The sequence below is a fragment of the Shewanella sp. N2AIL genome, from assembly GCF_022690845.1.
In the GTDB taxonomy this organism is placed as follows: domain Bacteria; phylum Pseudomonadota; class Gammaproteobacteria; order Enterobacterales; family Shewanellaceae; genus Shewanella; species Shewanella baltica.
Genome location: NZ_JALBYT010000030.1, coordinates 1 through 57,671 on the forward strand (window position 1 = coordinate 1; position 57,671 = coordinate 57,671).

The window sequence follows — 57,671 nt, forward strand, 5'->3', positions numbered from 1 at the left end:
TACATCACTGGATATTACAGTGAGACCAGACCCCATCAATATAATGGTGGGTTAACGCCAAATGAGTCAGAACGTTTATATTGGAATGACTCTAAAACCGTGGCCAATTTTACTTGACCACTACACTACGCTAATAATCCAACACGGCAGTGTGTGTTGTCAGCAATAGACGATGACAAATGTCACCTCTTTCAGCAAAGTCCTAGAAAGTGTAAAAACGTGGCCCCCTGTTGCTGAATTTACTTTGGTATCAGCTTGAAAAAAGCGACAATCAAACATATCAAAGGCATAAGTAAGTTAATCACTGTAGCGCAGCTAATACCCACAATAGGGTTTAGATGACTACAATGGTGACGAAAACACAATAACAGCATATAACTCACGCTTTACCCTAGGGCTATCGCGCGCCTAAAATGCGCTATGTTACTGTTTTAGTCATTGGCAACTCGATTTTTTACCGCATTTTTAGATTAAGGGTTAAATGGAATATGGAACAAATATTTGAAAAATTGATGTATGCATCTCGCTGGATTATGGCGCCGATTTACTTGGGATTAAGCCTAGTCCTAATCGGTTTAGGCATTAAATTCTTCCAAGAGATCTTCCATATTCTACCGATTATTTTTGAGATAACCGAAGTCGATCTGGTGCTGGTCACCCTATCGCTGATTGATATCACCCTAGTGGGTGGCCTAATCGTGATGGTGATGTTTTCTGGCTATGAAAACTTCGTTTCACAGTTAGATGTGGGCGAAGACAGTGAGAAGCTAAGCTGGCTTGGCAAACTGGATTCTGGCTCACTGAAAAACAAAGTCGCCGCTTCTATTGTGGCGATTTCATCCATTCATCTACTAAAAATCTTTATGGATGTGAAGAATATCGATAACGACAAAATCATGTGGTATCTGTTAATCCACATCACCTTCGTGTTGTCAGCCTTTGCCATGGGCTATTTAGATAAAATGACTCGCGCTGGTAAGTAGTCGCTTCACGCTGAATAAGTTAAGCGTTAACGGTTTTAACACTGTGGAAAGTTTAAAAGTAAAACCTAGGCAAATATAAAGTTTATTCGCTTCTGCTAAATTACAATGCCACTCTTTTGAGTGGCATTTTTAATGACAAAACCCAAAAAATTAAAGCAATCCACTAACACTAGTTATTCCACACACATCAACTTAATTTCACCTTGTTGACTCATTAATCTGCACTCATTTAAATCTTAATGCAGCGATTTGTAATATCTATTTTTCAACTTGTTGCATTAAATATTTAGATATCAGTCATACGGTTTAAATCCATTAAAAATACTTACCCAAAGGCGTCAAAAAAATCTATAATCGCCACCTTTTTGACAAACTTGTCACTAATGCATCTATCCGTAAATAACCATCCCTGTAATCGCAAGGTAGTAAAGTGAAAACACAGTTACTGGCTCTCATGCTCGTCAGCCATATTGGCTACGCCCATGCCAAGGAAGATTTGGCCTCAACTCTAAACTCAGAAGGAATACCACTGAAGAGTCATAGCATCGATTTTATCGATAAAAATCTCAAATTAACCTTGGCCTGCTCCGTTGGCGATCTGCAACCTAGCATTAATGTCACTATGTCGGAGTCCTTTGCATTTAATGGTGATCCTAGCGTACTCATCATTACCAGTGGCGAACAGACTAAGCTGAAATTGCATGGTACTGGCTCACTGATGAATTTTAGTAGTGGGAGCGCTGCCAACCCAGATCTATGGGCAAGTTTAGGTGAACTGCAGGCTCAACAAATACATCTTGAAGCAGTATCTTTTCGCTCTAGCAAATACACTAGTGCAGACCTAGTTGCCGTAGGCTTTGCCGATGCAGTGGTCAGACTGAAACAAGATTGTGCCAAGTAGTCACCTCAATCAGCATTTAATCAAATCGTAAAAACAAAAAGCCACTGATGACAGTGGCTTTTTGCATTTATAGCATATGACTTAACGTCCAAATTAGCTCTTCGCTAGTTCAACCTGATGCACTTTCTCGGTTTGGTCCACTATGGTCAATACCGCAGCATCACCTACCACGTTACAAGAGGTCAGCACCATATCGATAATGCGATCTAACGCCGCGACAATGGCGAAGGCTTCTATCGGTAAACCCATTTGATGGATTAACACGCCTATCATCACCATGCCGCCGCCGGGCACACCGCCGGCACCTACAGAGAGCAGGAAGATGCTAAATAGCAGCGAAGGCAATTGATCAGAGGTGATTGGCATACCAAAGGCGTTAGCGACAAAGAAAATCGCGATAGTGATGTAAATCGCCACGCCGCCCATGTTCATGGTCGCGCCGAGCGGCACCCCAAAGCCTGCTACCGCGCGATTCACACCTAACTTTTCGGTTAAGGTACGCATAGTCACAGGAATCGTCGCATTCGAGCTTGCGGTCGACAGTGAAAACAACACTTGCTCTTGGGTCTTCTCGCGGAAGGTTTTGGCCGAAATTGGGGTAAATATGCCCACCGCCATTGGGTAAACCACAAAAATCCACAGCAGTAGCAGCGCGAGGATCAGCACCATGTACTCAACTACGCTCATAAACACGCCAGCATCTAAGGTCGCGCCGAGCTTGAACATCAAGGCAAATACACCGTAGGGCGCTAGGCTCATCACCACAGAAATCAGCTTCATCATGATTTTATTCGCGGTTTGAAAACCTTGCACAGCGCCAGCGACATGCTCACCGAGTGACTTAATCACGCCGCCAAGCATTAAAGCCATAAAGATCACTTGCAGCATATTGCCCGACATAAAGGCCGCCACAGGGTTACGTGGGACTATGTCGATCACCAGTGCCATCAAACTTGGCAGCTCAGTAGCAGTAATGGCCACGCCGTCTGTGCTGCTCATATCGACGCCTTTACCAGGGTCGAGTAACAGCACGACTAATAATGCCGTCGCGATCGCGACAAAGGTATTGATGATGTAAAAACCAAAGGTCTTACCGCCTAAACGGCCAAAACTTTTTAGATCTTGCAGCTCACAGACACCACAAACAATACTCACAAACACTAATGGCACGACTAGCATCATGATCATATTGACGAACATAGTGCCAACGCCGCCGGCAAGCTCAACCAAATTGTCCGAGAAGAAGCCGATATCGTTTAAGAAGTACTGCACTATTGTGCCGAAAATAAGACCCGCAAACAGACCTATAAAGATCCGCGTCGAAAGTGATTTCATCATGCTTGTGGTTTCCCCAGAAATGTAGTTTTTTTGTTATTCATCTTCCATGATGAGCACAATTGCCAATCCATTTTTGGCTTAGGCAGGGGATAGTGAAACATGCTAGCCGTTAATTCAATGAATAAATTTCACTTTTTCATCTTAAATTAAGCTAACCGCATCACGGAAAATTAGTAATAAATTGATTTTAAATGACAAATAATAATTATGCTCAATCAATGAACAGACTAAAGACTTATTTAAAACCGCATATTTAAACAGAATGAAAACCAATAAATCACAATGAAAACATATTAAAAACAATTAGAAAATCAACCTCAGTCTTAATGACTAAAATTCAACTTATAAAAGAATTTAAAACTAGGTAATTGCACTAACGCAGAGAGATGGAATGCGTGATGGCTAAATATATAGCACTAACACTAGTTCAAGCCCGTGAGCTAGCAGGTGTTGCTGTTTGATGCTAATACTGTGTTGAGTTAACCAAAAAGCTAATTCTTGCCAACGCTTTAAATCGGCATGCTGAAGATATTTGGTCTGTTTCGCTTGCTTGTCGAAATCATAGGTTGAATTAATTTGCCCAATGGCCAACAACTCGGCAGCAGCCGTCAGCGCAAGTTGCGGCACAAGGCAATGGGTCACCCCCATTAAGGTATGGGCGATTTGCAGCCCTGCGGGATCTAAGTCGGTAAAGGCGATAATCGGCAGCTCGCCTGCCATAGCTTGCAAAAAATGCCGCACACCAATCGGTGAATGATGACCGCTACCGCGGTAAATAACCATGAGGTTCGTTAGATCCTCAGGTAAACGCGCTTGATGGATAACATCAAACACATCCAAGTTTTCAACCACTAAGATGGCTGCAACATGAAGTTCACGGCAATGCTTTTGTGCTTCATCCAAAGGAATACGCAGCGAGGATAAAGCGGATATTGCAACAGGTGGCGATTGAAAGCCCAGAAACTTGAGTAACACATACTCGGCTTCTGGGCGGATCTTAGCGAGCTTCTCATTATGACTTTTGGCGGACATCGCCATGCGATCGACATTGAAATCCAGATCCCTGAGATCAAGTCCCATTAGCGCCAATACGCCTTGCCTTAACAGATCAAAGTCTTTGGGCGCGAAGCACAAATACTTTTCAGACTCGTCTAACTCACCCACTTCTAACTCGCGGTAAATCGCGCGCCAGTTAGCCGTGAGCTTAACCTTTGGAGAACGCTTAATAAAAGCCTTCTCCAACAGCTGCAGTTGTTGCTGACCTAGGCGAGCCATAACTCAACATCGCGAATGATAAAGTTACCGCTATAGATAGGATGTGGTTCACCTAATGGCTCAAGTTCAAAGTAAGCTTTATGTTCATCGGGTAGGCCTTCATAGCCGCCAATGACTTGATAAATCCAGCTCTCAGCTTCCCAAGGCAATGCCTTATCCACCAAATATTCCAGCGCAGATTGGCGCAGGCCAGACTCAATTACATCGACGAAATACTCATCCACCGCTTGTTTGAGTGGATTATCCGGCACATCGAAGTCTTCACTTTGGGTGAGTGACACGGACGCATCTCGCTCACGCACCGCTTCAATCACGGGATGACGACTAATAGCTTTAATGTGCGCGACTATGCCCATCAACTCCAGTTCTTGACTGGCGTTGTGCACATCTACCGCAGCAGGTGCGAGCAAGATTTCGGCGCGATTGAATAGGCTCGGGATTTCCTTGTGGGATACATGGTCCGCAGGCCGATAATCTGGATGCAAGTCAGTGTAGAGTAACCAGCCCTTAAGCAAACGGGTACGGCCACGGATTTGTCTGAAGCGGCCTAAGAGTTCGAGTAAACGCCCCTGCACTACGCTCAGTTCCTGGGCGCAGTCGCTCATGGTTTCTTGCAAAGTCGTCACTAAGAGTTTGCGCAGCTCTCGGATATCGCCGGCGATTTCGCCAAGCTCACTAAACTGGAACATCTCTAAGCCATTAAGCAATTCAGATACTTGGCTTTGAGCTAATTCATTTTCGCGGATCTTAGCGTTGATTGTACCGACATAACCGAACTCGTTGTTGATCCGGCCCCAGAGCACACGAATCGAATAACGCAGACTGTCGGCAAAGCTATAAACATGCTCACTCAAATCCGACAAATAGGCTTCGGCAGCGCTGTAATCTGAGCTGTGACGAGCTTCTTTGTAATGGTCGGCCAAGGTTTTAATGGTCGCGAGAGCCGAACCAACGTTAGAGTCTATTTGGCGATTACGCTCGTCACTTAAGCCTTCTTCGAGCAAGGCGCGAACAGAACGCTTAAGCCGCAGTTCCTGATCTGGCTCTGGCCGCCACAAAATGCCGGCCTGTTTGAGCTTTTCAACCACGCTTGGATCGTGGGCATCCTCGTTTAAGGAACCTGCTAAATAGGCGTCCATAATGATGTCAGCATGGCGACCTAACTGCTTGAGCAGCTTAACCCCCGCCTGATGTAAGTTACTGCTCATCACGGCCTCCTTGGTCGCAGCTTTTACCTAGGTTTAATCGTGCCAACATTAGATTAAGTCCCGCTGAGTCGCCGTTTCTGCCTGCGCTTCTAGGCTTAGGCCTTCGGTTTCGTCGATAAACCGAATGACTTCATACAAATAATCCAGCTTGCCCGTGGCGATATAGATTTGCTTCTCCGCATTGGGGCGAACTAAATAGCCGAGTTCGACTAAGCGTTTGAAGACTAACTTGATTTGCGCATCGCTGTTGGTACTGGTCGAGCCAAATAAACGATATTGGCTGAGTTTGGCTAACTGCTCACGAAACGCCGGCGTGTCTTCGATGCGGCTTTGCAGCTCAGTTAAACGCACGGGCGCGCCTTCGCTCAGCGGCGCATCTTGGCCACTGGCCTCTTGCACTAATACCAGCCATTCCACCAGCGGGATAAGTGCCTGACAGATATCTTTAAACTGCGATGAAATCACTTTGCGTTCGCTATCGCCGAGCTGCAAATAACCGCAGAAGAACACATCGCCTTCGGCGGCGGACGCCACAGTACGGTTGATCTGGTTTAAATAGGCTTCGACCCGCTCGCGGGTGCTGCTATTTTTAAGGGCGCGCCAGCCTTCTTCATTGGTGGTGCGGCAAATAAACTCGCCCTTGAGTAACAGTTCAATTAAAGCGCCAGTACCGACTAATACGGTTTGAGTAGCATCGCTCATTAGATGGCCTCCTTCGACAAACGCTTATTCAACATGTCGGCAATTGGGTTCACCTTTGGCTTAACCACCTGCAACTTCTTGGTTTGTTTGTTGATAATGTAACGATTGGCGAACAAGTTCAGCACCTCAGACTCTGGGTTCGGGAAGGCGCCCAGCACACAAATGTTGTTGTTTTCGCAGGCGTCGAAAATCTTCTTCACGTTGGTATGGTGCAAAGTGCCCAGCTCATCAATTGGCCAGTGAATGGTCACATCGGCGCGGCCACGCAGCAAACGTGTGAATGCCAACAGGAACTTACACAAAATCAGATACGCCATGCCGTGGCTTGAGGATTCGTTAAGCTGTCTGTCGGTGCGGATAATCAAATCGCTGTTACCTTCTTTAAGGCGCAGCTCGATTTCCAGCAACTTAGAGATGCCCCCCGTTAACGCGGCGCGGCCGATAATGTCTAAGGCGCGGCGCATGCTGTTGGTGTAATCCTCATCGGGCAAGCCATTAAAGCCATCGGCTTTCCAATGTTTAAAGGCTTTGACGAACTGTTCAAGCTCAGGCCAGAACTCTAACTCGCTGATGCGCGAACGAATACGTACCGCCGATTCAGACACGCCCTCAAGGAATAACTCTTCACCCACTTCGCGGGTAATACGCGCACTTTGGGATGCGATGCGGCGGTCGATATCGGCTAATACATCATAGAAGGCAGTTAAGTCGACGCCGAAAATTCGTCCTTGCTCACGCAGCGCAGTAATCGATTGCGGCACTATCACGTTCAGCAATTGCTCAAGCTGTGGCACTAACTTGCGGTAATCCAGCAGACGAATGCCTTTGTCGTTGATAAAGCTCGATTCTTCGCGGGCACGCTCCCATGTTTCGGCAAGGCCTGAACCTGACTTGCTGGCGATCACTGAGTCGAAATGCTCCACATATTGCTTCACCGAACCCATTAGGTAATCGCGTTTCAGCAGCAAATCTTCACCTTGGCGCAGACGCTCGCCTAGGCTACCTTGGGCTTCTTCGTTATTGGTCGGCAACTTAAGCTCGGCGAGTTTACGCATTACTGCACGTAACTTCGTTAAGTTTTCGGAGGCTTCAACCTGCGCCGCATCGGACGCTTTACGTTCGGTTTCGAGTTGTTGACGGCGAGCTTTAACATCTTGAGTTTTGGCCTTAAGCTGTTGATCGATTTCCGATACCGCGCGCTTCACATCGCTAAGCTGAGTTTGCAGTTTAGGTTTGCGCATCAGCCAAGTGTGTTGATACCAATCATCGAAACGCAGTACGTCACTACGACGCTGCTCAGCGCGGCTAATTTTGGTTTCTAATTCGCGGATCTGCTGCTTGAGTTTGAGGATATTATCCTCATCCACACCGCGGGATTTAAGCTCGTTTTTGTACCAAGTCTCGCAGGCTTTCTGCTCAATTTTGGCACTTTCGCGGCGGCCTTCAATGGTCGCTTTAATTTGGCCGAGTTGATTGTCGAGCGCGCCGATCACTTCCTGCCAATAGGCTTGTTTTTCCATGCGCGCTTCGAGCGCTTGCTCTTTTTGCTCTTCGAGCCAGAGTTCGTGCTGATGTTTAAGCTGTTTCAGCTCGCCATCCAGCTGAGTCAATCTTTGTCCAGCATGGGCTTTGCGATCGCTCAATGCTTTGTTGATTTTATCTTGCTCACTGCGCTTTTCATCGAACAGACGACGCAGATCGTCACGGCTATTTTTATACGCTGTGCGGGCAAAAGTGAGTTCACGGCTGAGATTATCCAACTCGCCATTAATCGCCACTAGCTGAGATTCGGCCTCGGCCTGCATTTCTTGGGCGCTAGTGTGGGCTTCTTCGGCTTTACTTAACCGAATCCGCAGCTCTTGCTCGGAGGCGGCATATTCAGGCACATCGATCGCCTTAAGATCTAAATGCACACCAAAGAAAGCTTCGCTCGACTCACTTACTAAACTGGGATGTAAATCAGTGCGATGCAGTAGTTCAGGCGCGATCACTTTACCTAAACTTTGCTCCCAACCTTGGGCTTCCTTACGCAGAAACTCCAATAGGGTGTGGGATTGCGGGAACAGCATGTGGTGCAGTTCATCCAGCGCAGTTTGACGCTCGTTCACCCTTAAGGTGGCGATACGCAAGGCTTCGTTGGCTTGGTCACGTTTGGCTCTGAGCTTGCGTTCATCGCTGCTTAAGCGCTCGACCTTGGCATTGCAGCTTTCTTGTTCTTCATCGGCGCGGTGAATACGTTCGTCGAAAATCGCGAGACTCAGCTTTTCTTCTTCGGTGTAAGTCACACCATCGACACGTAATTTAAGCTCGGCGGCAGTGAGTTTGAATTGGTATTCCTGCTCGCTAAAGCTGGCCTTGCCCGCATCCATTTGGTTGCGCCATTGCAGCTCTAAGGCGTCGATATCGGTGCGCGCCACTTCGCGTTGCTTATCGCGGGCTTCGCGCTGCTTGTCTTGGTCGGCATGCAAACCTTCTAGCTCGCGGTTTAACTGCTCACCAATCTTACTGCGACGGGCATTGTAGGCCGCCTCGATATCTTGGTGCTTCTCGGTTTGCAGCTTATGGCGTTCACTTAAGTTTTCAACATCGGTGCGCCAATTCGGCAGCATCTCAAGATCGGCCTTAGCTTGCTCTATGTTGGCATCTAAAAAGGCGCTGTGCTGATCTTCAATGGCATCGAGTTCATACTCGCACTTGGCTACATCGCCCTTGGCAGCCGATAAATCGAGGTTGAGCTCATCGCGCTGCTCTTTCCATTCATCATCGAGCAATCTGAGTTTTAAATTCAGCTCTTTAGATAAGGTTTGCTGAATATCTTGGCGATCGGCTTCTAAGGTTTCATCGTTGCGATAACCACGGGACAAGCTTGATAAGCGCAGTTCGGCGCTGAGCAGTTGGTTAAATTCTTGTTCGAGTTTTTCAAACTCAGGGCGAATGACTTCAAACCCTTGGATCAGTTGGCTTTCACGGATCCACGCCTCAACGCGCTGTGGATTTAAGCGTGAGCTGGGCGGATTAACTCCGTCTTCCTCTAAAATGGCGGCGATCATGGATTTGACCGTCTCCATCTTGCCTTCTTTGGAGTGCACCGCTTTGGCGAGTTTTTCGATGTGGCGCAGGGAATGCTCGCCCTCACACAGGGCAAATTGACGGGCATAGCCGCGCAGTTCGCTGCGGTTGCTACCCGTGCTTAATAGGGTGCGATCGTTTTGGATAATGGCGCGATATTCGCGGGTATTGAGCAAGTTCGAAGCACCGATTCCCTCGCGCTTCATCTTAATACCTAACTCCTTCATCGAAAGGCACAGAATAGTGTCACCATTTTGCGATTTAATATAATCGCTTAGCTCAAAACCTTTGGCGATAAAGCGATAGTTAACGCCCTTGCCATCGCCCGCCGAAGCCAGTACGGCTTGGTACAGTAAGCCATCGGCCTTTTGATATTCGTAAATGATGTAGCTTGAATCGTGTGGCAAGTACCAACGCTCGAAACTGTCGCGGGTCGAAGGCACCACGCGGCTTGGGTATTCGCCATAAAAAACAGGGACTAGACGTTGTAATGTCGTCTTACCCGAGGCGTTAGTACCACAAATGTTGGTATGGCCATTGAGGGCGAGTTCCACAACGCCCGGAAGGTGCGTATCAATCAGCACAATACGAATCAAGCTTGCCATTTCATTCCTTATGCAAACGGGAGCGTCTTATCTAAGCTGCAGAAGCCTTCTACAGGATGAAGAGAAAACAATCCAAGAGGGCCACAGACCTTAAAAAAGCACTGTAAAAAGTGATTTTAAAATCATGACCTAAAAATAGTGCCCCTAAAATAAGGCAATCGCGGTGTATTGGCAATTAAGCGGCGCTGCACGAATGCCATGGCTCACAATCTTTACGCCCAGAATTGGGCCCAGAACTAAGCTCTTCTTTACGCCCAGAACTAAGCTACTAGCAAAGCCAATACTAACCGCCAATGATACGACAACTTAGCAAAAATAGGCGGCTAACAAAGCGGCAATTAGCGCAGTAAAAGGTAAATTTTAGCGGTTATCTTCAAGGCGCAGGCGATCAGCGATCCGGCTATAAATCAGCATCATTTCCGCCAGCGATCCCACTTGCATGCCTTTCATCAAATTGGCGCGGTGGATCTCGACCGTACGCATGGCAATACAGAGGCTATCGGCAATCTCTTGGTTCTTCAGCCCTAGGGCAATCAGGTTGAGTATCTCCCGCTCCCTTGGCGTGAGCGCTTGATACGTCTCAAGATACTGATTGTCTTGATGATGTGCCTTGGTATGTTCCAGTGCTTTGACGACCGCTTCGGCTAACTTAGCGCCATCGGCGGGCTTTTGGAAAAAATCCACCGCACCGAGTTTGAGCGCTTCTACTGCCATAGGCACATCGCCATGGCCGGTGAGATAAATCACAGCTAACGGACTGTTTTTGGCGACGAATTCAAGATGCAACTGTGGGCCGCTCAAGCCCGGCATACGCACATCGACCAGCGCACAACCCGGCAGGGTTAAGTCCACGGTAGTAAAAAAGGCTTCGGCACTATCAAAGTCGGTGATCTTGAGGCCATAACTTTCGAGCATAAAACGCAAAGAACGACGCACTGAGTCATCGTCATCGATTAAATACACAGGTAACGCAAGACTCATTATTGTGCTCCATTGGGGGCAGATTTACGCGGTATAGCCACCTGCGCTTGGCAACCGCCACCCATTGCGCTTTCTAGGCTAAACGTCCCGCCATGGCTCTCGGCAATATCGCGGCAAATCACTAAGCCTAAACCTAATCCCTCTGATTTAGTGGAATAAAAGGCTTGCATCAGCAGGCTGGCGGCTTCGGTTAAACCCGTGCCATTATCCGTGACTGTCAGCAAGAGTATGCGTTCTTGGTAGCGAAGATCGATATCGATCGTCGGCGTGTATGGCTTTTGCGTGATGATCTGTTCGGTACCACTGGATTCAAGCTCTAACCGCTGAACACAGGCATCGGCGGCGTTTTTCAGCAGGTTAAGCAACAACTGCTGCATGCCGACTTCATCGAGGGACTGTAAATAGGGCTCGCCGCTCACATTCACGGCAAGATTGATTTGATGTTGTTCAAACTCATAGGCGAGCAGCGGCACAGTCTCATTGACCAGCTCATGCAAATACAAAGGTTGTTTCGATACAGGCCGTTTCTTCAACAGGTTGCGTAAGCGGCTGATAATGCTGTCGGCTCGCGTGACTTCCTGCTGGATAAGCGTCAATACCGATTGCAGTTCCTCAGGGCTAGTCCCCCGTTGTAATCGCACTTCGGCGCCATGGCAATAATGGCCAATCGCCGCCAAAGGTTGATTAAGTTCGTGGGAGAGACTCGCGCCAAGCTCGCCAGCAATCGCGATACGCTGGGCATGTTCCAGTAACGCACGGTTTTCATTGAGCTGACGCTGAGTGTTTATCAACTCGCGGCCGCGACGACTAAAGCGATACTCCAACCAGAAATGGTACGCATTGAGCAGCACCAGAATCGCCAGCACAAACCAAGCCCATTGTTGATGTAACTTGACCCACTGCCACGCCCTTTGCCACCAAGGTGTTTGCAAGGGATGCATGTCGAGATCTTTAAGTAACTGATCGATCGCCAACTGACTCACGGCCGTGGTCCAACCCGCAGAATCGGCCGTCTTAGCGGCGAGGTGATCTTCGGGCAGTGCCAGCAGCGCTTGGGTCACGCTTTTAGCTAGAGATTGCGAGGCGCGATTGGTCTTCGCCATGGACCAGTTGGGATAGAGACGAGTCGAGACTTGGCAATGAAATCCCACCGGAGTTTGGTTATCGAGCACCCGATAATGGCCGATATTAATCAGCCCTTCTGCCTGCATCTGCTCAAGCTGACACACAGGCACCACAGCCGCATCCAGCCGATTGTCTTTCGCCGCATCATTACCACTTTTTTGATCATCTAACTGATACAACAAATTATCTAGCGGGAACCCCAGCGGAATAATCTCACCCACAAAGCGAGGCAAATCTATGCCCTTTAGCTGCGCTTCGTACACTAAGGTCAAGTAACCGCCGAAGGCATTTTTCGACACTATCCCGAGTCGACGCCCCTTAAGATCAGTTAAAGTCTGATAGGGTGAATCGGCGCGCACCACCAGCGCCGAACCCACTTGCATCGCCGCGCCCTTATTTAACGGGCTGCGCAGGGTCGCCAACCAAGTGAGAGAATATTGCCGCGCCAGCAACACGGATTGCCCGGGGTTAGTGATCACAAAATCGAGCCCTTGGGTTTCAACGCCCTTGGCTAACTCATCAAGGGAGAGAGGATGTAACCTAAAGTAACTGTTGGGAATTTGGGTTTCGAGCCAACCCATTAACGGCTGCCAGCGGTTAATCGTCGCCTTATAACCGCGGATGGCTAACACGCCCACATCGACCACTTGATAACCAGGTTCTTCGGTAGAGACTGGCGCAACAACCTCAGCGTCCATTACATCCGAAGGCGCACTTTGATTCTGCGGCTCTACGGCAAACACGTTTGCCGAAGCGAACAAGCACGCTAATAACGTGATGAACACCTTAGTCCTAAGTGACATCCTTAAAATCGTTCGCTGTGTCATCTTAGGCTCGATTGAAGCTTGAATTGATAACGGCCACTTGAGTGACATCCCTGAGCTAAACACTGTTTTCATCATCCTAAATAACGTGAAGTGCAATCCTTTATCCCCAATCACTCAAATTCAACTCAAGCTCAACTCAAGCTCAAATCCAGTTAAAAGCAGATCCAATTCAAATTGAAAGCGGGCCAAACTTAAGTTTAAAAGCCGTAAAAATAAAACCCTATCATTTTGAAGGCTATTCTAACGGATATTTGTTGCGCTAGATCAAATCCACACCCGATATGTGGAAAACCACTATAGTTATGCCGCCTCGCCTTTTACAGAATGCCTGTAAACCTCGCCATAAACCTTAACTCTAGGTCTATGAGCCAGTTTATTAGCCATCTGCAAGAGTGAAGGAAATCTGTATGGACAAGAGTAAACGTCAGTTTCTCGGCAAAATGGCCAGCGTCAGTGTTGGCGCCGCACTGATCCCTGTGGTGCAAGTGTATGCGCAGGATAATCAACGCGGCACTCAAGTGCACAGTGCCAGCGAAGGCCAAGTGGGTAAACGTTACGGTATGGTAATTGACTTGCGCCGCTGTGTGGGCTGCCAAGCCTGTACCGTCGCTTGCACTATCGAGAATCAACCGCCCCTCGGGCAATTTCGCACCACAGTGCAGCAGTATGAAGTCTCGCAGCAGGAAGATACCACCCCACCCGCCTTTTTGATGTTGCCAAGGCTTTGTAATCACTGCGAAAACCCGCCCTGTATTCCCGTTTGTCCTACGGGCGCGACCTTCCAGCGCAAGGACGGCATAGTGGTCGTCAATAATGAATGGTGCGTTGGCTGTGGCTATTGCGTGCAAGCCTGTCCCTACGATGCCCGCTTTATCAACCACGATACCAATACCGCCGACAAATGTACCTTCTGCGCCCATAGGCTAGATGCAGGATTACTGCCCGCCTGTGTCGAAACCTGCGTGGGAGAAGCCCGTGTGATTGGCGATCTTAACGATCCCCACAGTCAGATAAGCCAACTGCTCGCCACCAATAAAACCGATATCAAGGTGCTCAAACCCACGGCCAACACTGCGCCACGGGTGTTCTACATCGGCATGAGCAGTGCTTTTGAGCACAAGATCAGCGGCCAAGCCCCCGTAAGAACCTTACTTACCGATACTGGCGAGGAGATCCACCATGGTCATTAAAGAAATCTTTACCCCAGATATCGCCATTACTTGGCTACCTTGGGCGGTGCAATACTTTTTTATGATGGGTCTGGCCTATGCCAGTGTGTGGGTGGCGGCAATACACTTGTTTAGCAATGCTAAACCCGATGACAGATTGCTGAAGCTCTGCGCCTGTCTAATGTTAACCGCAGGCATAGTCGCTCCTATCGCCTTACTCGCCGATTTACACCAACCGCTGCGGGCTTGGCATTTTTATGCGCAAGTTCGCCCTGATTCTTGGATGTGGTATGGCGCCTTTTTACTGCCGGTATTTTCGGGCAGCAGCGCGCTATTTGCTTGGCTGTTACTGCGCCAATATTTGCCTAAGCGCACCACGAACCCTGACTCAGATTGGGTGAGTAAAATAGGCCAATTACTGAGATTCGGTGATTGGAACAGTGACAAATTCATCAAGCCGATCGCACTGATCACAGCCCTGAGTGCCTGCAGTATCGCCCTCTACACTGGCATGGAAACCATGGCCATTAAGGCGCGGCCACTGTGGCATACCTATTGGCTGCCACCTTTAATGGCGATGAGCGCCCTGCTTGCCGCCTGCGGCACTTTGGCGGTATTGAATCGATTATTAAAAGGCTACCAACAAAGTACCCAAGACAAGCTATTACTCTGGGTAAGGGCCAGCTTTGGTCTGTTCGCCCTGTGCCTTATCGGCTGGGCATTATTCGATAAGGGCTCGGCCCCTGAAGCCGCGTTATTGCTTGAAACCAGTCCAAGTTGGCAACTGGCCGCGATTTGGGTGCTAGTCACGCTCGCCGTGCTGGCACTGATGCTCGCCATTCGTCACTTACCCAATGTGGCAATGCTAATCGTCAGCCTCACGGCCATTCATCTCGCGTGGGGATTTCGCTGGATAGTGTTAATCCAGGCGCAAACCGATCCTAAATACGGCGCAGGGACTTACCTCTATCAACTGCCTTGGGGACCCGAAGGACTATTAGGCATAGCCGGCACCTTCGGTCTCTGGCTGGCATTAATGGCGCTGGTCTCCGAACTGATTCGCCACACGCCTACAGCAAAGCTTGCTCGCTGAGCACCCAATTAGTTTACAGAATTAAGGAGTCCATCATGGATAAGAGTAAACGTCGTTTTATCAAAGGGGCCGCTGTCACGGGTGGTGTGGGATTATTTGCCGCGGGTTATAGCCATACATTAGCGCAAATAGGTAAAGGTGTCGTCAATGGCACTTCAGGCAAACCGACCCAAGATCCGCTGCATGGCAATTCTTTAGCACCTGAATATAAAGTCGATTTACATTCAGGTCAGCTGATCAGCAATGACGATCAACGCGTCGCCAATACTATGTGCTTAGGTTGCTGGACCAAATGCGGCGTACGCGCTCGTATCGATCAAAAAACCGATAAGATCATCCGCATCAGCGGCAATCCCTATCACCCACTGTCATCGCGCGAACATATCGATTTCGATACGCCAATCAAAACTGCATTTGTCGGGCTAAGCGCCTTTCAAGAACAAGGTCTACAAGGACGTTCCACCGCCTGCGCTCGTGGTAATGCCATGCTAGAACAATTGGATAGCCCGCATCGTGTTACCCAATGTCTTAAGCGCGTGGGTAAGCGCGGCAGTGGCCAATGGCAGAGCATTAGCTTTGAGCAGTTGCTGAATGAAGTCGTCGAAGGCGGTGATTTATTTGGTGAAGGCCAAGTTGAAGGCTTAAGGACGATTCGAGATATCGCCACGCCGCTCGATGCCAATAATCCAGAATACGGCCCTAAGGCTAATCAGTTACTGGTCTCGAACGCCTCCGATGAAGGCCGCGATGCCATTATCAAACGTTTTACCTTCAACAGCTTTGGCACGCGAAACTTTGCCAACCACGGTGCTTATTGCGGGTTTACCTACCGCGCTGGCGCCGGAGCCTTATTGGATGATTTGAAAAAATATGCCCACTTGAAACCCGATTGGGACCATAGCGAATTTTTACTCTTTATCGGCACCTCGCCGCAGCAATCGGGCAATCCCTTTAAACGCCAAGCGAGACAACTGGCAAACGCGCGGGTGAATAACAGCAATTTCAGTTATGTGGTGGTGTCGCCCATGCTGCCCAATACCTCGAATCAACCTTGTGCGGGCAACAACACTTGGCTGCCGATCCGCCCCGCCACCGACTCGGCCCTCGCCATGGGCATGTTGCGCTGGATTATCGATAACCAGCGCTATGCCGCTGAGTTTTTGAGTGCGCCCAATGTCGATGCCGCAAAAGCATCAGGTTACCGTGGCTTTAGTAATGCAGGCTTCTTGATAATCAGCGACCCCACCCATCCAAGATATGGCCAATATCTCTTTGCCAGCGATCTTGGCTTACCTTTCGACGGCAAAGCCTACGGCGAGGAGGACTCGCAGTTGGTTGTCGATGCAACGAGTGGCGAGGTAGTTTTGGCTAGCCAAAGCCAGAAAGCCAAACTCGAAGTAGACCAAAGCGTCGACACACCTAAGGGGGCGATTGCGGTTAAATCCAGCTTCAAACTGTTAAGCGAAGCGGCGCACAGCTTCGAAATGGAACACTATGCCAAGGAGTGCGATATCAGCGAAGCGCAGATTATTGCCCTCGCGGATAAATTCACCAGCCATGGCACTAAGGCGGCGGTGATCTCCCACGGCGGCACAATGAGCGCTAATGGTTTTTATAGCGCGTGGGCAATCATGATGCTCAACGCCATGATAGGTAACATCAATTTGAAGGGCGGCGCATTAGCCTCCGGCGGTTCCTTCCCCGCCTTTGGTAAAGGCCCAAGGTATAATCTGCAGGAGTTTGACGGCATGGTCGAACCTAAGGGCGTATTCCTATCGCGCTCTAAATTCCCCTACGAGAAAACCTCAGAGTATCGCCGTAAAGTCGAAGCCGGCGAATCGCCTTATCCCGCTAAAGAGCCTTGGTTTCCGATTTCATCGCCCTTGCTGGGCGAACATTTAACCGCGGCGGTGCACGGTTATCCCTATCGACTCAAAGCTTGGATTAACCACATGGGTAATCCGATTTATGGTCAAGCGGGTTTAGGGGAAGCTATTGGTGAACAACTGAAAGATCCTAAGGTGCTACCGCTGTTTATCAGCATCGACAGCTTTATTAACGAAACCTCGGCGCTGTCGGATTACATAGTGCCCGACACCTTAACGTACGAGTCTTGGGGCTGGACCTCGGCATGGCAAGGCACACTAACCAAAGTTGCCACAGGTCGTTGGCCGATTGTCGAGCCAAGAGTCGCGAAAATGGCCAGTGGTGACGTGGTGTGCATGGAGTCTTTCTTGAGCCAAGTCGCGATGAAGCTGCAATTACCCGGCTTTGGCGAAAATGCCGTTAAGGCCGCCGATGGCAGCTTACATCCGTTAACGCGCGCAGCGGATTACTCACTCTATGGCGCAGCCAACGTGGCCTATTTAGGTAAAGCCGTCGCCGATATTAGTGCCGAGGACATGTATCTTAGCGGTGTGAGCCGTATTCAAAGTGAACTCAACGCCAGACTCAAGCCAGATGAAGCCAAAAAAGTCAGTTACTTATTGGCTCGCGGCGGCCGTTTTGAAGAAATGCGCGGCGCACGCGATGACGCGGGGAATCCGAGTAAAGTCTGGCCTAAACCTATGATGCTGTGGAATCCCGACGTCGGCAGTCGTCGCAACAGTCTCACAGGAGAATTTATGAGTGGTTGTCCGCGCTTATATCAACCCGCCTTGGCCGATGGTACGCCGCTCGATAAGGCGTTTGATAAATCACAGTGGCCTTTGCTGATTAGCAGTTACAAGTCCCATACCATGAGTTCTATGAGTATTGGCTCGGATCGTTTACGCCAAGTGCACCCTAATAATCCAGTACGACTGAACGAGAAGACCGCCAGTCGACTTGGGATCAGCACAGGTGACACGGTCAAGATCAGCACGCCCAACGGCAGCGTGATTGCCTTAGTGGAATGTGTTGCCGGAGTGCACCCTGACTGCATCGCTATCGAACACGGTTATGGCCATAAGGAACTCGGCGCGCGGGACACTGTGATTGACGAAATTAAAATCGCCGCCAATCCGCTGATCCGAGTCGGCATCAATATGAACGACTTGAATCTGTTTGATCCGAGTCGCCACGGCCGCTACCCGCTGGTGGATTGGGCAAGTGGCGCTTCGGCCAGACAAGGGCTACCAGCTAAGATTGAAAAACTAAGCTAACCGCCGAGCATAGATGACACTTAAGAAGCTGCCCTTTGGCAGCTTTTTCTTTAGCGTTAATTCAATCTGATTAAGTCTAATCGCATCATTAATGCTTTCTAGCTATGCCTATTCGCGAATAAACCGAGGAATAGTGATCTTTTTTACTCAATTTAGGTATATAGATCCCGATCACGCGTTTCATAGAAATAAACCACACATTAAAATCACAGCTATATTTATCTGTGTATCCAGCTCGTTATATCGAGCTTTCAATAAAGACCAGCGGTTTTTGAGTCAGTTAAGCTCATCAGGAGTATCTCAGTGTTCAATTCTTCATTACGTAAAAGCCTAGAAGTGAGCGAAAACAAGCGCCAAGAAGCGGAGTCGGTTATCGACGCCATTAAGCAAAGTATTGCCACGGTAGAATTTACGCCTGAAGGAAAAGTGCTCGATGCGAATACCTTGTTTTTAAAAGTAGTCGGTTATTCGCTTAATGAAGTTGTTGGCCAACACCATAAGCTGTTTTGCTCAGCGACCTATGCTAATTCTCCTGCCTACCAACAATTTTGGAGTAATTTAAAAGCCGGTCATCCACAGGAGGGACATTTCGCGCGAGTGAATAAAAATGGCCAAGAAATCTGGCTAAGAGCGACTTACTTTCCTGTAAAACAGGCGGGCAAAGTCGTCAAGATAATGAAAACGGCTTCTGAAATTACCCAATATAAGCAAAAGCTTGACGATCAATCCGCCATCTTTGATGCCCTAAATCGCTCCCAAGCTATTATTGAATTTACCCCAGATGGCACTATCCTGAAGGCAAATGCCAACTTTTTAAAAACAATGGGATACAGCAAAGAACAGATCTTGGGTAAGCATCATAGAATTTTCTGTTTCGATGAATTTTATCGACAAAATCCACACTTTTGGGACGAGCTTAAGCAAGGTCGCTATAGCAAAGGGCTATTTGAGCGCAAAAATGCCTATGGCGACTCAATTTGGCTGGAGGCGGCTTACAATCCCATTATGGATGAACATGGAAAGGTCGTTAAAGTTGTTAAGTTCGCCAGTGATATCAGCAAGCGGATCGAGCAAAGCCACGCTGTGCGTGAAGCCGCAAATATTGCGCTCACCACATCGCAACGCACCGTTGAGCAAGCGGAACAAGGCGTTAAGTTGCTTAATGCGACCGTCAATACCTCCAATGCCATTGCTGAGCAAACCCATAAAACGACTCAGGCGATTACTCAACTGAATGAGCAATCCCAAAGTATTCAAGCCATAGTCGCGACGATTAGCTCGATTGCCGATCAAACCAATTTACTGGCATTAAATGCCGCGATTGAGGCCGCGCGTGCGGGTGAACAAGGCCGAGGTTTTGCGGTTGTCGCCGATGAAGTGAGGCAGCTCGCTTCCAGAACCAGTAAATCAACCAGTGAAATTGCCGCCGTCGTCACTAAAAATACCCAGCTCACCACAAGTGCAACGGACATGATGAACGAAGTTGAAGGTATCGCACAGGAAGGGAAACAACAGTTAGCCGAGGTAACTTTGGTGATGGGAGAAATACGCAACGGGGCAGAAAACGTCTCACAAATCGTCTCTCAACTTTCAATCAACGGTCATTAATCCCCTCGCATTTCATCACGCAAGGATTGCATGGCGTTTTATCTAAAAGACAAAAACGCCATGTGATTGTTCCGTCAATCAATAATCAGTTTTACTACCTTCATAGGTGGCGCACATTTGCTGCGCCAGCGCCTCGTCATAAGGACGTAAGCCACTCATGACTAAGGTTTTGATACCTGTGCCGACTAAAGTATCGCCACTGTGTAATTCAAAGTGCAGTGTCACATCGCCACGTTTACCGTCGATTTTTAAATCTTGGTCAACGAGTGATAAGGTCACTTGCACAAAATCGAGGGTGGTTAAATCAAACGACATGCTTTCGTAAATCACTAAAGGTCGGTCTGGGTTGATCATCACTTGATGTTGTTTCATCAAAGGGATCAGGATATCGATAAAATTATGCCCAGAGAAAGCAACATATTGACGAATAAAGGATTCTGTCTGCGCATCGCAACAACTTACATCGCCTTGACGGCTCACATTAAGATAGGTTTTTTCGCGGCCATCGCGAATTGAAAAACTCTCGCTCACTTGTTCCGGGAATTGCAGTTCGACACTCGCGCCCACCATACCCGCAAAGCTAAATTTCATGCTCTGACTCAGACCATATTGAGTCAATACTATGGCAAACAGTAAATCTCCCGGCACGCAAAAGCGTTTTGCGCCCACATTGTGTATGGGATTAAAGTCCTGCGCAATTTTCTTCGCGAAGTCGCTGGCTTGTTGTGCGGATACGGAAATGGCTTGATTTTGCTCGGAAAAATAAGGCGCTAGAAACATATAAACTCTATTTGTAATAACTCAATACAGGGATGGATAACAAAATTATCACGAGTCTACCTTAAATTAGGTATTTAACTCACCCGATGACTTGATCCCACGGAAGATGTACAAAGTAACACCATGCCCACATTTGTAAAGCCAAACAAATTACAAGGGTATTAACTTAGGTTAACAGGCTAGCGCCTTCCATTGGACAAGGAACAAATAGTTAGACTTGTTTAAATTCACGCTTCAATTGAAAACTATCGTCAGTGACCAGCTGTTCTAGCACTTCGACACGCTGACGCAGTGTAGCTAACTCGGCCCGCAAGGCTTGATTTTCGGCCTCTTGCTCACGGCTCGACACACCTTGCTTGTCGCGGATTTTCATAATCGCCACCACATATCCGCCAACAATGGCGAGTATCGGGATAAGTAAAGCGAGGGCTCCAGTATTCATAGTCATTTCCTTTATCTATTGGCGTTATCGTTATCAGGCTAAAAACTCAGGCTTATTTCGACTCTAGACATCAATCAAAGTCAGAGTATGGGAATAAGTATGCGCAAAATAACCCTAATCCACCAGTGACAAAAGTCATGAGGTTTGGCTAAGGTGCATCATTCCTTATCAAAGCTATCCACCACAATGGCTCCCATGGAAGCAGGCATAGTGATGACGATGATCCGTTTGATCGAGGTCAGCGGGTCTTCAAAGAATGGCACTTTATCGAGGCACAGCAGGACGAGGAAAACCACCAGCGCGGTGAGCAAATACGCCACCACGATGCGGAAAATAAACATAGGGACTCGGGCACTAATATTTTGCTGGAACACACTGTGATAAGTAAAAACCCCTAGAAATAACAACGATAAACTAAAGAGCATGGCGAGATTGAGCACAGGCAAGGTTTCGCCGAGATGCCAGGCTTCCTCTGAAAACGCCACGGGCACCGCCAGCGCAAATGCCCCAACGCAAACTTGGCTCGCATCTTCGGTATTAAAACTAAAGGTCATGCTCATCGCTCCTTAATATTCCAATCCATTTGATTAGCCGAAAATAACGTGCGGCTAAGACGCACTACATAAGGGCTTAATCCTGCAGTATTAAGTGCGATAAAGCACTTTAACCACATGCCAGCCAAACTTAGTTTTAACTATGTGCGGCACTAATAACTCGCCCGAAAATGCGACTTTATCAAACTGGGGCACCATTTGGCCTTTTTTAAACTCGCCTAAATCACCGCCTTTTTTGGCCGAAGGGCAAGAGGAAAAACGCTTGGCAAGTACCGCAAAATTAGCGCCATTATTCAGCTGCTTAACAATATCCTCAGCCTGCTCTTTGTGTTTCACTAAAATATGCACGGCGGCAGCGGTTTTAAACATGTTATTTCTCACTTTGGGTTAACGACCTAGGCTAAGGGAAGATGGCGTCACACGTGTACTCTCGATAACGCCATTTCCATTCGCATAGGTTCTACTACTTAAGATTTTATATTCAACGCACAAGTACGTGATTGGCCGATTATCAAGCCTATTGGCCGAGAATTTTCTGCCACCATTGCAAAGGCTCGCCGCAATTGTTCACCGGACGATAAGTCGCGGTTAATGCCGGAAGCGCATCAACATTGCTGCAATCCGATTCCTTCGCCACGCCGGTATCTCGGTCAAAAAAGCCCTTCACGACGCCATTCACTTGGATAGAACGCAAACTAATAGGTGGACGTTCCTTTAAGAAGGCAAGATACACGGCCATGGCGCCACTGCTGCCATACAAGCTGGTTTTGCCGTTATCATCACGCCCCACCCAAATGGCAGCAACATTACGCTCATCAAAGCCCGCAAACCAAGAGTCGCGGCTATCGTTACTTGTGCCTGTTTTACCCGCCAGTCCAACGCCTGGGAAGGCATTGCCTAAGCGCGTCGCGGTACCCGTATTGACCACTTGCTGCATAGCGTACTGGATCAAAAAGTCAGTATCGGGTGAGATGGCTTGCTCTTTAGGTAATCGCGTCACAGGTAATGGATTTTTATCAGCATCCAACACAGCCGTCACTGTGGTTAATTTACGGTAAACCCCGCTATCGGCTAAGGTTTGGTACACCTGCGCCACCATTAATGGCGAGCCATTGACGGCGCCAAGTAACATAGAAGGATACTCGTTTAACGGCTCCTGCCAGCCCGACTTAGCCAAAGTTGTCGCGACGGCATCCACGCCCACCGCAATCCCAAGATTTACTGTCGGGACGTTCATCGACTTTTTCAGCGCCGTTAACAAAGGCACTTGGCCGCTGAACTTCTTATCGAAGTTTTGCGGTGACCATGTCTTACCTTGCTCACTCTTTAAGGTAATAGGCTGATCTTTAAGGGGAGTCGCTAAGGTAAATTGGCTATTGGGTGCCAGTGCCGTGGCGTACACAAAGGGCTTAATTAACGAGCCAATCGGACGACGAATTTCAACCGCACGGTTAAAGCCATCAAATCCAGGGGTTTTATCGCCGACCATTGCCGCGATACCGCCCGTGTATTTGTCGGTCACCACCATGCCTACCTGCAATGACTTGTTGCTCTTATCTAAGCTCTTAAGGGTTTGAGTCACCGCAATTTCGGCGGCTTCTTGAGCCATAGGATCGAGCGTGGTATAGATTTTTACCCCAGATTGCTTCAGTAACGCCTCGCCATAACGCTCGTTCACTTCCTGTTTTACTAGGGCGAAGAAGGAAGGTAATTTCTGGTGTGCGGGTTTATTAAGATTACGGATCGCCAGAGGTGACTCTACCGCCGCCTTGTACTCGGCCGTGGTTAAATCGCCCGCATCCATGAGTAATCGCAATACCAGATCGCGACGCTCTTGAATGCGATCCGGATATCGCCATGGATTGTAGTAAGACGGTCCCTTAATCGCAGCCACTAAAAATGCCTGCTGGGCGATAGTCAACTCACTGATAGGACGGCCGAAATAGAAACGCGATGCCAAACCCATACCATGAACGGCGCGGGATTTATCCTGCCCCATATACACTTCGTTAAGATAGGCTTCGAGGATTTCGTCCTTGCTGTAACGAAAATCGATAATCACTGCCATCAAGGCTTCGCGCACCTTACGCAGTAAAGAACGCTCACTCGATAGGAAAAAGTTTTTCGCTAACTGCTGGGTTAACGTCGAGCCACCTTGCACTGTGCGACCGGCGCTAATGTTTACAAACGCGGCGCGCGCAATCGCGAAGGGATTCACCCCATGATGTTCGTAAAAGCTGCGGTCTTCCACCAGCAATAACGCCTGCACAATCGACTTAGGCATTTCTTCAGTCGGCACAAACAGCCTGTCTTCACCGTCGCCAGTAATAATGCGATCGAGCAACACAGGCTCAAGATGGAATACGGCAAGTTGGCGCTTATCCGACACTCGGGAGACTGAACTGACGCCATTGCTGTCGAAGCTGATCATGACTCTTTGTTCGACTTGATCGCCTTCAGGATGTAAAAATGGTCGACGCCACAATTCGATACGAGTGCTCGATGCCGAAAATTCTCCCACTTGGCGTGGATTCGCGACTTTGCGATAGCCGAGCAACTTAAGCTCAGCCATCATTTGCGGATGACTGACCGCCGCGCCGGGATACAGCGCCATAGAACGGCTGAACACCTGCGCGGGCAAGTGCCATTTTTGGCCTTCAAATTTTTGCGCAATAATTTGATCGAGATAAATGCTGTAGAACGTCACTACAGCTAATCCGGCTAAGGCTAATTTCCAAGTGATTGACCACATTCGTCGAAATAAACCGCGGCCATTGTTGGCCCTACGGGAAGCGGGTGTTTTTTTTGTCGTCTTAGTCGTCATATCTACTTCATCATTCATGCATTTAAAGACATCAGCCACAATAACAAGCGTGGTGCAAATCAAGGCGTGTTATCACGCGATTTAAAACCAGCAACACTGCGCTATGGCTGAGCTAAACCCAAGGTTTTCTTCTTGGTAAATTTTGTCGGTAGTGTATTCACAGGATCGTCCGGCCACAGATGTTTTGGGTATCGGCCGCGCATTTCCTTTTTCACTTCCACATAAGGTCCCTGCCAGAAACTAGCTAAATCCGCCGTCAAAGCCAATGGACGTTGAGCGGGAGAAAGTAATTCCATTGTCACCTTTAGCTTGCCCTGCGCCAGCATAGGGCTTTGTGCCATGCCAAAGGTTTCTTGCAGACGCACCCTCAGCAGCGCACGCCCAGACTCATCGTATACGATTGGCGCAGAGGTACCGGTGACTAACGGCCAAGAGGTTGGCAATAATTCGTCCAGTCGCTGTTTCTGCTGCCAGCTCAAACAGTTTGCCACAAAACTAAAACAATCGAGCTTAACTAATTGCGGCAGATTATTCACATTTTCGAGGTAAGGCGCCAGCCAAGTTTCTAGGCTAGCTAATAACGCCCCATCATCGACCTTGGGCCAGTCGCTGCCCGCGTCGAACTCAGTCGCGAGTTTGAGCCTGTATTGAAACTGCTCTAAGTTAGCGTTCCAATTGAGAATTTGTAATCCTTGCTGGCGAATATAACCCAGTAAGGCCGCGACAATTTGCTTGCGCTCAGGCTTAGCAATCGTCTCGGTTTTCACTAAAATTTGTCCGACCTTATATTGGCGCTCGGCAATGACTCGGCCTTTGCCTTCATCCCAGCCACAGATCTCGTGGATTTCCAGCAAGTCTTTTAGCTCGCTATCGAATAAGCTCGGCTGAAACTGGCTCGCCAAGTAAATCCGCCCGGCGTTTCGGCCTTCAGTTTCTTGGAAATCCGCCACCACCATCCAAGGCGTTTGCGACAAGGCATCTTCGGCCGCCAACACCACGCCAGTACCATTGGCTAATTGATAGCCCTCAACACCGCGCGCTTTGGCAATGCGATCTGGATACGCCAACGCCAGCAATAATCCCACATCACTGTGGTGAGCATGGGTCGCGACCTTCGCTAAGTCGGCAGTTAATCCGAGCTTTTTCTGCCACTGCTTTGCCTGCTGTCCCGCTTGCCCCTGACAGGCAAAGTGCAGGTAATTCATGATATCGGCGCCCTTTTTAGGCAAACCGCGCGCCTCTACAATCCCCGACAGCAAACAGGCCAAACTGCCCAATTGCCCAGTTTGCTCATTAACATTGTTTACGCCTAAGCTTTTCACACTTAAGCTTTTCGCGCCCAATAGCATATGGGCAAGCCTGGGGTGACACCCCAGCTCATAAGCCGCTTTACCGTGGGAAGTGAGTTTATTGTCACCATCGACCATGCCTAAGCGCTGCAGTAATTGCCACGCCAGCGCCTCATTCACACTCGGTGGCGGCGTTAACAACATCAAGTCGCTGAAGGATTTTGCGCCCCAGTAAGCACAATCGTGGGCCATAGCCACCAGATCCGCTTGGCTGATCTCGGGTTCATCGGCCCTGAGCATACGGCCATATTCTTCTTGGCTCCACAAACGCACGCACACACCCGCTGATAAACGTCCGGCGCGGCCACTGCGCTGAGTTGCCGAGGCTTGGCTAATACGTTTCAAACCTAAGCGGGTGACGCCGGTTTTAGGGTTAAAACTGGCCTGACGTTTATAGCCGCTGTCGATGACAAAACCTATACCTTCAATAGTTAAGCTCGATTCCGCCACGTTAGTCGCTAGCACGATTTTACGCCTGCCATCTGTGGTTGCCGCAATCGCGCTATCTTGGTCAGCACCCGAAAGCTCACCATAAAGGGGGCAAATCAGAAAGGCATCTTGGGCTAAGCGCTCACGCAGAAACTGCTGCAGTCGTGAGATTTCGCCTTTTCCAGGTAAGAAAACGAGCACGGCGTTATTGCTAGCCGTTTTATCAACGTTAGCACTACTGGCCGAGACCAGATCAATCACGCAGCGGCCAAGATGATCGATCCAATGCTGCTGCGTCGGCACAGGGCGATATTCAACCTCAACGGGAAAACTGCGGCCTTCACTGTGTAAAGTCACTGCCTCTGGCATCAGTTCGCCCAAGGCAAGGCCAGATAAGGTGGCCGACATGGCCAATATTTTTAAATCGTCCCGCAGTGAAGCTTGCACTTCGAGCGCTAAGGCGAGGCCTAAATCGGTAGTGAGGTGGCGTTCATGGATCTCATCGAAGATGATCATCTCAATCCCAGTCAACTCGGGATCTTGCTGGATCATCCGCGTGAGTATGCCTTCGGTGACAATCTCTAAGCGGGTATTAGCGCTGACTTTAGCTTCACCGCGCACGCGATAGCCCACTTCTTGCCCCACCTTTTGCTGGCGACAATGGGCAATATAGTGCGCCACACTGCGCGCCGCGACACGCCGAGGTTCGAGCATTAAAATGCGTCCGCTGATTTCTGGCCAATCCAACATAGCCAAAGGTAATGCGGTAGATTTACCCGCACCTGTCGGTGCCTCGAGGATCACTTGAGCGTGACGAGAAAAAGCCGCACGCAGCGGTGCTAATAAGCTATGAATAGGTAGAGAGTTCAAGAAAAAGACATCAGCGGCCAACACAGGCCGTCAGTGTACTAACAATCGACGGTGAGCACCATTTCACTGCAACATAATCCGGCTCGGCAGTTAAGTGTACCAAACACTAGAGCTGTGGATAGGCGGCAAAGGTCTCACGTTTTTCGAGCCAAGGTCGGCTGAGCCCTGACGTTAGCTCAGCTAACCGTATCGGTTTATTGATGGCGTAACCTTGGGCATAGTCGACGCCTAAGGCTTGCAGTTTTCGGCCAATATCTTGGGATTCGACAAATTCAGCAACCACATCAAAGCCCATATCTTGGCCGAGTTGGCAAATCGATTTAACGATCGCCTGATCCGCACTGTCTTCGCAGATGTTCACCACAAACTGACCATCCACCTTCACAAAGTCCACATTGAGGCGCTTAAGGTAGGCGAAGCTAGAAAAGCCCGCCCCAAAGTCATCGAGGGCTAACTTGCAATTGAGCGGGCGCAGTATATCGAGTAACTTTGTCGCTTGATCGAGCTGACTCACGGCCGCAGTTTCAGTGATCTCGATGCAAAGCTTGTCCACCAGCTCAGGTTCGGCCATCAAACGCATTTCTAGCCAGTTCATAAACTCAAAGTCGCCCAAAGAGGTCGCCGACAAATTCACTGACACTAGGTCCAATTGCTGCCAGATATCTAAATGGCAACCGCCCCACTTGAGTAAGTTATCGATCACCCACAAGTCGACCTTAGAAGCTAAGTTATATCGCTCGGCGGCGGGCAAGAAGATGGCTGGTGACACAATCGTGCCGTTGGCCTGCACCATACGCAGTAAGATCTCTAAATGCAGACCTGACTCCTCGCGGTTTAATGGCACTATGCTTTGAAAATAAAGCTCAAATTGGTTTAACGCGAGTGCGCCGACTATGTCCACCGACGCCATCATCTCGGTATAAAGACGGTTCATTTTAGGATCGCTCGCACTGTATAAATGCCAGCCATTGCGGCCTTGATCCTTCGCCAAGCGACAAGCAGCATCGGCCTGACTCATCACGGTATAAATGTCGGCGGCTTTTTTATCGAGTTTAGCAATCCCCATACTGACACTGACATTGTGACTGCGGCCTTCCCATATAAATTCATGGTTCGCCAATTGGGTACAGATACGTTTTGCGATTTGTTTCGCCGAGTCCACATTGCAATAATGCATCAAGATACCAAACTCATCGCCACCTAAACGGGCGACGATATCGCCCTTACGCACGAGCTGTTTTAAGCGTAATGCCACTTGGCAAAGCAGCTTATCGCCCGCCTGATGGCCACTGATATTGTTGATGACTTGGAATTGGTCTAAATCGAGAAACGCCACACAAATAGGCATATCGTCGTGGGCGTGCAGCAGGTTTTCTAATAGGGCTTCGAAATGCAACCGATTGGGCAATCCTGTGAGCGCATCATAATTGGCATGGAACGACAGCTCATCGGCTAGGCGATACTTCTCGCTGACATCTTCGGCAATCATGACTAAGGTATCTTTATCGCCACTGATCTGGCTAAAACTGAGTTTCAACCAAGCCAGTTGATGGATAGATTTTAAGGGTAATTCACACCAAGCCTGACCAAGCACGCCTTCACGTACCACATGCAAGGTATCAGTTAACATGGCGTGTTCTTCCTCACGCACCATGTCGAATAAATCATAACCATGTTGGATTGGCAGCGTTTGCAGGGCGACTTTATTGAGCATAGTCAATTGATTATATTTATCTAACAAGGCGCAGGCTAAGGGTAACTGATTGAAGACTTCACAGTATTTATGCTCACTGGCGAGCATGCTCAGAGCGATACGCGTCAGTTCCATCGCCGAGCCAATCATCACAGCGGCGTGGTTAAACTCACTTATAAACTCTTCGCTCCATTCGCAACACTCGGAGCAATTCACCGCGCCCAGCGCAATACGCGTTTCGCCAAATACCACAGGTGGCAATACCAATAGACTCTTCACGTCCCAGTCCCTTAATAGGGCTCGCTCGGCCTGCGCATCGGCGGGCAAGGTATTCACATCGGGCAGATTTAATAGTCGCGGGGTGCGGACAAGGGAGCGAAAAAATGGCATGCGTGCTAAAGGCCAGACTCGAGTCTGTTGGCCTTTGGCAAATTGGGGTTTTAGATACAAATTACGCGTGCGTAAACGATCCAGAGACTGGCTGCCGGTCAATACAAATACTCCGTCACAATGCAGCTGCAATGTGATGGTCTCAAGTGCTCGGTCAACATTTTGCTCTAAGGTTTCTAGCGGAGACTCACTAAAAATACTTACCAAGGCCTGTTGGAGTGGATTTGCTAAACCTACTAACATGAAAAGTGACTTCCTTACCTAAAAATCCATTTAAGGTATTATCGACGTATATTGAGTATAGGCTCACAGTAAATTAAACGTCTGCTTGAGTCGCAAATTAGCCGATAAATTCAACAACTAGATTAACGCTCAAAGACGCTAAACGTCAAAGTGTTCCCAGAGATAATCCGTGTTGAACGCCACAAAGGACGATAATCAGATGCAACAAAGGCTATTTCTCGGCTTCGCGCCTACCGCTGCACAAATGACAAGGCTGAGTGATGTACAACAGCAGCTAATTTGTCACCTCAATCCTGAGGCGAAAGCGGTTAGCGTCAGTAATATGCATTTAACGCTCTGCTTTTTAGGGCAAGTTGACGACGAGCAACGCATCGCCCTCCTTGATGCGATTGACTGCTTAGCTAAGCCTAGATTCAGCGTTCAACTTAACCAGCTCGACTTATGGCCCAATGCCCAAGTTTGTTGCTTGAAAGGCGATGACGTTGAGCCGCCATTAGCGCAATTAGCTAAGCAGACGCAAGCAATCGCAGGCCGCCTGCAATTGCATAGCAGTGAACACCACTTTTGCCCGCACATCAGTTTATTCAGAAAGGCAAAACAATGGATGCTTGATGAAGCGGCTTTATTGCAACTCAAGGACATGAATACGCTAACGTTAACGCCCGAATGTTTGCATTTATATCATTCAAAAAGCACAAGCACGGGTGTGGAATATCACATCCTACATTCTTGGACGCTCGATTAGCGTGGATCAAAAACAAAAAAGCCCGAGTATTAACTCAGGCTTTATTTTCAACTTCAATCAATACGCGGATTAATTAATAGAACTTAATTAAAGTGCATAACCAATGCTTTATTCGAGTAAACGTAAGGTTTCGCGATACGCACGCTTTTGCTCGTAAGTTTGTAAACGCTGCATAAATTCATCTGTCTTAGTCATTTCGGCGCTCATCTTTAACGCTTCAATTGCTTTTTGCTGCGTCGAAATTGCCGCACCAAAATCGCCGACTTCGGCATAAGCCGCCGCCAGATTATCTAAATTTGTCGGGTCGTTTTCATTCACTTTGAGCAACTTTAAGGATAACTCGACCGCTTTATTACCATCGCGATACTCAGCTTCTGGGCAAGTCGCTAAAATCCACGCCACATTACCTAAGGCAACATCATCACCCACTTGGGAAAATTGCTCGACCGCTTTACCACAGTTACGTTGCACGCCATCGCCGCCAGAAGCATAAATAAAGCCTAAACGGAATTGTGCCCAACGACTGCCCTGCTCACTCAAGGCTCGATACCAATGCTCGGCCACGGATAAGTCACGCTTGATCAATTGGCCTTCAAAAGACAGGTCGGCTAAGGTTTGCTGGGCTTTTTCATGTTGCTGCTCGGCGGCAAGTGAAATCCAGTGCAAACCAGAGGGCACTTCTTGCGCCACAAAACGGCCAGAAAGATACATTAATCCCAGCAAAAATTGGGCATCGGCGTCGCCTTGCTCTGCCGTCACCTGAATGTGCACAAACTTACTGGCTGCGAGTTCGGCAGCAGGCTGCGGGATAGAAAATGCGTGCGCCGCAGAGCTCAGCCCGATCGTTAAGCTTAAACCTGCACCTAAAACCCATAATCTGTATTTCACTTGCTTACCTCTCTTAAAAGCGACTGCCCACAAAGTTAGCCAGAATTAACCCCATAAGTCGAGCCTAAATACACACAAACCTCAGGATAATGGGGGACGTTGAAGCAAATAAGCGCCGAATTTAAAAAGTGAAACATCTTATACTGTAATTTAGGGGCCTGTTTTATCCATAATCTATAATAAAACGGCTTAATTAGACTGGTAAGATGTGATTAACTCGACAGAGTTAAGTGAATCCAGCGAGTTTCACGCCGATTTAGTTGACTTAAATCACTAAAGTAGCAAAATAAGCTCTAATTTTAGATGGTTAATTGCATTTATTCACTTATTCTAAAGTAAGACTTCCATCAAGTTTTTGTTAGTTTAATTGACGTAAAATGCTTATTTAGAATACTCTTACTTTCGTTTTAATCAATCGAGGAACACCAACATGGCTCTGATTGGTAAGCCAAAACCTGATCCAACTTTGGAATGGTTTTTATCACACTGTCACATTCATAAGTACCCTGCAAAGAGCACTCTTATTCATGCTGGTGAAGATTCAGATACTCTTTATTACATAGTAAAAGGTTCTGTAGCGGTATTGATTAAAGATGAAGAAGGTAAGGAAATGATCCTTTCTTATCTGAATCAAGGTGACTTTATCGGTGAACTAGGTTTGTTTGAAGAACAAGCCGAACGTACTGCATGGGTTCGTGCTAAGCAAGCTTGTGAAATCGCTGAGATTTCATATAAGAAATTCAGACAGTTAATTCAAGTTAACCCTGAAATTCTGATGAAGCTGTCTGCGCAAATGGCCTATCGCCTACAAAGCACCAGCCAGAAAGTGGGTAACCTCGCATTCTTAGACGTAGCTGGCCGCATTGCCCAAACGCTGTTACATCTGGCGAAACAGCCTGATGCTATGACGCATCCTGATGGCATGCAGATTAAGATCACTCGTCAAGAGATAGGCCAAATCGTTGGCTGTTCACGGGAAACTGTGGGTCGTATCTTGAAGATGTTAGAAGAACAGAATTTGATCCAAGCTCATGGTAAGACCATCGTGGTATACGGTACCCGTTAAGTTAGTCTTCAGCTTGATTTAAGCCTGCCTTATTAAAGTGGCCTAGAATAAATTCTAGGCCATTTTTTATTGGAGAGCTCAAATGAAACGGCTGTTTTTAATCTGTTTTTTCAGCCTGTTCACGCTGGCGCATCCAATGCAATTGAATGCCGAACCTATTGAATTAGAACACTATCAAGCCAAGGCACTCGTCAACTCTGGGCAAATACTGTCCTTAAACGGTACACTCGCCGTAGTTAATCAGTTTTGCCAAGGTGAACTAATTGATGCTCATCTCTATCAAGAAGATCATAAATGGCGCTATGATTTGCAAATCAAAGTTCAGCGTGGCCAAATCGTCAATCTCAGTATTGATGCAACCAATGGCCAAGCCGATCACTCAATAGCATTACCGAGCGAATGTCGAAAACATGAAACTGTTACTCGTTGAAGATAACCCAATGCTAGTCACCGAGCTGGAGAAACAACTCAAACTCGCTGGCTATGTGACCGATATTACAGACAAAGCGCTTGAAGCCGATTATCTGATCAAAGAAACCCAATACGATTGCGTAATCTTAGATATCGGCTTGCCCGACGGCAACGGCCTCGAACTGCTCGAAGGCTGGCGTAATCAAGGGATCAGCACTCCAGTCATCATGCTGACCGCACGCAGCCAGTGGCATGAAAAAGTCGAAGGCTTTAATGCTGGCGCCGACGATTACTTAGGTAAACCTTTCCACGCACAGGAATTATTGGCCCGTATTCAAGCTCTTATCCACCGTGCCCATGGCCGTTTAAACACCTCTAGCAAGCAATTGAGCTATGGCGGCGTGATCTTAGACGAAGCCGAGCAAACGGTGAAAGTGGCAGACCAATTATTTGAACTAACGGCGATGGAATTCAGACTGTTAAAAATCTTCCTGATGTCGCCTAAGAAGCTGTTATCTAAGACACAGCTCACCGATAAGCTGTATCAGTTTGACGATGAGAAAGAGAGTAATGTGGTCGAAGTTTATGTGACCCACTTACGTAAAAAATTAGGCAAAACCGCTATCGAAACCCGTCGCGGCCAAGGTTATATCTTCCACGGCATTATTGAATGATCTCGATCCGCACTAAGCTCAGTTTATGGTTAACTGGCTTACTGGTAATAGGCACAGTCATTGGGCTCATATTATTTGAGTCCATGTTGCGTCAGGCCTTCCATGACTCTATTATCAATCGCTTAGAAGAAGATCTCGAACATATTATGTTGGCAACCCATATCCACGATGGGGACATCAGCATAGATCAAAGCCAGCTTTCAAGTTTCTATAAGCCCGCCTATTCAGGCCGCTATTTCCAGCTTAACCTGCCCAATGAAGTCATTCGCTCGCGCTCCCTGTGGGATATGCAGTTAGATATCGAGCCACTCGCGCCAAATAAAACCCGTGTCTGGCAAGCTAAAGGGCCAAAAAATAACGATATGCAGCTGTTATCACTGGGATTAAATTCCAGTAGCGCCAATGTCAGCGCCACCTTAACCGTCGCCCAAGACTTAAGTATCGGTAGACGCGTATTTAGCGAAGTCTATGGCACTAAGCTTGGGATTAATCTGGCGATGTTAGTTGCGATGATCGCGGGGATCTTCCTCATCCTGCGCCAATCCTTTAAGCCAGTTAAGCATATTCAGCACGCGCTTTCTCGGCTAAGAGAAGGCGAGATTAACGCGCTGGAGCTAAATAATATTCCCCCAGAAGTACAACCACTCGCTAAGACTTACAACGAGTTACTTGAGTACACCGCCAAGCAAATTGAGCGTAGCCGCAATAACTTAGGTAACTTAAGCCATGGGCTTAAAACCCCGCTGGCCGTGATGCAGCAACAGGTCGAAGCCCTTGGTCTTAAAGATCCCGAAACCGCCATTGCCTTGCAGCAACAGCTGGATTCTATCCACATGATGGTCGAGCGCAAACTGGCGGCGGCAAGGATCACAGGCGATATGCTTCCTGCGGCGCAATTGGTGATCCCAAGGGATTTACACAGCCTAGCCAACACCTTAAACAAGGTTCACCGTAATAAAACCATCGAATGTGATTTCGAACTCGACCCTAATATTCTCAGGCTGCCGATCCACAGGGAAGATGGCATGGAGCTCCTAGGCAATCTGCTGGACAACGCCTTTAAATGGGCCCAGAGCCGAGTCAGTATTCAGCTATCACGCCAACAGGAGCGTCTCTGCCTTTGTATCGATGATGATGGTCCAGGGGTTGCCGATGATGAACTCGATAAACTCACTCAAAGAGGCACTCGATTAGATGAGTCTGTCATGGGTCACGGCTTAGGCTTGTCGATAGTGAAGGAAATTGCCGAACAGTATGAGATTGAGCTTAAGTTTAGCCACAGCACTCGCTTAGGTGGACTGAAGATCGAACTGACCTTCAGTTAGTCTCGCTTAACATGCTCAGCGTTAAATGCTCTCTTTAAAATACTCATAAAAAAACGCCATCGAATTGATGGCGTTTTTTATGCTTAATGTCTGATGACGCTAGGCTTTACTCACGTTAAGCCTTATTCACGTTCGTACTTTCAAAAATCTTGTCGGCAGACGCAGCCACAAAACCAGTATACAGCTCACCATTGGCCATAGGATAACGCAGTGCAAACTCATAGAAACAACTTGGGATTTCCACTGTCGCATCGGTGAATTCAAGGCCAATCTTATCGGCCATAGTCGACGATTGCTCTAATAACACTTCTGGCGAACCTTTGATCTCGCCACCTGAACCATTGAGCACAAAACCCGCTTGCTTCAGGGCATCATTCACTGACTCTAAAGTTTCAAAACCGTCGAGGTGATTGATAGACACAGTGAAATGGTTAGCGCGATAACCAAAAGCCGCTACCCAAGCCGCATATTCGCTCTCAGTTAATAAATCCTGATAGGTTTTAGAATCTAAAGACCAATGGCGACCCGAGTAAATAAAGTTGTCCGCCGTTGTCGCCGCAGCATCCACTTGGGCGATTAAGCCTTGAATGGTCTCTTGCAGCGCTGGGCTAAATTCTTCAACTAACAACTCAGAGATAAACACTTTAGGCTGAGTCGAATCTGGGTGTTCAAAATGCTTAGCGATCAGTTTTTTCTGTTCAAACTTATAATCACCGCAAGGTACATAACCTAATGAAGTGAAATGCTTAGCAAGCACATCCAAATTCACCTTAGCGATGTTGAAAGTACGCAGGGCAATATGATCGTTGATGATTGGCTTACCATGGCCCAGCAGCGCGTGCACTTTTGCCGCCGAAGGGGTCATTTGAATATAGTCTTGCCACAGGGCGGCAAATAACGCGTTGATGTCGGTATGCATAAAAACTCCTTTTATTGTGCTGCGGTTATTGCTGTTATTTTGCCGCGAACACTAAATGTAACGACCTAAATGCCACTGTTGCAGCGTCACACATACCCACAGTAGAAGCTCAAGTTACGTTACTGCTTGTTATTAAAAAGGAAGAACATTCGTCCTTCCTCCTCTTTACCACGTACTCTTTACCACATAAAAGTTAAATCTCTACCCGCTTACAAGCTCAAACCTGGGCTTAATGTCGCAGGTAAGCTCACTGCATCGGCCTCGACCGAAGCGACAGGATAAGCACAGTAATCGGCGGCATAGAAAGCGCTCGCTCTGTGATTACCCGATGCACCTACGCCACCAAAAGGTGCCGCGCCCGATGCGCCAGTGATTTGTTTGTTCCAGTTAACAATCCCAGCACGAATGCGCGCGAGAAAATAGTCATAATCTTCACGGCTATCGGCCAGTAAACCCGCTGACAAACCATAACGCGTTTGGTTAGCCAGTTTAATCGCTTGATCGAAATCGCTATAACGCACTAGCTGTAGCAGAGGTCCGAAGTATTCTTCATCCGGCAAAACATCGATAGCCGTCACATCGATAAGGCCAGGAGAGACTAAGCCCGTACCTGCTTCTAGATGGGTTAACTCGACTAACGACACGCCGCCCAAGTTCTGCAGATTTGTCTGCGCCGCAACCATACCTTTGGCGGCAGTTTCAGAAATCATTGAGCCCATAAAAGGTTGTGGCTGCGCGTTCCAAGGGCCAACTTTAATCTGTTTGACCGCAACGGCTAACATGGCAATCAAGGCATCGCCCTGCTCGCCTTGCTCTACATATAGACGGCGCGCACAAGTACAACGTTGGCCAGATGAGATATAAGCCGACTGCAAAATATCGTGCACGGCAGCTTTGATATCCTGCACACCTTTAATGATCAGTGGGTTATTGCCACCCATCTCAAGTGCTAAAATCTTGCCCGGATGACCGGCATATTGTTGATGTAAAAAATGACCTGTGCGTGAGCTGCCAGTAAAGAACAGACCATCGAGCTGCGGGTGAGAAGCCAGTGCTTTACCCGTATCCACCTCACCTTGGACTAAGTTGAGCACGCCAGCAGGCAGACCCGCTTTATCCCATAGGCTAACCATCAGCTCAGCGACTTTAGGCGTGAGCTCTGAAGGTTTAAAAATCACAGTATTTCCCGCCAACAGCGCAGGGACTATGTGGCCGTTCGGCAAATGACCGGGGAAATTGTAAGGACCGAAAACCGCCACAACACCGTGGGGCTTATGGCGGATAACCGCACGTCCCGCTGGCGTATCGTTGGCTTCTGTGCCCGTGCGTTTATTGTAAGCCGCGGCTGATAGCGCAATTTTGCCTATCATGGCGCCGACTTCGGTCGCCGTTTCCCACTGAGGTTTACCGGTTTCTTGGGCAATCGTTTCAGCCAATTCCGCTTTGTTGGCTTCGAGTTGGCTGCGATACGCTTCGACTATGGCTAAGCGTGCATCGAAACCTAACATAAACCAATCAAACTGCGCGGCGCGCGCGGCATCAACGGCAGCGTTAACTTGTTCTGCGGTGGCAGTTTTACCTGTCCAAATAGTTTGAGCATTGGCTGGGTTAATTGAGGCCACGTCATGACCTTTGCCAGCATGCCACTGACCTTGAATATAATGTGTCATTTGTTATTCCTACATTGCCAAAATACGGATTTGATCGCCTTTTGCGAGTAACAAACCCGCGGCCAGCTCAGGGCTAATGATGATATGTTCGGATTTGTCGTCCACAGCCAGTGCGGCTGACGTCGCTCGATAATTGGCTAATTGAGTATTTGAGATAATAAATTGAGTGTCGGCTTCGGCCATGTCACCAATATCGACGGTCAACAGACGGCTTTCTCGCACGCCGCGAATGTCCGATAAACGACACTCAACCGTTGGACCACCATCAAAAATATCCACGTAACCGCGGCATCTAAAGCCTTCGGCCTGCAATAGACTTAATGCGGGACGGGTATTGGTATGCACTTCGCCAATCACTTTCTGTGCCTCTTCCGGCAACAGACAAACATAGACAGGGTTTCGTGGCATCATTTCGGCCATAAATGCCTTTTTGCCCAAACCAGAAAGATAATCTGCCTGAATAAAATCAATGCCTAAAAAGTGCTTTTGTAGCCAACCGTAAAAAGGCGAGTGGCCATCTGCATCGCTCACACCGCGCATTTCGGCAATCACAGTTTCGCCAAAACGCTTCGCATGTTGCGCTAAAAACAAAAAGCGACTGCGGGATAACATGCGGCCATTGTTGCCCTTGCGATACGCTTCACGCAAAAACAGGGTGCACATTTCGGCGGCGCCAGTGTAATCATGGCAAAGGGTGAGGGTTTCGACCTCGTTACGCACGTCAATTTGTTCGGAATGATAGACTTCGGTACCGAGTCGATAATGGTAAAACGCATCTTCCATTCCCACGGCTGCTTCGATAGCGCACGTTCCCACCACTTCTCGGGTGTCGGTATCTTCCAGCACCATCAGATAACCTTCATCGAAGGGCGCATCGACGGTTTTGACGAATGAGGCTTCTGCTCGCGCAATTTTATGTCTGAGCAAATCGGCATTCACGGGTAATGACGTAAAACCATGACCAGACTCTTCGGCAATTTGATATAAGGCTTCAAAATCGCCAGCCTGAATAGGACGTATGATTAACATCTTAGTGTCTCCTCACTTTGGCTTGCCGTGCATCAAGGCTCCTCTCTTCAAAAAGACAGGTAATGATGCACGTAAGTATTCCCTGACAAAAAAGGAGTGCGAATAAATTCAACACTCCTTTGGTCATTTAGGCGGCAGCTATGCTCGCCACAGCACGTTCAAAACGAGCTAGACCTTCAGCAATATCTGCCTCAGGGATCACCAGAGAAGGAGCAAAACGTACCACGTTAGCACCCGCCATCAGGCTCATTAAGCCTTCAGCGACAGAGGCCACCAAGAAGTCGCGTGAACGGCCTTGGTATTGTTCATTAAGAACTGCCCCTAACAGCAAACCTTTACCGCGTACTTCTGAAAATACATGATATTTTTCATTAATTTTGTTCAAACCATCGCGCAATAACTGCTCACGATGTTTAACGCCGTCTAACACTTCAGGGGTGTTCACTACGTCTAACACAGCATTACCGATAGCGCAGGCTAATGGGTTACCGCCATAGGTAGAACCGTGAGTGCCCACTTTTAGATGTTCAGCAATCTCAGCGGTTGTCAGCATAGCTGCGATAGGGAAACCACCGCCGAGTGCTTTAGCTGTGGTTAAAATGTCAGGTACGATTTCAGTCCCCATGTAAGCGTACAGTTCGCCAGTACGACCCACACCCGTTTGCACTTCATCAAAAATCACTAGCGCATTGTGCTTGTTAGCCAGTTCACGCACGGCTTTCAGGAATGCAGGATCGGCATCAATAATACCGCCCTCGCCCTGCAGCGGCTCAAGCATGATGGCGCAGGTTCTGTCCGTTACTGCAGCTTCTAATGCAGCAACATCGTTAAATGGCAGGTGAGTAATGCTCTGTGGCTTAGGACCAAAACCATCGGAATAGGCAGCTTGTCCACCCACGCTCACAGTGAAGAAGGTCCGGCCGTGGAAGGCTTTATCGAATGCTATGATTTCGTCTTTCTCAACGCCGTGCTTTTCTAAGGCGTAACGACGGGCAAGTTTCAATGCGGCTTCGTTGGCTTCGGCGCCAGAATTGGCAAAATACACTTTGTCGGCAAACGTGCTGTTAACTAATTTAGTCGCTAATTCTAAGGCAGGCTCGTTCGTCATTACATTTGACAGATGCCATAATTTTTCGCCTTGTGTTTTAAGGGCATTCACAAGGGCAGGATGACAGTGACCTAAGCAATTTACCGCAATACCGCCAGCAAAATCGATAAACTCATTACCCTCTTGGTCCCAAACTCGGCTTCCTTCGCCACGAACAGGGATCACAGCAGCAGGCGCATAATTAGGCACCATAACTGCGTCAAACTGGGCACGGTCTAACTTCATATCAACGCTCATTCTTCTTCGTCCTTTGTGTTTGTTTAACGGCATCGGGGCCGTCAGAGTCCCATAGGTATCTTTATCTAGAGTTAGTGATACTGGGATTGCTTGTGTCTATTAATAACCATTATTAGCGAAAATGTGATCAAAATACCAGTTTTTCACAAACATCAATCCTAGCTCTTCTACCCAAAGTGCATAAAGATTGCAGTTTAAGAACTATACAAGCGTTTAAACCCGTGGCTTGCAGCATAATTAGTCAGAAAAAAAGTTATTTACCCCTCATTTTGCTAGCTATTCACTGAATGTGAATAACTACACCATTTTAACGAATCAAGTGTGAAAGCACAAAATGGCTAATTTTCGACCTCACTTCAAGGGCTTCAGGCAATAAATTGAACAAGGGAAACACATGGGGCATGTTAGGGTAAAAACAGCCCGTTATCTCGCCACCGCTGGCTTTGACTTGAGCTACTAGGCGCTCAGAATCCTGCAATAACAGCTCCCGCGTACCCGCAATCACTAAGATGGGCGGCAGATCTGCCAAGTCCCCCTGCAAGGGGGAAACTTTTGCTGACATGGGGTCGGCCCGCCCAAGATAAGCGCCACGTAAACGCAGCAAAGCTTCGATGGTGAAGAAGGGATCGTCAGCCGCGAGTATCAACTCAGTATCTCCGGTTAGTGCTAAATCCAACGCGGGCGATAACAGGATACAAGCCGTCGGCAAAGGCAGAGCTAAACGCTTTAATTCCAGCAATAGGCTCAAGGCTAAATTGCCGCCAGCAGAGTCGCCCATAAGGACCACATTGTCAGCGCCCTTAAGCGCAATTAATCGCTTATAGGCTTCAAGCACATCATCAAATGGCGCAGGAAAAGGATGCTCAGGTGCGAGACGATAATCGGGAATATAGGCATCCAATTTACAACGCTGGCTAATATCCGCGATCAATCTTGCGTGGGCATGGGGCGTTTTAAAACAAAAACCTCCACCACGGATATAAAACAGATTGCCAAGGCGAGTTTGTTCATTGAGAAGCACATAGTGCAGCAAGCTAGAGTGTTGCAAAGGGATGGTGGCACTGACTAACTTATCCGGCCAAGGAAGCCAACGTTTATCGAGATCAAGCAACTTTTTACGCACTTGCGCTAGGGGGACTTTGGCTTTGCCGCGACTGATGGATGGCCTAGCAACATAGGATAAAATAGTATTCAGTACAGATGCTTGCCAGCTTGGCATATCACTTCCTCTACTTAAACGCCGCCATCCCGACGCTCAAGTCGCAGGTCGTGGACTACAGCAGATCTAACTTCCTATAATTCTGTGCTTTTAAGCGCAGTACTTCTTGCTCAGTTAACTCGTAATAATCAAACATTAAACGCTTTTCTTGGGGATCGATTTGACGCATCTCTTCGAGTAACACCACTTTAGCATAACAGTTTGCCCGTGCGACTAATGCCGCCTGCGGTGACAACTCCCGATAACTTAAGGTCAGGTCTAGCTCCTTCAATAACCCAGTCAAAGGGCTAGCTTCAAACTTAAGCAGCTCTAATAACTGCCAGTTTAGTTTATGACCATGACTTAACACTTGTTCAAACACAGCCTTGGCCGGAAACTCAGTGGCAATCACAGCATCATACACTTCCTTATCACGGCTGCTGCTGGCTTCCCTTATCCAAGAGCCCCAAGTTTGATCGAATAAGCGCGCGCTCAAACTCAGCACAACCGAGGTGCCTAATTGATTGAGTAAGGCACTACTGTAAACTAAGGCTGAGTCAGTATTATGAAGCTGAGCCAACGCATTGGCCGCAATACCACTGACTATGCTGTAGCGCCATAATTTACGGGTAGTCCACAGCAACTTAGCATTGGCGCTCGGCAGCCAATTACGCAGGCAAAAATAAGGGATAATCGTTCGCAGGTTTTCGATGCCGATGTAATTCATCACCAATTTAATATCGGTAACTCGCACATCTGAGCTCTGAGGCCGGCGAGCGCGAAAAGACGGGCTGTTGACCATATTGGTTAAGTCGCGGCATAGCCAACTTAAGTTGCTGATCAGCGGTCTTAATCGCGTCGCATCAAGATTTTTTGCCAGCAGTAATTCCAGCAACAGAATTTGCGATTCATTGATCTCTGACTTAGCCAGAACCAGTTCGGGGGACGCGAGTTGATGCTCGATGGCATTATTGACCGTTTCATGCAGCTGGCTCGACACGGCTTCGAACACTTCTTTGGCTTTAATTTGTTTCATCAAACGTACCAAAATCGCTTCGCGCTCAACATCTAATTTATTCGCATCGGCCTCTAATTCAAGGTCGAGGTCATCCAAAAGAGTCGGGCTCGCTTTATGCTTTCCGAGGATCAACTGTTGGTAGAGTCTGTGCTCTATCTCTATAATTTTGCCGGGTCTTACACCGCCCGCAACCGAAATCGCCACTATAAATCTTTCCTATATCGCTAATGCCTGAGTGACGTCAAAACAATCAAACTCTCAAAATCATTACAATTTCAGCACATACACTTAATCTTAGCAATAACGCAAAGTCGCAGAACACAAACATAGTGTGATATCGGATATTTCCTACTCAGTTACCCAATAAAAAGGCCTCACATAGAGGCCTTTACAGGAAATCGAGCTGAGTTATTTGAGTTCTTGTTCGAATAACTTATAGATACGGCGGTATTCGTCTAACCAGCTAGAAGGCTGACGGAAGCCATGGGGCTCGACAGGATAAATCGCCGTTTCAAAGGTCGGTTTTTCCAGTTCAATCAAATGCTGCACCATGCGCACGCTGTCTTGGAAGAAAACGTTGTCGTCCATAACTCCACTCATAATAAGCAGTGGTTTCGTTAATCCTTGAGCATGCTCAATCGGAGAGCTGCGCTCATAGGCGATAGGATCGACATCAGGCGTATTTAAAATGTTAGAGGTATAAGGCGCATTATAATGTGCCCAGTCCGCCACAGGACGCAGTGCGGCTCCTGCTTGAAACAGGTCTGGTGCAGTGAACAATGACATAAAGGTTAAGAATCCGCCGTAGGAACCACCATAGGTCCCGACACGTTGCGTATCGACATTCGTATTGGCTCCCATCCAGCTAACGCCATCCTTTAAGTCTTCGACTTCTGGATGACCCATATTGCGATAAATCGCAGTGCGCCAATCTCGGCCATAACCTTTAGAGCCACGGTAATCCATGTCCATTACCACATAACCTTGCTGAGTCAGCAGGTTGTGGAACATAAATTCGCGAAAGTATCCACTAAAGCCGTAGTCAGCATTTTGCAGATAACCTGCGCCGTGGTTGAAAATCACCGCAGGGTACTTCTCGGCGCGGGACTTATCATAGCCTTGCGGCAGATAAACGCGGGCGTACACCTTGCCGGCGCCATGATTTGAAGGTACTGCTACCACTTCTGGCGCTTGCCATGGGTAATTTTTAAAGGCATCGCTGGTGTAAGACGTCAGCTGCTTTAACTCACCGCCAATGGGTTGAACATACAGCTCATTGGGCTGAGTGCGACGTGAAGCATTAAGTAATAGCTGAGTGCCATCAGGACTTAGGCTGTAATCTAAGTTGCCATCCCACTGCGTTAATTGCTCATTTTTGCCTGTGGCTAAGTTCACCCTGTGAACGTTATACATACCAGGGTGAGTTTGGTTAGCTTTGTAGTAGATATAATTCGCGTCCGGTGACAGCTGGATGTCGCTCACAACAAACTTGCCTTGGGTTAAGGCGCGCGGCTTTTCACCAAGTCCTTTCACATAGAGCTGCGAATAACCTGATTCTTCCGACAAATAGTACAGAGAATCCGTCCCCGGCAACCAACCGAATTGGTTGTAGTCATAATTCACCCATGCATCATCATGCAAACGATGTTCTGTGGTGAATTTACCTTTAGCGAGATCGACACTGGCGATCCAGCGATCTTTGTTATCGGTAGCTTCTAGCATCAGAGCCAATTTATCTTCCGATTCATGCCATTGAATCGCACTCTGAGTCCAGCCCCAATCCTGCATCAACTGAATTTTGCGTGGCGCTTTAGTGCTTTGATAAGTTTCGCCTTTCGCTTTAGCATTCTCAGCTTTCACTTTGGCGAGCACATCTTCATCAAAACCCGTCAAGCCCTCGATAGTGATATCGACTTGTTTATGCTGGTTTAAATCAAGCACTACAAAGCGTTGCCCTGGCGGCGTATCTTCAGCCACACGTGCACGCACGGGTACGGGATCAATATAACCATCGCTGCCTAAGTAGTTAGGCATGATGTCGTGTTCACTGCTGCCGGTGTAATTCTTGTCGGTCAGAGCAAGTAAAATATAGCGGCCATCCGGTGACAGGCTAAGCTCTGACACGACTTCGCTATCGCCTAAATACCAAGTGCTGGCGGCAAGTGTTGGGTCGCTTTTTTGCAATTCATCTTTGTACTGTGCTTTGGCTTTAGCGTTCTCTTGCTGCAGCGCCACATACTTAATTAATCTGTGCTGTTGCTTAGCAATGTAAGACGTTGGCTCTTTTACACCTTCAGGGGCTTTCGCCATTTTAATTTCAGCAAGTTGCTCGACTAAGCCTGAGTCTTGATGAATTTGGAAAACATTGTCGCCCTGCCAATAGGCGATATCGCCATTATTGAGATAACGCACGCCATCGATGGCACTGCGCTGGCGAGTCAGCTGGCTGATTTTGCCTGTGCTTAATTGCTTAACAAAAATGTTGCCCTGATACAGATAAGCCTTGTGGGATTTAGTGCGATCAAACACACCAAACTGCTGATCTGCCGCGTGTAATTTATCAAGCGCTAGCTCGACGGCGCGACTGTCATTGATACCTTGCTGATAATAGCTACGCAGAGGTGAAGCACTCGCTTGGCGGGCAAACAGCACACTTTGGCTATCGTCGCTCCAGTATGCCTCTTTGGCGAAAACCCCCATCCAATCGGGATTTGCCATAATTTGATTAAGCGTAAGCGCCTGTGAAACCTGTGGCGGTTGGGCTAAGGGAACTTGGAATGCTTGCGGGGATGATGCAGGAACTGCTGTTTCAGTCGATGTCGCAGCGCAACCTGCCAACACGGCAACCGCTAACGCACTTAAACCCAAATTTCGCATTACGCTTCTCATTTGTCTTTCCTTTTATTGTTATCGCAACGGCTAAATGACCCAGTCTAGTTTATCTGCTGGTTTTGCCTATTCGCGTAGTTTTGCCGCAGTTATAGCATAGTTAATCGCTAAACTTGCTTAAAAAAAGGATAAATCTTGTAACAGAAATTGATAGTACGAATATAGTGCGGGTAGTTTTTAGGACGAGGAGTTTTTAGGGCGAGGAAATTATACAGGCACAGCCGATTGCGCTAAAAAATTGGCTAATAGTTCGAGACCTTGCTCGGTAAGAATGGATTCGGGATGAAATTGCACCCCATACAGCGGTAAGTCCTGATGACTCATGGCCATGATTTCTCGGCCATGGATCGGATCATCAAACCAAGCATCGAGTACAAAACCTTCAGGCACAGCATCTACCAATAACGAGTGATAACGTGTGACGGTTAAGGGCTGATTTAATCCCTCAAATAACCGCTGGCCAGTATGCGCAATGGCGCTGACCTTGCCGTGCATTACCCGTTCGGCACGCACCACATTGGCACCAAAAACCTGCGCCATCGCCTGATGCCCTAAACACACACCTAGGATCGGCATGCGCGTGGCAAAATGTTTAATCGCCGCAAGGGAAATCCCCGCCTCATTGGGAGTGCAAGGGCCGGGCGAAATCACCAGATGAGTAGGCGCAAGCGCCTCGATTTCGGTGATGCTAATTTCGTCATTACGTTTGACCACTATCTCTTGCCCTAGCTGCTGAAAATACTGCACTAAGTTAAAGGTAAAAGAGTCGTAATTATCGATCATTAGCAACATACAAGATCCATTGGCCTAAATGGGTAAAGGTAACGCATATCCGACGGATGAATGCGGGCGCAAATGCTACCACACCTTATCCTCAAGGTTTAGCCAATTACAGCGATAAAATACAGTGACAAAAAAGCCAGTCATTGGACTGGCTCAGTTTTAAAACAACTTGGGCATTTCACCACAGCGATTTAGCGGTCGTTATTTTACGACGGTTAAATGGCTGCGACGCTTAGGTGGTTCATCCGTCGGTTCAGGCGCTTTATCGTTTGTTTCAACAACAGATAAAGATGAATCGACTTCATCGTCAAGCAAATAAGCATCTTCGATATCGAAGACAGTGCCAGCCCCATTTTCACGGGCATAAATAGCGACAATTGACGCCATTGGCAACATCACCTGCTGGGGAACACCACCAAAACGCGCATTGAACTCCACACACTCATTGCTAATTTGCAAATTGCCCACTGCGCCAGCAGCGATATTCAACACTATCTGGCCATCCTTCACGTATTGCTGCGGTACTTGAGTACCTTCGATAAAGGCATCGACCACAACGTGAGGAGTCAATTGGTTATCCATCAACCAATCATAGTAAGCCCTTAGTAAATAAGGACGATTTGGAGTCAAAGGCTTCATTACATACCCATGCGCATTTCGCGTTCAGCTTCAGTCAAAGAAGCTTTAAACGATTCACGCTCAAAAATACGTGTCATGTACGCTTTGATATCTTTAGCTACACGGCTATCTAGCTCAATACCTAATACAGGTAAGCGCCATAACAATGGGCCAAGGTAGCAATCCGCGAGACCAAATTCTTCGCTCATGAAGTAAGGCACTTCACCGAAGATTGGCGCAATTGCAATCAGGCTTTCAGTCAACTCTTTACGAGCGGCTTCAACACGATCACCTTTACGGATACGGTCAACTAGCGAATACCAGTCTGTATCTATGCGGTGCATCATCAAACGGCTTTGACCGCGAGACACTGGATAAACTGGCATCAAAGGCGGATGAGGAAAACGCTCATCCAAATATTCCATGATAATGCGTGATTCGTATAATACGAGTTCACGGTCTACCAAAGTTGGCACTGAGTTATATGGATTTACTTCGAGCAAATCCTCAGGCATTTCGTTAGGGTCGACCTGTAAAACATCAACAGTAACCCCTTTCTCAGCTAACACGATACGTACTTGATGGCTATACAGATCATCAGCACCTGAAAACAGTGTCATGATAGAGCGTTTGTTGGCAGCAACAGCCATTGATACCCTCCAGAATCGAAATAAAACAAAAGTAAACGAGGGGCTAAGCCCCCCGTTTACACTATGCGGATATTACATTTTACCCGTTATTGGTGCCTAGTGTACATCTTTCCAATACTCTTTCTTCAAGAGGTAGGCCACAATAAAGAATATAAACAGGAATCCGAGTACCCACCAACCCATAGCTTGACGCTCTAGCTTAACAGGTTCAGCCGAATAGACTAAGAAACCCGTGATATCACGAACCGCTTGATCATATTCTTCCGCATTTAATTTACCGCCAGTCACCACAATAGTGCCATCTTCTTGTTTAACTGGTGTGCCTTGCAACTCTTCGAGTACATGTGGCATACCAACAGATGGGAACACTGTGTTATTCACACCAAATGGGCGACTAGGATCTTTATAGAAGCCTTTTAGATAGGAATAAACCCAATCTTCGCCACGAACGCGTGCAACTAATGTTAAATCAGGCGGTGTAGCACCAAACCATTTAGCAGCATCTTTATGCGGAATCGCGTTTTGCATAAGCTCACCAATTTTGGCATCGGTGAACATATACTTGTTACGCATATCATCAATAGAGATACCGAGATCAGTAGCGACACGTTCATAACGCTGATACTGAGTGCTATGGCAACCAGAACAATAATGTTGGAACAGGTCCACACCACGCTCTAAAGAAGCTTTATCATGCAGGTCAACATTAGCGTCTTCTAAATGTATTTTATGCCCGCTTGCGGCCATAGCCAGCGTCGGCAACAAGGTGACTAATGCAATCAGTAATTTTTTCATTAGTGTGTCAACCTCGCTGGAACAGGTTTAGTTTTTTCATTCTTGCTGTATACCCACAGCGCCACAAAGAAACCAAAGTAAGTAAAAGTAAACACCTGTGCAACTATCGTCAGCGTCGGCGTAGCAGGAACTACACCTAAGTAACCTAACACTATGAAAGAAATTGCGAATTGAGCAATGTTCAACTTGTGCAGCGTGCTACGGTAGCGAACTGATTTAACTTTACAACGATCTAACCAAGGCAATACGAACAGTACGGCAATCGATAGCCCCATCATTATTACGCCTGCTAATTTATCAGGAATAGCACGTAAAATGGCGTAGAAAGGTGTGAAGTACCATACAGGTGCAATGTGTTCAGGTGTCTTCATCGGGTTAGCCGCTTCAAAGTTTGGCTTCTCAAGGAAGTAACCGCCGCCTTCAGGAATGAAGAACAACACATAACAAAACACAATCAGGAAGCCTGCAACGCCCATGATGTCTTTAACTGTGTAGTATGGGTGGAATGGAATACCATCAACTGGCCAGCCATTCTCGTCTTTGTTCTTCTTAATCTCGATACCGTCAGGGTTGTTTGAACCCACTTCGTGTAGCGCAATTAAGTGTAAGAACACGAGTACCACTAATACTAACGGTAGTGCGATCACGTGCAGTGCGAAGAATCGGTTCAATGTTGCACCAGAGATCACGTAATCGCCACGGATCCACAGGGTTAAATCGTCACCAATAACAGGAATAGCACCAAACAGAGAAATAATTACCTGAGCGCCCCAGTATGACATTTGACCCCATGGTAGCAAGTAGCCCATAAAGGCTTCAGCCATCAACACGAGGAATATCAACATACCGAACAACCACAGTAGTTCTCTAGGCTTCTGATATGAACCGTAAATCAAACCACGGAACATGTGCAGATAGATCACTACGAAGAACGCTGAAGCACCGGTAGAGTGCATATAACGCAGCAACCAACCGTATTCAACGTCACGCATTATGTACTCAACAGAAGCGAATGCGCCTTCTGCTGTTGGTACATAGTTCATCGTCAACCAGATACCCGTCAGTAATTGGTTAACCAATACCAACATCGCTAGCGAACCGAAAAAGTACCAAAAGTTAAAGTTAGTTGGCGTCGCATACTGACCCACGTGACGGTTATAAGTCGCCGTCATAGGGATACGCGCATCAATCCAATTAATTAAATTCTTAACCATTACGCCACTCCTTTATCTACACCGATAATCACGGTGCCATCATCAACGTATTGATGTGGAGGGATAACTAGGTTCAATGGAGCAGGTACGCCTTGGAACACGCGACCAGCCATATCGAACTTAGAGCCATGACATGGACAGAAGAAACCAGAAGTGACACCTTCAACTTGCTCACCAAATGAATCTGGCAAATAAGTAGGTGAACATCCGAGGTGGGTACAAATACCGACAGCAATAAAATACTCTGGCTTAATTGAGCGCAAAGGATTTGTTGCATAATCAGGCTGCTGCATTTCGGCAGAAGCTGGATCTCTTAACTTATCATCATGTGTTGGCAGTTCATTGATCACAGCATCTGTGCGACGGACAACCCATACAGGTTTTCCACGCCACTCAACACGGATCAGCTGACCTGGCTCTACTTTACTGATATTTACTTCGACCGGTGCACCTGCAGCTTTCGCTTTGGCACTCGGATTCCATGACTTGATGAAAGGAACCGCTACAGCGACGGCACCAGCACCACCTACTACGGCGGTTGCGGCTGTCAGGAATCTGCGACGTCCGGTATCGACTGGCGCATTGCTCATCCACTTATCTCCCAGAGGGTGTTGGAATTTTTATATTTCAAAGACTTTCGGCCCTTAGTCATCACTAGGGTCAAAAATCGAAGTTTGAAGCGGGGCTCATTATAGCTAAAAATTAGAAGCAGATCATAGTGAAAACACGCAAGTAAGTTAGGGAGATTGCGTGTTTTTTAAAAAAAGTCTAAAAAAGACCCAACTATTAACCCGTTTTAATCCATTTGGATCATATTTTGAGCATCTTGTCTGTGACATCGGCATAAAGCATGCATCGCTAATATAAATTAGCCCTGACTTTTTAATCTAAGTTAACAATCGCCAGATAAAAAAATAGGCCCTGGGTAACAGGGCCTATTAGATCAATACTTTTAACGTATTACTTCTTAGGTGCAGTGCTCTTCATATACTTGAAGAACTCGCTATCAGGCTCTAACACCATGATATCGGACTTGCCTGAGAAGCTGGCACGATAGGCTTCTAAGCTACGAACAAAGCCGAAGAACTCAGCATCTTTGCTGTAAGCATCAGAATATATCTTAGCCGCTAATGCATCACCTTCACCACGAATGGTTAAGGCTTTACGCTCAGCTTCAGCAATCTTCACTGTTACATTAGCATCAATCGTTGCACGGATAATTTCAGATTGCTCTTTACCTTGTGCTCTATGCTCTTTTGCCACAGCTTGACGCTCAGCACGCATACGTTGGTAAATACTGTTACTGACGTTAGCGGGTAAATTGATTTGCTTTACACGCACATCGACAACTTCAATACCTAAGTCTTTAGCGCTTTCTGAAGCATTTTCCAATGCATCATTCTGTAACTCATCACGCTTACCAGAGACAATCTCTTTGATTGTGCGGCGACCAAACTCAGTTCGTAAATCGTTGTTGATCTTACGTTGTAAAAGCGATTCAGCATTCGATTTAATACCACCATTTGTAGACAGGTAATATTTTTCGAAATCCAAAATACGCCACTTCACATAGGAATCGACCATAAGGTCTTTCTTCTCTGAAGTTACAAAACGATCCGCAGCACCATCAAGTGTTTGAATACGGGCATCGAGTAATTTTACTTTATCGATCACAGGTACTTTAACGTGTAAACCTGGACCATAGACGCGAGTGACTTGCTTGCCATCCACATTGTCTTTTAAAATTTCACCGAAACGCGCCACAATTGCGCGCTCGCCTTCATTCACCACCATTAAAGATGACAAACCAATACCTAAGAGTACGGCGATAAGAATAACGCTTAATCTACCCATGGATTACTCCCTCCCTTGGCGAGTACGATCATCGCGGGATGGACGTCCACTCAAAGGCTCATTCGCGCGAGTCGTTGATACAGATGAAGAATTGACATTTTGCTGTGGCTTAGCTTCCAGCTCCGTTGTCGCAGGCTTCTGCTGAATTAACTTATCTAGCGGTAGGTACATTAAGTTGCCGTTGTTCTTGGCATCAATCAGCACTTTATTCGTATCTGTCATCACTTGCTGCATTGTATCGAGATACAAACGCTTGCGAGTCACGTCAGGCGCGGCCTGGTACTCAGGTAATAACAGCTCAAAACGAGCCACTTTACCGCGAGCTTCTAAGACTTCACGCTCTTTATAAGCATTCGCTTGTTGTGCCATACGTTCAACTTCACCACGAGCTTTTGGTTCAATTTCACGGGCATAGGCTTCTGCTTCACGAATAAAACGTTGTTCATCTTCTTGGGCAGAAATCGCGTCATCGAAGGCATCTTTCACTTCTTCAGGCGGACGCGCCGGTAAGAAGTTGACGTCAACAACAGCAAGACCCAATTTGTACGGTTCAAGAATGCGCTCTAACTCTTTCCACGTATCGCGACGAATAGCATCACGGCCAGTAGTCAGAATATCATCCATCTTATTATGTCCAATGACATAACGCAGTGCACTGTCAGTCGCTTCACGCAAACTGGCGTTCGCATCGACGGCACTAAATAGATATGAGTAAGCATCTAAAATACGATACTGAACATCAAGCTCAACTTTCACGACGTTTTCATCGGATGTCAGCATGCTACCAGACGCAGGAATAGAGCGAACCGATTGAATGTCGACGGGATAAATTTGGTCGATAAATGTGGCTTTCCAATGAAGTCCAGGGCCAATTTCGCCAGCGTGTTTACCAAATCGCAGTGCCACACCACGCTCAGCTTCTTTAATTGTATAAAAACCCGAAAGTCCCCAAACAACTACAGCAACAGCAAGAATGATGATTAGGCTAAACGAGCTAAAAGATTGGCCTGAGCCGTTTCCTTTGCCGCCAAAGCGCTTTGAAAGATTACGAAAAACCTCGTCAAGGTCCGGTGGTCCTTTGTCGTTACCACCTTTATTTCCCCAAGGATCATTACCCTTGTTACCGGGCTCGTTCCAAGCCATTTAGCACTCCATAAGTGGATGAAATAAATTAGATTATTAACAAACAGCCTCATCTATCGAATCTTCGTAGATGAAGGTTTCTAACTCACCCTGACTCTGTTTAGCTAATCGGCGCCAATCGGCGTCCGATAAACGAACAGACAAAATACAGTTCCCCAGATCGTCGTACTCTTTCTGCTGTATCGCATCCAGTCGATAAAACTGGCCAAGATAATGTCCAGCAGTTGCCGGAATTCTAAGTGTTAGCTCTTTAATCACCTCACCGATTAGCTCAGTGATGGCTTTCAACAGCAAATCAAATCCCAAACGCTTCTGTGCCGAAACCCAAACTCGAACGGGTTTGCCTATGTCGTTATATTCAATTCTTGGAGTTACATCCTCGAGTAAATCGATTTTGTTACACACCACGAGTTGCATGACTTCATCGGCTTCGATGTCTTTCAGTACAGATTGAACCTGATCAAAATTATCCGCCATGTTTTCATCTGCACAATCAACAATGTGCAGTAGTAACTCAGCTTGCCTTGTCTCTTGTAAAGTCGCCTTAAATGCAGCAACGAGATCATGGGGCAAATGACGAATAAACCCTACTGTATCCGCGAGTATCACGGCACCATCGGGTAAATCTAACTTTCTTAACGTGGGATCGAGTGTGGCAAACAGCTGATCTGCTGCATAAACATCGGAAGATGTTAGGGCATTAAACAGCGTTGATTTACCGGCGTTGGTGTAGCCGACTAATGATACTGTCGACAAATCACTGCGCTTACGTGCACGTCTACTCTGTTCACGTTGTTTATCAACTCGCTCTAAGCGTTTGTTGATATTTTTAATCCGTCCTCTGAGCAAACGTCTATCGGTTTCGAGCTGGGTTTCCCCTGGACCACGTAAACCAATACCACCTTTTTGCCTTTCAAGATGCGTCCAACCACGGATCAGGCGAGTCGACATATGGCGCAATTGCGCTAGCTCCACCTGCAACTTACCTTCGTGAGTTCGCGCTCTTTGAGCAAAAATATCGAGAATAAGTGTCGTACGGTCGAGTACTCGACATTGACACACTTGCTCAAGATTACGCTCTTGGGCTGGACTCAATGCATGATTAAAAATCACCACATTGGCTTCGGTCGCCGCCACTAATGCGGCTAACTCTTCAGCTTTACCAGAACCCACAAAAAATTTGCGATCCGGCGAACGTCGACTTCCAGTAATCACCCCGACGGATCGGGCTCCAGCTGATTCTACTAATAGCTGCAGCTCGACTAAATCTTCTCGGCGTTCCTCATCGGAAAAGTCGATATGGACAAGAACCGCAGTTTCTCCCGCCTCATAACGATCAAACAAGAAGTAAACTCCTTAGATAAAACTTATTCGCCACTAGGCGCATCATCTTGAGCACCATATCCGCCTTGGGCATTTTGGTGACCAGTAACGTTGAATGGGCGTGCTGGCACGACAGTAGAAATAGCGTGTTTATAAACCATTTGGCTCACTGTGTTTTTCAACAGAATGACAAATTGATCAAACGACTCTACCTGTCCTTGGAGTTTAATGCCGTTAACCAAGTAAATTGATACAGGAACGCGCTCGCGACGCAATGCGTTCAAAAATGGGTCTTGTAAAGATTGCCCCTTAGCCATTTTATTATTTCCTTTTTAATTTATATAAAATAAATCGATATCAGTGATAGTTTTTTGTTTAGTTTTAGTATTATACAGCAAGGGCTAATAAGCTAGCGGCATTGACGCATAAGTGTAACTAAATTCCCCTCAGCACCACTTTCGAGCCAATTCAACTCTGGCCAACTGCGTAACCATGTTAATTGACGCTTAGCCAATTGCCTAGTAGCAGCAACCGCTTTTTCGACCATAGTATCATAGTCAAACTCACCATCGAGATATTGCCAGCACTGTCGATAACCCACACAACGCATTGAAGGCAAGTCTAAATGCAGGTCTCCACGGGCTTTCAGCTCTGTGACTTCCTCAAGAAAGCCCTGCTTGAGCATAATCGCAAAACGTTGCGCAATTAAGTCATGTAACACTTTGCGCTCACGCGGTGCAATAGCAAACTGCACTACGTCATAGGGCAAGGGAGCAGACTTGGTCTGAGTCAGCTCAGTCATACTCTTACCGCTTATTCTATAGACTTCCAGCGCTCTTGAAAGTCTTTGTGGATCATTAGGATGAATTCTTTCTGCCGACACGGGATCTATCTTCCTTAATTGATCATGCAGTGCTTCCCATCCCTTTTCATCCGCCTGCGCTTGGATCTCGGCTCTAATGGCCTCGTCCGCACTCGGCAAAGGTGACAAACCTTCGAGTAATGCTTTGAAATACATCATGGTTCCGCCAACTAATACTGGCGTTTTGCCCATGCTGACAATCTTTTCTATCTCGGTTATCGCATCGGCTCTAAAGTCGGCTGCCGAATAACTTTCACTAGGATCACGAATGTCGATCAATCTATGTGGCCCACGGGCCAATTCGTCGGCTGAAGGCTTGGCGCTGCCAATGTCCATACCGCGATAAATTAATGCTGAATCGACCGAAATGATTTCGCAGTTATGCTTTTCGGCTAATTCTAATGCTAAAGCAGTTTTGCCTGAGGCCGTTGGTCCCATCAAAAATATCACTTTAGGCTGTAATTCTTTATTCACTTGCTTGCTCTTCTAGCCACGATTGCCAAGGTAATGATATTGCTTTGTTGGCAATAAGCTGTTTTTTCTCGTCAACTAACTGCGAAAATGCTGCCCAAATTTCTGGCGCCGAAACGAATCCCGTTAAACTGTGTTTTGCCAACCAAAATGCCAATGCGCTTGGCGCAGGTGTTTCAAAACGTAGCGATTGTAGCCACTCAGGGATCACTTTGGCTAACTGGCTCTCCCTGATATATGGGGGCACTTTTTTAATAATCAACTGCTGGTAACGAATTGTTAGTTCTAAACCTAACTGGCGGATTAGCGTGTCATGTTCATCGAGCACAGCCTGCCAATCTGCATCGGCCGCGACAGACACAGGCATCAGTAAAGGCTGCCCAATTAATCCAGTCGCTAGCTTAGCCTCAATCTCTTGGCATCGCGTCGCCAATGCTACTGATTTTATTGGCAATAGACTGAGCTTATCTTCCGTAACAATTACCCAATATTGGCCATCTAAAATCGCAGGCATAGGCAGAGATGGCTGATAATCATGATTTTTTACACTGTAAGCAGGTGTTTGCAGTAAAGCCCCATAACTTGCAATTGCCGCTTTTGACGGTAATTCAGTACGTTGCCGAGATTCACTTGCAGAATAACTGCTGCGACTACTGTCCCTTGGCGTGGCCATGCTGCCAAAGGCATTGGTTTGAGTGCTAAAACTGGCGCCTTCTCGTCCTGCGCTGGCAGATTTTACTTGAACGGCAGGGGCAACTGCATCTTGAGCAGACTCAAATGTATCAGCACCAAGTGCAAAAGGGGCAGCTATTCCAACTGCGCTTGTTGGAGAATCCACAAACACATCTTCAACTTCATCCAAGGAACTAGAGTGAACGACATTGAGTTCCCCTGCTTCTTCGAGCGCCGATTGCAATGCTTGCAGAATATAATCATGCACATAGCGACTCTGATGGAATCGTACCTCATGTTTAGCAGGATGCACGTTTACATCCACTTGATGGGGATCGATATCCAACATCAACACATAGCCGGGTTGCTCCAGTTCTGCTTTTTGGGCAAAGGCTTGGCGCACAGCATGATTGACTAAGCGGTCACGGATAAGCCGTCCGTTGACATAAAAATAATGGGTATCAGTAATCACCGGCGACCAAGGTGACTGTAAATAACCACTGAGGCGCAAATCATCGTGTTGACATTCAATCTTAAGCGCTTGCTCAGCAAATGGGCGACCACTTACTTGCGTCAAACGTTGTAAATACTGGGCTTCATTCATGGCGGGACGATAATTGCGTACCGTCTTGCCGTTATGGGTCAGTGTGAAATGGATATCGCCGCGCACTAAGGCGATGCGCTTTAACCATTCATCGATATGGGTAAATTCGGTTTTATCGCTCTTTAAAAAGCGTCTGCGAGCCGGCGTATTAAAGAATAAATCCACCACTTCAATCGTCGAACCAACAGGATGCGCGGCGGGCATGACTTTAACCGCCATGTCGGCACCTTCGGCATGGGCTTGCCATGCTTCGGTTTGATCTGCAGTTCGCGACGTCAACGTTAAGCGTGAGACTGAACTGATACTTGCTAACGCTTCACCACGGAAACCAAAACTGAGGATAGCTTCAAGATCGTCTAAGGTGTGCAACTTTGAAGTCGCATGGCGCGATAAGGCCAATGCGAGTTCATCTTTGGGTATGCCAGAGCCGTTATCGCGAATTTTAATCAGCTTGCTGCCGCCTTTATCGATTTCAATATCGACTCGGCTCGCTCCTGCGTCGAGGCTATTCTCGACCAATTCTTTGACTACGGAAGCGGGTCTCTCAACCACTTCCCCCGCCGCAATTTGGTTGGCTAATTGCGGTGGCAGGATCTGAATGCCCATCATGCTTTCCTATTTAACTCTGGGGTATGACTAACGTTTGTCCTAACTGCACCACATCGGACTTCATCCCATTCGCTTGTTTGATGCTAGACATAGGCACACGGTAACGCTGCGCAATGGCTGATAAAGACTCACCACGACTGACTTTATGTTTGACATTCGATGCCGTTGAACTTCCCACATAAGCGGTTGGCGTTCTCTCTTTTGTCGATTTAGCACTGCTAGAACTTGCGCCGCCACGCTGGGCAAGCAAAGTGTCCGCGGGCGGATTATTGTGATAGTAACGACTCACACCTTTGTAAATAGCATCGGCAATGCTTTCTTGATGACGACTGCTCGACAACAAACGCTCTTCTTTAGGATTCGAGATAAAGCCCGTTTCCACTAAAATTGAAGGAATATCCGGCGACTTCAGCACGGCTAGACTCGCCGATTCTGGGCGACTCTTATGCAATTCAGTCACGCTGCCTAAATCCTTAAGAATATCGCCCGCAACTGAATGACCAATGGCCATCGAACTGTTCATCGACATATCGAGCAAGGTCATTGCAAGATACTGTTCATTATCCGTATTTTGGATAATCTCACCCGCGCCGCCCAGCAACTCAGAATGTTTTTCTTTTTGCTCTAACCAACGGCCAATTTCACTGTTAGCACGACGCATGGATAATACCCACACAGAGGCGCCGCGAGGATTGGGTGATGTAAAAGCATCGGCATGGATAGAAATCAGCAGATCGGCCTTACTGTTGCGGGCCAACTCAGAGCGCTTATTCAGATTCACAAAATAATCGCCGGTACGGATCATCACAGCGCGCATGCCGGGCGTGTCATTGATTTTACTCGAAACACGTCTGGCGATTTCCAGGGCCACCTTTTTTTCATAAACGCCCGAAGGGCCAATGGAGCCGGGATCGTCGCCACCATGGCCCGCATCGATAGCAATCACAATATCACGGGATGATTTTGCCGCTTGAGTAACCGTTTTAACAGGGGTTGATGACACAACTGCGGTGGCGGTTGTTAAGGTTTTATCTTCTAAATCAACCACGAGACGATTGCCGTAGGGCGCAGTTACGGGCAACGAAAACAAGCTCGCATTCAGTGGCTTCACCAAATCTATGACTAAACGCAAATCGCCCTTAGTCGGCGACTTACTGACTCGCACGCCCTTGACTAACTTACTGTTGTTTTCAAGATTTTTAAGCGCAACTTTAGTGGCGGACTTTTTTAAATCCACCACTAAGCGATTAGGACCATCTAAAGAGAAATAGGTGTAATCCGGCGCTTCGCTTAGG

General features: G+C 47.5%; 46 protein-coding genes (1 of these 46 running past the window's edge). 11 read left to right on the forward strand and 35 right to left on the reverse strand.

The window, feature by feature from the left end; genetic code table 11:
- Positions 1 to 488 precede the first annotated feature (488 nt).
- Both MO387_RS16140 and MO387_RS16145 read left to right on the forward strand, forming a co-directional pair.
- Positions 489 to 983, forward strand: a complete 495-nt coding sequence (locus tag MO387_RS16140; RefSeq protein WP_006084177.1) for a TIGR00645 family protein — start codon at positions 489 to 491, stop codon at positions 981 to 983.
- Between the two features lie 430 nt (positions 984 to 1,413).
- A complete protein-coding gene (locus tag MO387_RS16145; protein WP_107949248.1) occupies positions 1,414 to 1,884 on the forward strand; it encodes a hypothetical protein in 471 nt (156 codons plus the stop codon).
- Positions 1,885 to 1,977: 93 nt separating this feature from the next.
- Here the strand turns inward: MO387_RS16145 and MO387_RS16150 are convergent, their stop codons facing one another.
- The 7 genes from MO387_RS16150 to MO387_RS16180 all read right to left on the reverse strand — a co-directional run bounded on the left by MO387_RS16150 (position 1,978) and on the right by MO387_RS16180 (position 13,014).
- The gene (locus MO387_RS16150; RefSeq protein ID WP_012588595.1) at positions 1,978 to 3,222 is read right to left on the reverse strand and encodes a dicarboxylate/amino acid:cation symporter; all 1,245 of its coding nucleotides are present in this window, start codon (positions 3,220 to 3,222) and stop codon (positions 1,978 to 1,980) included.
- Positions 3,223 to 3,624: 402 nt separating this feature from the next.
- Entirely contained in the window at positions 3,625 to 4,497 is an 873-nt protein-coding gene (locus MO387_RS16155; RefSeq protein WP_107949250.1) for a hypothetical protein, read from the reverse strand.
- Positions 4,485 to 5,705 carry a hypothetical protein gene (locus MO387_RS16160; RefSeq protein WP_011845750.1) on the reverse strand — a complete coding sequence of 407 codons (1,221 nt, stop codon included), beginning with the start codon at positions 5,703 to 5,705 and terminating at the stop codon, positions 4,485 to 4,487. Before MO387_RS16160 ends, MO387_RS16155 begins: the two co-directional genes overlap by 13 nt.
- Before the next feature lie 48 nt (positions 5,706 to 5,753).
- Positions 5,754 to 6,407, reverse strand: coding sequence for a hypothetical protein (locus tag MO387_RS16165; RefSeq protein WP_006080105.1), 654 nt, complete (start codon positions 6,405 to 6,407; stop codon positions 5,754 to 5,756).
- Positions 6,407 to 10,081 (reverse strand): ATP-binding protein, encoded by a 3,675-nt coding sequence (locus MO387_RS16170; RefSeq protein WP_107949252.1) that lies wholly within the window; start codon positions 10,079 to 10,081, stop codon positions 6,407 to 6,409. The genes MO387_RS16165 and MO387_RS16170 overlap by 1 nt, the downstream gene beginning before the upstream one ends.
- A 360-nt stretch (positions 10,082 to 10,441) precedes the next feature.
- Positions 10,442 to 11,062 carry a response regulator gene (locus tag MO387_RS16175; RefSeq protein ID WP_107949254.1) on the reverse strand — a complete coding sequence of 207 codons (621 nt, stop codon included), beginning with the start codon at positions 11,060 to 11,062 and terminating at the stop codon, positions 10,442 to 10,444.
- A complete protein-coding gene (locus MO387_RS16180; protein ID WP_107950334.1) occupies positions 11,062 to 13,014 on the reverse strand; it encodes a PhnD/SsuA/transferrin family substrate-binding protein in 1,953 nt (650 codons plus the stop codon). The genes MO387_RS16175 and MO387_RS16180 overlap by 1 nt, the downstream gene beginning before the upstream one ends.
- A gap of 407 nt (positions 13,015 to 13,421) precedes the next feature.
- On the opposite strand from MO387_RS16180, the gene dsrO reads away from it, so the two are divergent.
- The 4 genes from dsrO (at position 13,422) to MO387_RS16200 (ending at position 20,027) form a co-directional block, all read left to right on the forward strand.
- Positions 13,422 to 14,204, forward strand: a complete 783-nt coding sequence (gene dsrO, locus MO387_RS16185; protein WP_107949256.1) for a sulfate reduction electron transfer complex DsrMKJOP subunit DsrO — start codon at positions 13,422 to 13,424, stop codon at positions 14,202 to 14,204.
- A complete protein-coding gene (gene nrfD, locus MO387_RS16190; protein ID WP_107949258.1) occupies positions 14,194 to 15,276 on the forward strand; it encodes an NrfD/PsrC family molybdoenzyme membrane anchor subunit in 1,083 nt (360 codons plus the stop codon). The genes dsrO and nrfD overlap by 11 nt, the downstream gene beginning before the upstream one ends.
- A 35-nt stretch (positions 15,277 to 15,311) precedes the next feature.
- Positions 15,312 to 18,419 carry a tetrathionate reductase subunit A gene (locus MO387_RS16195; protein WP_242326414.1) on the forward strand — a complete coding sequence of 1,036 codons (3,108 nt, stop codon included), beginning with the start codon at positions 15,312 to 15,314 and terminating at the stop codon, positions 18,417 to 18,419.
- A 303-nt stretch (positions 18,420 to 18,722) separates the two neighbouring features.
- Entirely contained in the window at positions 18,723 to 20,027 is a 1,305-nt protein-coding gene (locus tag MO387_RS16200; RefSeq protein WP_107949263.1) for a PAS domain-containing methyl-accepting chemotaxis protein, read from the forward strand.
- A 78-nt stretch (positions 20,028 to 20,105) separates the two neighbouring features.
- Here MO387_RS16200 and MO387_RS16205 read toward each other — a convergent pair whose 3' ends face one another.
- From MO387_RS16205 to MO387_RS16235, 7 genes are all read right to left on the reverse strand, one after another.
- On the reverse strand, positions 20,106 to 20,807 hold the full coding sequence (locus MO387_RS16205; RefSeq protein WP_006084189.1) for a DUF3581 domain-containing protein: 702 nt from the start codon (positions 20,805 to 20,807) through the stop codon (positions 20,106 to 20,108).
- 211 nt (positions 20,808 to 21,018) lie between these two features.
- Positions 21,019 to 21,249 carry a hypothetical protein gene (locus tag MO387_RS16210; protein WP_006080092.1) on the reverse strand — a complete coding sequence of 77 codons (231 nt, stop codon included), beginning with the start codon at positions 21,247 to 21,249 and terminating at the stop codon, positions 21,019 to 21,021.
- 158 nt (positions 21,250 to 21,407) lie between these two features.
- A complete protein-coding gene (locus tag MO387_RS16215) occupies positions 21,408 to 21,803 on the reverse strand; it encodes a DUF2391 family protein (RefSeq protein ID WP_107949265.1) in 396 nt (131 codons plus the stop codon).
- A gap of 90 nt (positions 21,804 to 21,893) precedes the next feature.
- Positions 21,894 to 22,172, reverse strand: coding sequence for a peptidylprolyl isomerase (locus tag MO387_RS16220; RefSeq protein WP_006084190.1), 279 nt, complete (start codon positions 22,170 to 22,172; stop codon positions 21,894 to 21,896).
- 148 nt (positions 22,173 to 22,320) lie between these two features.
- Entirely contained in the window at positions 22,321 to 24,645 is a 2,325-nt protein-coding gene (gene mrcB / locus MO387_RS16225) for a penicillin-binding protein 1B (RefSeq protein ID WP_063881786.1), read from the reverse strand.
- An 83-nt stretch (positions 24,646 to 24,728) separates the two neighbouring features.
- Entirely contained in the window at positions 24,729 to 27,299 is a 2,571-nt protein-coding gene (hrpB, locus tag MO387_RS16230; RefSeq protein ID WP_199908759.1) for an ATP-dependent helicase HrpB, read from the reverse strand.
- 82 nt (positions 27,300 to 27,381) lie between these two features.
- Entirely contained in the window at positions 27,382 to 29,601 is a 2,220-nt protein-coding gene (locus MO387_RS16235; RefSeq protein ID WP_242326415.1) for an EAL domain-containing protein, read from the reverse strand.
- 199 nt (positions 29,602 to 29,800) lie between these two features.
- On the opposite strand from MO387_RS16235, the gene thpR reads away from it, so the two are divergent.
- Positions 29,801 to 30,346 carry an RNA 2',3'-cyclic phosphodiesterase gene (gene thpR / locus MO387_RS16240; RefSeq protein ID WP_107949269.1) on the forward strand — a complete coding sequence of 182 codons (546 nt, stop codon included), beginning with the start codon at positions 29,801 to 29,803 and terminating at the stop codon, positions 30,344 to 30,346.
- A 108-nt stretch (positions 30,347 to 30,454) separates the two neighbouring features.
- Here the strand turns inward: thpR and MO387_RS16245 are convergent, their stop codons facing one another.
- Complete coding sequence (locus MO387_RS16245) at positions 30,455 to 31,234, reverse strand: tetratricopeptide repeat protein (RefSeq protein ID WP_011845736.1); 780 nt, start codon at positions 31,232 to 31,234, stop codon at positions 30,455 to 30,457.
- A 430-nt stretch (positions 31,235 to 31,664) separates the two neighbouring features.
- On the opposite strand from MO387_RS16245, the gene crp reads away from it, so the two are divergent.
- The 4 genes from crp to MO387_RS16265 all read left to right on the forward strand — a co-directional run bounded on the left by crp (position 31,665) and on the right by MO387_RS16265 (position 34,710).
- Positions 31,665 to 32,300: a cAMP-activated global transcriptional regulator CRP gene (gene crp, locus MO387_RS16250; RefSeq protein ID WP_006080082.1), complete on the forward strand. Its 636-nt coding sequence runs from the start codon at positions 31,665 to 31,667 to the stop codon at positions 32,298 to 32,300.
- A gap of 82 nt (positions 32,301 to 32,382) precedes the next feature.
- The gene (locus MO387_RS16255; protein WP_006080081.1) at positions 32,383 to 32,730 is read left to right on the forward strand and encodes a hypothetical protein; all 348 of its coding nucleotides are present in this window, start codon (positions 32,383 to 32,385) and stop codon (positions 32,728 to 32,730) included.
- Positions 32,711 to 33,385 (forward strand): response regulator transcription factor, encoded by a 675-nt coding sequence (locus tag MO387_RS16260; RefSeq protein ID WP_006080080.1) that lies wholly within the window; start codon positions 32,711 to 32,713, stop codon positions 33,383 to 33,385. The genes MO387_RS16255 and MO387_RS16260 overlap by 20 nt, the downstream gene beginning before the upstream one ends.
- Complete coding sequence (locus MO387_RS16265) at positions 33,382 to 34,710, forward strand: ATP-binding protein (RefSeq protein ID WP_107949272.1); 1,329 nt, start codon at positions 33,382 to 33,384, stop codon at positions 34,708 to 34,710. Before MO387_RS16260 ends, MO387_RS16265 begins: the two co-directional genes overlap by 4 nt.
- Positions 34,711 to 34,825: 115 nt before the next feature.
- Here the strand turns inward: MO387_RS16265 and MO387_RS16270 are convergent, their stop codons facing one another.
- The 20 genes from MO387_RS16270 to MO387_RS16365 form a co-directional block, all read right to left on the reverse strand.
- Positions 34,826 to 35,629, reverse strand: a complete 804-nt coding sequence (locus MO387_RS16270) for a DUF1338 domain-containing protein (protein WP_107949274.1) — start codon at positions 35,627 to 35,629, stop codon at positions 34,826 to 34,828.
- Positions 35,630 to 35,838: 209 nt separating this feature from the next.
- Complete coding sequence (gene astD / locus MO387_RS16275; RefSeq protein WP_107949276.1) at positions 35,839 to 37,299, reverse strand: succinylglutamate-semialdehyde dehydrogenase; 1,461 nt, start codon at positions 37,297 to 37,299, stop codon at positions 35,839 to 35,841.
- Positions 37,300 to 37,308: 9 nt separating this feature from the next.
- The gene (gene astA / locus MO387_RS16280) at positions 37,309 to 38,328 is read right to left on the reverse strand and encodes an arginine N-succinyltransferase (RefSeq protein ID WP_107949278.1); all 1,020 of its coding nucleotides are present in this window, start codon (positions 38,326 to 38,328) and stop codon (positions 37,309 to 37,311) included.
- 127 nt (positions 38,329 to 38,455) lie between these two features.
- Positions 38,456 to 39,673 (reverse strand): aspartate aminotransferase family protein, encoded by a 1,218-nt coding sequence (locus tag MO387_RS16285; RefSeq protein WP_006080073.1) that lies wholly within the window; start codon positions 39,671 to 39,673, stop codon positions 38,456 to 38,458.
- Positions 39,674 to 39,980: 307 nt separating this feature from the next.
- A complete protein-coding gene (locus MO387_RS16290; RefSeq protein WP_242326416.1) occupies positions 39,981 to 40,892 on the reverse strand; it encodes an alpha/beta hydrolase in 912 nt (303 codons plus the stop codon).
- A gap of 55 nt (positions 40,893 to 40,947) precedes the next feature.
- On the reverse strand, positions 40,948 to 42,093 hold the full coding sequence (locus MO387_RS16295) for an HDOD domain-containing protein (RefSeq protein WP_242326417.1): 1,146 nt from the start codon (positions 42,091 to 42,093) through the stop codon (positions 40,948 to 40,950).
- A 204-nt stretch (positions 42,094 to 42,297) separates the two neighbouring features.
- Positions 42,298 to 44,778: a prolyl oligopeptidase family serine peptidase gene (locus tag MO387_RS16300; protein WP_220591178.1), complete on the reverse strand. Its 2,481-nt coding sequence runs from the start codon at positions 44,776 to 44,778 to the stop codon at positions 42,298 to 42,300.
- Positions 44,779 to 44,985: 207 nt separating this feature from the next.
- Positions 44,986 to 45,570: an aminodeoxychorismate/anthranilate synthase component II gene (locus MO387_RS16305; RefSeq protein WP_107949285.1), complete on the reverse strand. Its 585-nt coding sequence runs from the start codon at positions 45,568 to 45,570 to the stop codon at positions 44,986 to 44,988.
- Positions 45,571 to 45,762: 192 nt separating this feature from the next.
- Positions 45,763 to 46,200, reverse strand: a complete 438-nt coding sequence (locus MO387_RS16310) for a ClpXP protease specificity-enhancing factor (protein ID WP_106651680.1) — start codon at positions 46,198 to 46,200, stop codon at positions 45,763 to 45,765.
- Positions 46,200 to 46,829: a stringent starvation protein SspA gene (gene sspA, locus MO387_RS16315; protein WP_006080065.1), complete on the reverse strand. Its 630-nt coding sequence runs from the start codon at positions 46,827 to 46,829 to the stop codon at positions 46,200 to 46,202. Before sspA ends, MO387_RS16310 begins: the two co-directional genes overlap by 1 nt.
- 96 nt (positions 46,830 to 46,925) lie before the next feature.
- Positions 46,926 to 47,624, reverse strand: coding sequence for a cytochrome c1 (locus MO387_RS16320; RefSeq protein WP_063881808.1), 699 nt, complete (start codon positions 47,622 to 47,624; stop codon positions 46,926 to 46,928).
- Positions 47,624 to 48,838, reverse strand: a complete 1,215-nt coding sequence (locus MO387_RS16325; RefSeq protein ID WP_006080061.1) for a cytochrome bc complex cytochrome b subunit — start codon at positions 48,836 to 48,838, stop codon at positions 47,624 to 47,626. Before MO387_RS16325 ends, MO387_RS16320 begins: the two co-directional genes overlap by 1 nt.
- Complete coding sequence (petA, locus tag MO387_RS16330) at positions 48,838 to 49,428, reverse strand: ubiquinol-cytochrome c reductase iron-sulfur subunit (protein WP_006080059.1); 591 nt, start codon at positions 49,426 to 49,428, stop codon at positions 48,838 to 48,840. Before petA ends, MO387_RS16325 begins: the two co-directional genes overlap by 1 nt.
- A gap of 370 nt (positions 49,429 to 49,798) precedes the next feature.
- Positions 49,799 to 50,692, reverse strand: coding sequence for a protease modulator HflC (hflC, locus tag MO387_RS16335; RefSeq protein ID WP_107949287.1), 894 nt, complete (start codon positions 50,690 to 50,692; stop codon positions 49,799 to 49,801).
- Positions 50,693 to 50,695: 3 nt separating this feature from the next.
- A complete protein-coding gene (gene hflK, locus MO387_RS16340; RefSeq protein ID WP_006080057.1) occupies positions 50,696 to 51,835 on the reverse strand; it encodes an FtsH protease activity modulator HflK in 1,140 nt (379 codons plus the stop codon).
- 36 nt (positions 51,836 to 51,871) lie between these two features.
- Positions 51,872 to 53,179, reverse strand: a complete 1,308-nt coding sequence (gene hflX, locus MO387_RS16345) for a ribosome rescue GTPase HflX (RefSeq protein ID WP_106651684.1) — start codon at positions 53,177 to 53,179, stop codon at positions 51,872 to 51,874.
- 23 nt (positions 53,180 to 53,202) lie between these two features.
- On the reverse strand, positions 53,203 to 53,475 hold the full coding sequence (gene hfq, locus MO387_RS16350; RefSeq protein ID WP_006084207.1) for an RNA chaperone Hfq: 273 nt from the start codon (positions 53,473 to 53,475) through the stop codon (positions 53,203 to 53,205).
- Between the two features lie 92 nt (positions 53,476 to 53,567).
- Complete coding sequence (gene miaA, locus MO387_RS16355; RefSeq protein WP_107949289.1) at positions 53,568 to 54,494, reverse strand: tRNA (adenosine(37)-N6)-dimethylallyltransferase MiaA; 927 nt, start codon at positions 54,492 to 54,494, stop codon at positions 53,568 to 53,570.
- Complete coding sequence (gene mutL, locus MO387_RS16360; RefSeq protein WP_199908760.1) at positions 54,487 to 56,376, reverse strand: DNA mismatch repair endonuclease MutL; 1,890 nt, start codon at positions 56,374 to 56,376, stop codon at positions 54,487 to 54,489. The genes miaA and mutL overlap by 8 nt, the downstream gene beginning before the upstream one ends.
- 10 nt (positions 56,377 to 56,386) lie before the next feature.
- Positions 56,387 to 57,671 carry the 3' portion of an N-acetylmuramoyl-L-alanine amidase gene (locus tag MO387_RS16365; protein WP_107949295.1) on the reverse strand. The gene runs 137 nt beyond the window's last position, so only the last 1,285 of its 1,422 coding nucleotides appear in the window; its start codon lies beyond the right edge, outside the window; its stop codon occupies positions 56,387 to 56,389.

What these genes read in the sequence shown, in the direction of transcription:
- MO387_RS16140 (WP_006084177.1), top strand. Translation starts at nt 489, where the DNA reads ATGGAACAAATATTTGAAAAATTGATGTATGCATCTCGCTGGATTATG.
- MO387_RS16150 (WP_012588595.1), bottom strand. Translation starts at nt 3,222, where the DNA reads ATGATGAAATCACTTTCGACGCGGATCTTTATAGGTCTGTTTGCGGGT.
- MO387_RS16155 (WP_107949250.1), bottom strand. Translation starts at nt 4,497, where the DNA reads ATGGCTCGCCTAGGTCAGCAACAACTGCAGCTGTTGGAGAAGGCTTTT.
- MO387_RS16160 (WP_011845750.1), bottom strand. Translation starts at nt 5,705, where the DNA reads ATGAGCAGTAACTTACATCAGGCGGGGGTTAAGCTGCTCAAGCAGTTA.
- MO387_RS16165 (WP_006080105.1), bottom strand. Translation starts at nt 6,407, where the DNA reads ATGAGCGATGCTACTCAAACCGTATTAGTCGGTACTGGCGCTTTAATT.
- MO387_RS16170 (WP_107949252.1), bottom strand. Translation starts at nt 10,081, where the DNA reads ATGGCAAGCTTGATTCGTATTGTGCTGATTGATACGCACCTTCCGGGC.
- MO387_RS16175 (WP_107949254.1), bottom strand. Translation starts at nt 11,062, where the DNA reads ATGAGTCTTGCGTTACCTGTGTATTTAATCGATGACGATGACTCAGTG.
- MO387_RS16180 (WP_107950334.1), bottom strand. Translation starts at nt 13,014, where the DNA reads ATGACACAGCGAACGATTTTAAGGATGTCACTTAGGACTAAGGTGTTC.
- dsrO (WP_107949256.1), top strand. Translation starts at nt 13,422, where the DNA reads ATGGACAAGAGTAAACGTCAGTTTCTCGGCAAAATGGCCAGCGTCAGT.
- nrfD (WP_107949258.1), top strand. Translation starts at nt 14,194, where the DNA reads ATGGTCATTAAAGAAATCTTTACCCCAGATATCGCCATTACTTGGCTA.
- MO387_RS16195 (WP_242326414.1), top strand. Translation starts at nt 15,312, where the DNA reads ATGGATAAGAGTAAACGTCGTTTTATCAAAGGGGCCGCTGTCACGGGT.
- MO387_RS16205 (WP_006084189.1), bottom strand. Translation starts at nt 20,807, where the DNA reads ATGTTTCTAGCGCCTTATTTTTCCGAGCAAAATCAAGCCATTTCCGTA.
- MO387_RS16210 (WP_006080092.1), bottom strand. Translation starts at nt 21,249, where the DNA reads ATGAATACTGGAGCCCTCGCTTTACTTATCCCGATACTCGCCATTGTT.
- MO387_RS16215 (WP_107949265.1), bottom strand. Translation starts at nt 21,803, where the DNA reads ATGACCTTTAGTTTTAATACCGAAGATGCGAGCCAAGTTTGCGTTGGG.
- MO387_RS16220 (WP_006084190.1), bottom strand. Translation starts at nt 22,172, where the DNA reads ATGTTTAAAACCGCTGCCGCCGTGCATATTTTAGTGAAACACAAAGAG.
- mrcB (WP_063881786.1), bottom strand. Translation starts at nt 24,645, where the DNA reads ATGAATGATGAAGTAGATATGACGACTAAGACGACAAAAAAAACACCC.
- MO387_RS16235 (WP_242326415.1), bottom strand. Translation starts at nt 29,601, where the DNA reads ATGTTAGTAGGTTTAGCAAATCCACTCCAACAGGCCTTGGTAAGTATT.
- thpR (WP_107949269.1), top strand. Translation starts at nt 29,801, where the DNA reads ATGCAACAAAGGCTATTTCTCGGCTTCGCGCCTACCGCTGCACAAATG.
- crp (WP_006080082.1), top strand. Translation starts at nt 31,665, where the DNA reads ATGGCTCTGATTGGTAAGCCAAAACCTGATCCAACTTTGGAATGGTTT.
- MO387_RS16255 (WP_006080081.1), top strand. Translation starts at nt 32,383, where the DNA reads ATGAAACGGCTGTTTTTAATCTGTTTTTTCAGCCTGTTCACGCTGGCG.
- MO387_RS16260 (WP_006080080.1), top strand. Translation starts at nt 32,711, where the DNA reads ATGAAACTGTTACTCGTTGAAGATAACCCAATGCTAGTCACCGAGCTG.
- MO387_RS16265 (WP_107949272.1), top strand. Translation starts at nt 33,382, where the DNA reads ATGATCTCGATCCGCACTAAGCTCAGTTTATGGTTAACTGGCTTACTG.
- MO387_RS16270 (WP_107949274.1), bottom strand. Translation starts at nt 35,629, where the DNA reads ATGCATACCGACATCAACGCGTTATTTGCCGCCCTGTGGCAAGACTAT.
- astD (WP_107949276.1), bottom strand. Translation starts at nt 37,299, where the DNA reads ATGACACATTATATTCAAGGTCAGTGGCATGCTGGCAAAGGTCATGAC.
- astA (WP_107949278.1), bottom strand. Translation starts at nt 38,328, where the DNA reads ATGTTAATCATACGTCCTATTCAGGCTGGCGATTTTGAAGCCTTATAT.
- MO387_RS16285 (WP_006080073.1), bottom strand. Translation starts at nt 39,673, where the DNA reads ATGAGCGTTGATATGAAGTTAGACCGTGCCCAGTTTGACGCAGTTATG.
- MO387_RS16290 (WP_242326416.1), bottom strand. Translation starts at nt 40,892, where the DNA reads ATGCCAAGCTGGCAAGCATCTGTACTGAATACTATTTTATCCTATGTT.
- MO387_RS16300 (WP_220591178.1), bottom strand. Translation starts at nt 44,778, where the DNA reads ATGAGAAGCGTAATGCGAAATTTGGGTTTAAGTGCGTTAGCGGTTGCC.
- MO387_RS16305 (WP_107949285.1), bottom strand. Translation starts at nt 45,570, where the DNA reads ATGTTGCTAATGATCGATAATTACGACTCTTTTACCTTTAACTTAGTG.
- MO387_RS16310 (WP_106651680.1), bottom strand. Translation starts at nt 46,200, where the DNA reads ATGAAGCCTTTGACTCCAAATCGTCCTTATTTACTAAGGGCTTACTAT.
- sspA (WP_006080065.1), bottom strand. Translation starts at nt 46,829, where the DNA reads ATGGCTGTTGCTGCCAACAAACGCTCTATCATGACACTGTTTTCAGGT.
- MO387_RS16320 (WP_063881808.1), bottom strand. Translation starts at nt 47,624, where the DNA reads ATGAAAAAATTACTGATTGCATTAGTCACCTTGTTGCCGACGCTGGCT.
- MO387_RS16325 (WP_006080061.1), bottom strand. Translation starts at nt 48,838, where the DNA reads ATGGTTAAGAATTTAATTAATTGGATTGATGCGCGTATCCCTATGACG.
- petA (WP_006080059.1), bottom strand. Translation starts at nt 49,428, where the DNA reads ATGAGCAATGCGCCAGTCGATACCGGACGTCGCAGATTCCTGACAGCC.
- hflC (WP_107949287.1), bottom strand. Translation starts at nt 50,692, where the DNA reads ATGGGTAGATTAAGCGTTATTCTTATCGCCGTACTCTTAGGTATTGGT.
- hflK (WP_006080057.1), bottom strand. Translation starts at nt 51,835, where the DNA reads ATGGCTTGGAACGAGCCCGGTAACAAGGGTAATGATCCTTGGGGAAAT.
- hfq (WP_006084207.1), bottom strand. Translation starts at nt 53,475, where the DNA reads ATGGCTAAGGGGCAATCTTTACAAGACCCATTTTTGAACGCATTGCGT.
- mutL (WP_199908760.1), bottom strand. Translation starts at nt 56,376, where the DNA reads ATGATGGGCATTCAGATCCTGCCACCGCAATTAGCCAACCAAATTGCG.